Here is a 57671-nt window from a genome sequence, read left to right on the forward strand (position 1 = left end):
GCGATGCAATTAATATTGATATGATAGCAGATCCGCAATTGAATGCGTTTAATCGAGTACCCAATAGTTGTACGGTACTGATTATTCAAGCCGAAAGGCGTGACCAGTTAGAAGGTTTATTAAATAATCCTTCGTTGTTACGCAATCTTTTTGCTCGCGCCGGCGGTAGTGAAAATATTCTTAAATTGGATAGCTATGTCATGATGCCGGGACAACGCGTGACATTACATCTTGATCGCGTAGAGCAAGCGCGTTATGTGGCATTGATAGCGGGTTATTATCCGCTGCCGAATGAGAGGCATGCGCGGATTTTTTCTATTCCTGTCGAATTAAGCTCACAGGGTTGGTGGAATAAGCGTTGGCAAGCCCATTTTATTCCCATCAATATTGAAATTACGCTAGGTGAGGCGACTATTGTTCGCAGTAATAAATCGATTAGACGACCGAGTGACGATGTCGTTTTTCCCTCCAAATCGGCAACGGGAAAAGCGAGTAAATCTATCATAAGATAACTAGTTAAAATTGCGCAACATAGCGTGCAGCGATGAGATATCCAGCGGTTGTCAGCGATATTTTAGGGAAAAATTATGCTTGATTATAAACCCATATATTGGTTTAGCGGATTGTATTTACAACCGCAGCATTTACAAACACAGCAACTACATGATGAATATTGGCGTGCTCGCTATCAATTATTGACCCAACCTTGGGCCTGGGGGGTAATAAATATCAGTTTTCATCAAGCTGCATTACATGATGAAGAATTACGTATTTATGAAGGGCAATTTATCTTGCCAAATGGTGTTTATGCTGATTGTAATGTCAATGCCATCGTTGCTCCTCGTTCATTACGAGATTGCTGGCAAGTAAGAGAAAAATCAGTACTGGTTTATATTGGCTTAAGACAGATTAGTCATAATCAAAATAATGTTACTTGTGTGGCAAAAGCCAGTGAGATCACTGAACAGACAACGCGCTGGGTCAGTTGGCCGACGGAGCAGCCCATCAGAGATCTGTATGGTAATGGTACTGAAGTTCAGCTACAGCAGATGTCATATAACTTACGCTTTTTTCTACACGACGAAATAGCGCAATTAACCGGTTATACGCTATTGCCGATAGGTCGATTACGTCAGGGATCTAAGGGTATTGAATGGGATAGTGATTACTTCCCGCCAAGCATGACGTTGAAAGCGGTGCCCTGGTTATGGCAGCGAATTGATAATTTATGTTTAGAACTAACTGGACGTCTTCATCAATTTGAAGAATTTAAACGACCACCGATGGTGGAGAGCGGTGAATTAAACCAGCGAAAAGATATTTTACTATTAGCAATGCGTACCTTGTCGCGTTATGTCATTCGATTGCAGCATTATAAGGAAGCGCAAGATATTCATCCATGGAAAATAGTCGGCCTATTAAAAGAGTTGATAGCTGAACTCACTTGTTTTACTGATCTTTGCTCATTTAACGGCGTATGCCAATGGGATAACACCGTTGCGCCTAGTTATGATCATCATGATATTGCGGCAAGCCTGAAGTTATGTGAACGTAAGATTATGAGATTACTAGATAATTTGATGATCAAGCAGGATAGCGTTATTTCATTCGCTAAACAGAGTGAAGGTTATTTTTCTGCCAATTGGCGATTGGCGCCGCAAGAAAACTATGTTGCTATTTATTTAGTCATGCGTTCAGAACAATTTGTTCAGCAGGAATATGAAGTGCCTGACGATAGGTTGATAAAAATGGCAGCCAAAAGTCAGATCGACACCATCATTACTCGCTCTTTAGCTGGGGTACGGCTTCATTATCAAATTATCCCACCGCAAGGGTTACCCCAAAAATTGAATAGCCGTTATTTCAAGGTAGAAGAGCATAGTCCTGCCTGGGAAGAAATTAAAAACAGCGGCAATATCATACTGCATTGGCCAGAAGCACCGGAAGATTTACAGATAGATTTGATATTGGCCAGGAGTTACTAGATGTACTTAGTCGATTTTTATAGGCCAGTTTTTCACCGAGTACTGTTGATTGTGCAACAAACTGAACAATATAGCGATACATTACGAGAAACGGTAAAAACGATGTTAGTTAAGGCACAGGAAAATGCACTGATGCAGGGTTATGACAAACAAGATATCGATGATGCACATTTTGCCGTGTTGGTTTGGGTTGATGAGATGATATTAAATGCTGGCGCTCAATGGCTCGAACAATGGCGCCTTTCATCGCTGCAACAGCTAAGTTATGACTCTACCTTGGGCGGATTAACCTTTTTTGAGCGATTAAAGTCGATGTCAATCGATCGTTTCCAAGCTAGGTTGGTTTATCTTTGTTGTTTGCTGTGTGGTTTTCGCGGCCGTTATGCTACCGATGGCGAAATAGCGTTACATCATCTTATTGATCAGGAGATTGATAATTTACCCAATCATCTTCGCCAGTTTATGACCAATAAAGATTTGAGTTTGATGCCAATATTATTTAATTATTCAGACAATCATGCTCAACCTATTATGAGCAAAGGATGGGAACGGTGTCTTGCTATCAGCATAATATTAGCCTTGTATTTGCTCGCTTCGGTCTGCCTTTTTAATCTTGCTACTTAAAAAATAAGAGAGTAGGAATGAAAAAGTTTTTTTGCATCGTCGGTATATTATTGCTGATGATAAGTCTCTTATGTTTGTGTTTTGCGATGGTTGCCTGGTGGTCATGGCCAACACTAATGGCACTATGGTTATTTTTAGGCTGTTTATGTGGTCTGCTAATAATATATGTCGGTGTATTAGTTATTCCTAAAATACAAAGATGGCTAAAACAGCAACTGGTAAAAAAACGCTATGGCAGTAACCGGCTGGAACGCCAGTTATGGCACCACTGGAAGCGTGGTGCAAGTATACAAAAACGCTGGTGGTTAACATGGCGAGAATATGCTCCACCATGGTATGTGGTATTAGGTATGCAAGGGGCTGGCCAACAAGGGTTATTAGCTGATAGCCAAATTCCTTCACTCGTGAGCTTGCAAAATCATTCGATAAATGAACGGCAATTTAGTTGTCGCTGGTGGTTTTTTCGGCGTGCTATGTATCTGGTTATGTCCAGTTATTTTTTAACGGATAGACCATTGTATCGCCAGGCTTGGCAACGCTTAATCTATTGGTTTTCCAAGGTTCGACCGCCTACCGGTATCGTCCTTTGTCTACCCATGGATTTATTGTTGCATGCTAATAATAAAATGCGTTTTCAGGCGGCGCGTTTGATGCGTGAACAATTAGCACTTTTACAGCAACGCTTGGGTTATCGTTTATCGATATGGGTGGTAGTTACTCATAGTGAGTGCTTACCTGGATTCCATCTATGGAGTCGTCAATTATCTGAGCAGCAGCGGCAGCAGGTGCTAGGTGGCATGATTGACCAAGGGTTAGATAGTAATTTTATTGGTGCGTTAGATAGCACGTTAGATTCAGTTGTTCAGGCGTTAAAGATCACCTGTTTGCGCCAATTGAATGATAATCGTATTACACCACCCGCTGAGTTACTGATATTGCCTGAACAGATTAGGCAGCTGCAGCCGGCGTTGGAAGAGTATTTTCAGGCCCTGTTTGCTCCTGATCATTACCAGCAACATAGTTTATTATGTGGTTTATTTTTTAGCGCAATAGAAAATAACGATAATGAGCCTGGAACGAAAAGTTTATTTAGTCAGCAATTACTAGAAAAAATATTGCCTGACCAAAAAAGCAAAAAACAGCTCCTGCTTAACGCTCGTTTTTGGCGGCGTCGCGCGTTGTATAGTTTATTAATTTTTAGCTTACTGTTTGGCGTGGCGCGATCATCATGGATCGCTTATGAAGATATGCTTAAGTTAGCTTGCGATCCTTTAAAGAGTGCCTTGGCATGTCGTTATGATCGTTATCAGCAAGCTGAGGCATGGCAGGAGCGTGGGATAGATCTATTTTCACCGCTGCGTTATCTGTTGCGTCAATATCTTGCGCAACAATATTTATATCTGCTAACAGATAAAAATTATCATCCTAACCAAGTTATTAATAATCTAGCTTCCCGTTTTGCTAACAGTAATCATCAACAAAAGCGTCATCTTATTCTAAATTTGGTCCGTTTTATTAATAGTGAGCAGGCAATGAGTCAAGGTGCCAGCTTAGTGCAATTGAGGCAGCTTCCTGCCTGGTCGGCAACTCAACTTCTGGGAGTGACGGCCGCTGTATCGCAAGATCAGTATATTGCCATACGTTTAGCGCAGTATCGTACCGGTCAAGCGCAGCAAGCAATATCTCAATGGCAGTCAGTGTTACAGCAACTATTAGAAAAAGATAACCATTGGTCATGGTTGTTGGATGATAATATTGTTGATAATGGTGACAAAGTTACCCTGGCAGATTTTTGGCCGCTAGATCGGAATAATGAACAAAAATTGTCAGCCGAGGTTAAGGCGATTTATAGCCAAAACGGAGAAAAAGCAATACAGCTATTATTGGATGAAATAGCCTTAGCCGTTAATGATACCGCCCTCTTTTCCCAGCGGCGAAGTCAGTTTATCAGCAACTATCATCAACAATATCAATCCGCTTGGTTAACCTTGGCACAGGCGATGCCACAAGCAGAAAGTTACATCCGCGGTAAAAGTAATTGGCAACAATTAATGTTTGATACGGCGCAAAATGCCAGTCCTTATTTGCGCTTTTTTAATCGCCTGGCAATAGAAAGTGCCTCTATTCCACAATCAGAGCAACAATCTTGGCTAAGGGATCAATTGTCTTTGTGGCAATTACATAACTACTTGCCAAAAGGCAATTTTTTGCAGCAGTTGTCAATGCAAGAAAGTGTTTGGCGTCGATTTATCCAAACTAAGTTTGGGCGTTTACCACCAATTTCTATTCGTGTTGATCAACACGCGCTATTTCGTTATCAAACCTGGCGTCAAATGCTGCAAAAAACCGTTCAATATGCCTTATTGGGGGATAATGAAGCAGAACAGCTAGTGAAAATTTCTCTTGGCGAAGAGCATGATCAGCAAAACGGCAATTTACGCCTACTCGCTAATCAATTTGATTTATGGTGGCAGCCACTGCAGGTTAAAAACATGGCGCAGCGTGAACCACTATTACGGCATTTATGGCAGGGTGATAAGCGTTTGTTAGTAAGATTTGCGTTTTTTAGTGCGGCTGAGAAATTACAACAGCAGTGGGATAGCCAGGTTATTTGGCCAATGAATAATGCCAATGATGATCAGCTATTAACGACAACAGAACAGATGGTGCGCTTGTCTGATTATAGTAAGCGTTTTATCAAAGAACATGCTAATTATGCATTGAATATCAATGGCCAAGGGATCTCACGCCGTTCTCTAGCCGGGATCAATTTTCCGGTTAATGAGGCATTTTTGCATTTTATTCGTCAGGTTGTGCGACCTAATGATTTAGCGCCAGCCAGTGCGGATATTCGTAGACGGTTACAGGAGCAACGTGAGTTATTGCAAACTCGGCAGAGTGGGGAAAGAGATGCTGAGCAGAGTCAATGGGCAATGTTAACCTTCACGAGTCAGCCGGCAAGTGCTAATCGGCAAGCACAAGTTTTACCCATCGGTAGTCGCATTAGCTTAGATTGTCAGCAACAAATTCAGCAAATTAATAGTATCAATTTTAATGATAGCGCAACCATGCGCTGGCATCCGCAATGGTGCCAACGCATAAAAATTGATATTGATTTTCCTGGCTTTCAGCTAACGCAAATTTATAGTGGGCCAGAGAATATGGTTCGATTTATTCGAGCACTATCTCAAGGAGAATTGATCTTTAATGCGAAAGATTTTACCCAACAATATACCGCATTAACATCATTAGGCATTAAGCGTATCACGGTACGTTATCTGTTAGATGGTGCGCCAGAGGCGCTGTCACTATACCAACACTGGTCACAGCAGCTAAAACAACAAAGGGATAAGCAACAACAACTGCAACAATTAGATCAACAATTGCTAAATTTAAATGCGCCAGCGGTACCCGTAAAGGGTTCGTTGTCATCGTTACCATTAGAAATTACTACTTTGTGGTATGAAATAAGGAATAATTCGTGAGCAGTAATTTAAAACAGATTATTAATAATCTTTCGCTGCCGGCACGTGAGTGTCTGGATAGTGCGGCCAGTTTAGCGGTTAGTCACACTCACCATGAGATAGAGAGTGAGCATTTACTACTAATTTTATTAGAAAAACAGACCCAATTAGTGGAACAGCTCTGTTATCACGCTAATGGGGATGCATTGAAGTTATTAGAAGCTTGTCAATCTTCTTTAGCTCAATTGCGTAGCGGATGTCATCGAGCGCCAGTATTTTCTATTATGCTGACGGATTGGTTAGAGAGTGCCTGGATGTATGCCACTATCCGCTGGCAGATGGATAAACTATCACCCTTATTATTATTGGCTACTTTGCTGGCAGAACGTAAATTGCATCAGGGATTACCACTATATCTACAACAAGCACTGCAAATTAATGGTGAGCTATTGGACAAAGCCGTTGAAATGATGATGCAGCAACCTATTACTCCCTCTGATGCTAAAGATCAAGCATCGGCCTTAATGAAATATGCTCACCATTTAACTCAGGCAGCGCGTGACAATAAATTGGATCCGGTACTCGGACGAGAAAAAGAGATCCGTCAACTGATTGATATCTTGTTGCGTCGTCGGCAAAACAATCCATTACTCACGGGAGAAGCAGGGGTTGGTAAAACTGCATTAGTTGAGGGATTGGCGCAACGTATTGTGGCCGGGAATATTCCGGCCGCGCTAGCGAATGTAGAACTATTTACGCTAGATTTTGGTTTATTACAGGCTGGTGCCAGTATCAAAGGCGAATTTGAAAATCGTTTGCAACAATTATTAGATGAAGTAAAAAATTATCCGTTACCAATTATTTTATTCATTGATGAAGCGCACACCTTAATTGGCGCAGGTGGCCAAGCAGGACAAAATGATGCGGCAAATTTATTAAAGCCGGCGTTAGCCAGAGGGGAACTGCGTACTATCGCCGCGACGACGCAAGCGGAATACAAAAAATATTTTGAAAAAGATGCGGCACTGGCGCGTCGTTTCCAACTGATCAAAGTGGATGAGCCTACACAGGAAGTTGCCATCGCCATGCTGCGTGCTATGGTGCCGATGATGGAACAACATCATGGTGTAAGAATTTTAGAGAGCGCAGTTACGGAAGCGGTCCAATTAGCAGCTCGTTATATTACTGGTCGCCAATTACCAGATAAGTCAGTTACCTTGCTGGATAGTGCTTGCGCAAGGGTCGCTATTTCTCAATGTGGTGAGCCCGGACCTATAGAAGATCTGCGGGCAATGTTGGCGCAGCGAAATGTTGAACGTCAATCACTTCTGCGCGAAGGTTCCCCTGAGCATGAAAATATCAGCCGTCATATCCAGCAGTTACAAACTTCGCTAAATGCGCTATTACCCGAATATTACCAGCAACAACGTCTGGTGCAGGCAATCAAAGCAGCGGGTGAAAATGAGATAGAAATTGCCCCATTACGGCGTGAATTACATGCAAGGCATCAACAACATGCCTATGTATTTGATTGTGTCGATGCAGCTTGTGTGGCGGACATTGTTTCTGGCTGGACAGGCATTCCATTGGGCCGAATGGTGGAAAATGAACGTGATGTACTCATTAATCTTGAGCAACGCTTAGCTAGCCGAATTATGGGGCAAGATCATGCTTTAGCGCAGATTGCCCGTCAAATACGCATTGCTAAAGCACAACTGGCAGATCCCCAGAAACCTTGCGGTGTTTTTATGTTAGTCGGCCCGTCAGGTGTCGGAAAGACAGAAACAGCAATCGCATTAGCCCATGAGATGTATGGTGGTGAGCGAAGTATGATCACCGTTAATATGTCAGAATATCAAGAAGCGCATTCGGTTGCTGGTTTAAAAGGGGCACCACCAGGTTATGTCGGCTATGGGCAGGGTGGAGTATTTACTGAATCTGTGCGAAGACGCCCTTATAGTGTGATTTTATTAGATGAAGTTGAGAAAGCGCACCCAGATGTGCTGGAGTTATTTTTTCAAGTTTTTGATAAAGGTATAATGGAGGATGCAGAAGGGCAACGTATCGATTTTCGCAATAGCTTGATTATTTTAACTTCAAATGTAGGTTCTGAATTAATCATGCGGGCGATGCGGCAAGGAGTGAAAGAAGGGGATACGGTTCGATCAGCAGAACTGGATGATATTCAGCAATTTTTACACCCTGAGTTGAAACGTTTTTTCCCTGCCGCGTTCCTAGGACGTTTACAAGTAATCCCTTACTTACCGGTAGAAGGTGAAGTTTTACAAAAAATTATCCGGCATAAATTGGCCAAAATTGTTGTAAGATTTGAGAAGGCAACTCAGTTGCTACTGAGTTACTCTGATAGCTTGGTAGAATATCTGGCAGGTCATTGCTTAATAGCAGAAAGTGGTGCTCGAGAAATTGATAATTTATTATTGCAGCAGGTATTGCCCTTATTATCAGATAGTCTTTTGTCTGGGGATATGGTCAATAGATCCCATATTTATCTGGATGTGCAAGATAATAGGGTATGCTTCAACGCTATATCGTCAGATAAATAAGCAGTAATAAATATAAATAACCAAAGATAAATAATTTATTGGTATTTTTTGTTGATTGGTATAATTTCTATCAAAATAATAGGCAATATAATTAGAATAATATAATGAAGACGTTGGAAATATCACTGTATTGGTTAATTTTTATTTTTGTTGAACTGGGATTAGCCTTATTAAGTCTGGAAACGCATAATATTGGCAGTCTTTATCCATTAATTTGGTTTCCTGCGGGTATTTTAGTCGGCGTTTTATGTATCTCGCCGCCTCGTTATTGGCTCTTATGGTTGGTAACAGAATTTCTGGTAGACCTTTGTGCTAGTCAATTATCAGGTCGGTCGGTAACGATTTCTTTAATATTTGCCACGACCGATAGCTTTTATTTGGCAGCAGCAGCATTTATTTGGCAGTATTTCTATGGTGTTGCTTATATGCCCCGTAATGCCTGGCAAATACTTAATTTTACTCTGATAAATGTTGTTGTTGGCGGCATAGGATGTTTTATTACCAACTTAATATTTTATTTATCTGATCTGTCCTTTGATTTATATGATCCTTTGGAAAGAATAGTCGTCTATATATTGAATTATTTACCGTTAAGTTTTCTGGTTATTTATAGTTTTTGTCGTACTCCTCAATTACCTTGTCGGACAACACATTGGCTAATAATATTACTTTGGATGGCCATAATAACCAGTTTGATATTTTATCCGGTACTTTCTATTATATCTCCACCCTATATTGCCTGGTTGTTGTTAGCCAGTGTCAGTATTACTATTCTGCTTTCGCTGAGTTGTAATTTATTGCTACTTAGTGCTTTTTTATCACTGTGTGCAGTCGGTTTTGTCTTATTACCGTTACTTAATATGCCAAGTTTTAATGAAGGCGATGAAATAAGACGTCAATCGATAATAGATTTAATGCAGTGGTGTAGCGTACTGTTAGCCTTTCCTGCCCTATTTTTAGCAGGTTTTTTGCGCAGTTTATATCATGTGTTATTTCGTTATAAAGCCCGATTCCTATTAGCTTATAGCATCTTAGAACTTGATGTAATGCATCGATTTTTATTAAGCCGAGAAGATGAGCATATTACCTGGTATAACCTCAAAACATGGCGTAAATATTATCCTATGCCAGTCTCATGGGCGTTATTCGTTGCCTGGATCCATTTGGATGACAGAAAAGCCGTTGAACAGCTTAAGTTGTCAGCGTGTAGCAAACCTAAAGTGTTAAAAATTCGGTTGTCGGATGGTAAAGGTGGATTTAATGAAGCCCACCTTGCTTTGATTTTGCGTCAAGGAGATAGAGGCAAAGAAATGGAAGGTTTGTTATATGAAATTTCACCTTAAAAATGATCTGAGGGACCTATGAGTAAAAAAGTTATTATTGCTGATGATCACCCGGTATTTTTACTAGGATTACGTATGATCCTTGCAAGTATGCCAGAAAATTATCAGATCGTTGGTGAGGCACATCATGTCAGTGGGTTGCTATCTTTGCTGCAAACTAAACCGGTAGATATGTTGATAACGGATTTTATTATGCCGGGTGACAAGAATATGGATGGTCTACGTATGATAAGTCATATTCGCCAAAATTGGCCAACTTTACCTATCGTGGTGATCACGATGGTTAATGAGCCAAATATTATCAGTATGCTTTCGCGTTATCATGTCAAAGCGATCCTGAATAAAAGCAGTTTAGCGAGTGAACTTGAGAAAGGACTTTATAATACAGCAGGTCAGGAACAGCCTTATATTAGTTCTGACTTTCTGAGCTCCCCTATTGATCAACTTGCTCGGATATTAACGCCTAAAGAGTTAGAAGTGATACGTTTATTGGCAAAAGGATTAACCGTTAATGATATTGCGACCAAAGTTTTTCGCACTAAGCAAACTATTAGTTCGCAAAAACAGAGTGTAATGAAGAAACTTAATATTCCAAACGATGCCGCATTATATAATTATTTGCAACAGGTGGGGCTCAGTGGGTGAGCAGAAGAAAAAAGATAGCCCTTTTATTTGGGGGATGGTATTGGTTTTTTGCTTTACCGGTATTTGGTCATTCACTGAGTAATGATTCATTTGGCGAGACAATTCCCGCTGAGGGTAAAGAGGTTGGTTTTTATTCTAACATAGCGCAACGATTATTTTTGCCTAAAGTTACTTTTGTCGATAATTTTAAGGATAAACCAGCCGCGCTTATTGTGGGTTTTGTCCGTTCTACTAGTGAACCTTTAGTCATTTATCGTTGGGATGGTAGAATCGAGGGCGTTTATGCAGATTATCTTAGCGTATTATCAAGATTATTAAAAATACCGATTCAACTTCGGGTCTTTGACAATTACCAGCAGGCAAAAAAAGCATTAGATGAAGGATATATTCAGTTATTAGCTCAAACCTCGGCTTCATTATCAGCAACAGTCCGTAAAGGAAATGAAAGTAAACCAATATTAATCCAACCACTGGTGATGCTGATAAAAAAAGAAAAAATCTATTATAAAGCGGATGAATTACGTGTATTGGTTGCCCATGAAGAACCGCGGGAAGTATTGGATAAAATTCGCCAATCCTATCGTGAAGTTACAATTGTCAAATCAACCCAAGAAGCATTACAGGAAATATTGGCTGATAAGGCAGATGCTTTGATTAGTGGACAAGCACAAATGGCTTATCAGTTTACCTTTCGTTCACTGCCTTCCTCTCTAGTTTGGCATCATGTCGATTATGCCAGTACATTGGAAAACAATTTTATTGTCCGTGCAAATGATCCATGGATGGAGGATGTTAATCGAGCATTAAACGAACTATCTAGAACCATTAAAAATGTTGTTTATGAACGCTGGATTGCTGGCATTGTTCCAGTATTAAATAGTGAAAATATTAATTTTTCACGCGAGGAAAAGAACTGGTTGTTACGCCATCCTGTTATTAATGTGGTGGTAAAACACAATTCACCGCCCTATTCCTATAAGAATGCCAATGGTCAAATTATCGGCATGAGTATCGATATTTTACGTCTGGTCGGTGAAAAAACCGGTGTACATTTTAATTTAATCACTGTCGATAACTCAGCCGACATTGTCGATAATCTACAGCAGGGTAATGCGGAGATGGCGCTGTCATTAGTGAGCAATGAACAACGCAAAAAGTGGTTACTATTTTCTCATCCCTATAGTTCTTTTGAATGGGTGATGATCACACGCAATTACCGCAATGCACCTAAAAGCCTGCAACAATTACGTCATCGAAAAATTGTAGTGGTACGTGGTCACATATTATTGACAGAATTTGACCACGAGCCTGATATTGAGTTGATTGAAGTTGAAAATATGGATAAGGCCATTGAAATGGTTTTGGCGGGCGCGGCTGATGCGGCGTTAGATAATTTTGTTAGTGCAAACTATCTTCAATCGAGTCGTTATGGTGATTCTATATTAATCAACTCCCTCAATAGAGACTTATTACATGCCAGGTATGCAGTGGTTGCTGATTATGCACCCTTAGTTAATATTTTGAATAAAGCGATTGATGCATTATCGCCAAAAGATCTGCGTTATTTACATCAGAAATGGTTATCTCCGGTCACTTTTTTCACTTCTTATAGCGTATTACGTCTCTCCTCTTGGATAATTCTTTGGGGTAGTTTATTATCCATGATCTCAATTACTTCAATATTTTGGGGTAGTTGGTTAACACGTCAGATCAGAAGGCGTAAAGCGGCAAAAACCGCGTTACAGAACTCATTAGCTTATTGGGAAACGTTGTTCAATACGATCCCTGCTCCGATGTTTGTCTGTGATCCTATCATGAATATTACGGCTGCCAATCCATGGTTTTTACATGAAATGGGGGATTTGCCACGTGAGAGGATCATTGGTCATTCGCTATTTTCACAAGGTTTTTTTCGACCCGATGACGAAGTAGAAATATTCACTCAATTTCTTAGTTGCTTATCCGGTGCACCCGCCTATTTTTCTGATTGTTCGATTTCTATTCAAGGTCAAACGCGAGAAGTCTATTTATGGTTAGAGCATTACCGTGATGCAGAAGGAATTGTGCAGGGTATAATTGGTGGCTGGTTTGATATTACCGAGCGAAAATTATTGGCGCGAGAATTACGCACAGAACGTGATAAGGCGAAACGAGCAAGTAATGAAAAATCGGCTTTTTTAGCGCATATTAGCCATGAGATCCGCACGGCATTATATATCATTATTGGTATATTGGAATTAGAAGTCAGACAATTACCGGAAAATGTGCCTTTGCATACCGCCAGTCGGGCTGCTAACTCTTTACTGGGTGTGATCGGTGATGTTTTGGATTTCACCCGTATTGAATCTGGCACCGTGACATTGAATTTACAGCCGGTTGCTTTGTATGCCTTGTTGGAACAGTGTGCAGAACCTTTTTGTGCCATTGCACAGGATAAAGGATTAGGTTTTACGCTTGAATTAACTATCCCCAAGCAAAATTATTATCTACTTGATGCGACCCGGATTACTCAAGTGATCAATAATTTGCTCAGTAATGCAGTTAAATTCACTGATGAAGGTTTTATCACGTTAAGGGCATGGATACAACGCACAACGGATAGTGCAACGGAAATGCTCTCCTTATATGTGCAAGATACCGGTTGTGGTATTCCAGAACATATGTATAGTGAAATTTTACAGCCTTATGTCCAAGTGGAAGCGGATTCAAGGGGGACAGGGTTAGGATTACCAATATCAATCCAATTAATGGCGCTAATGGATGGCACGCTCACGTTAGAAGCGGCTCCGGGTGGTGGCACATTGGCACATATGAATTTACCGTTAAAACAGAGTGAGCTGCAAGAAGAGGAAGCTTCTCCTACCAGTATTATCCAGCAGGAATCACTCAATATCTTATTAGTGGATGATCTACCAGCCAATCTGCAAGTGCTATCTCTACAATTGGCTTCTTCCCAACATCGGGTAACCCTTGCTGAAGGTGCTGAGCAAGCATTAACGCTGGTGGAAGAAAATTATTTTGATATGGTATTAACGGATTGTCAGATGCCAGTGATGAATGGTTATGAATTAACCAAAGTATTAAGAGCATCATCAGCGCAACGTAACTTGCCGGCCCAAGTTATTTTGGGGTGTACTGCAAATGCATTTAGTTCAGAGCTATCACTGTGCCTGGCTGCGGGTATGGATGGTGTACTGGTTAAACCTTTAACACAAGATCATTTATTATCGGAAATTGCTCGATATTATCAGCGAGTTAATTTACAAAATGAACTCAGTTTTGATGGTATCAGTGCCTTGGCTAGCGGTGATAAACAGAAAGAATATCAATTACTCCAAGCAATTTTGGAAGGAATAGAACAAGATCTGGCCACACTACATAATTTAAGATCAACGACGATTGATGAGGAAGCGCTGTCACTACATGTGCATCGGATGAAAGGGGTATTCGCTTTATTATGCTATCAGCCGGCTTTACGCGTTTGTTGGCGGATTGAAAAGGGAGGATTTTGTGGTGATAGCCAAACCTTAGAAACACTATTTTACTATACAGACACTTTTCGGGCGGCGGTTAATGGGCGTTTAAATGAGCATAATGATCTAGCCAAAACGAATACAACAGCGTTATCTGATAATAGTATGATATAGCGGAATAATAGCAGTAATTTGTTGATCACAGAGATAGTATTAATCTATTTCATAATATTATAGTGTCTGTAACTATTAAATTGATAAGAAAGGGGGGGGAATATTAAATTTCCCCCTGGTTATTATGTTCGTTAATCTCGATTAATTCGCATTTTTGTGTAGGCTGCAGCAGAGAGATTGGCGAGTAATCTAATCTGCTACAGGGTTTTATTTGCATGGCTTATTATTTTCGACGCGATATTTCATCTAGCATCGAGTTGGGATATCAGCCAATTTTAAAAATCGCCAATAAGTTTTTGAATTAACCTGCCAGGTTTATATCCTTACTTATTTAAACGTTCACTAGCAATAGCAAAAATTAAGAGATAATTCCCCATATTTTCAATTTTTGGCACCATAATCGATGTTCAGGTGAAAGCAATTTTAAAGGATCAAATGGATAAGGCTTTGGTGTTGCTTGCAGAAATAGTTGACGCACCATTACGTGTAACCAAGCGGCTGCGGCAACATCTTCGAAGCCTTTTATTTTTTGCAAACGTAAAACTAAATTATGTAATTTCCCAAGTTTTACTTCATAGCTCAATATCTCTTTTTGCTGCTGCTCATACCACTTGGGAAAAATGAATTTAGTTAATCGAGTAAATATATTTTTAGGTGGGCGGCTTGCTTCTATAATAGCATCTTTAATAATAGCAGTTGCATTTTTATTAGTTAATAATGGTAATGTTCTCTCTAATGGTGTCGGTAATAGTTCCAGATTATGAATAATTATTCCTTGTAATTTTCTATTATAGCTATGTAATTTTTTTAAATAGCTTTTTAGTTCATTAATATTTTGCTTTTCTATTATCGCTTCTAATTTAATGTCTTCTACTTTTTTTATCTCTATTACCTTTTGTAAATGTATCTGATGATAAATATTAGCCAGCTCTTCTGATAATGCAGCTAAGTTGGTCAAGCGTTGAAAATTAGCATACTGAAGCGTGATTTCAGCTTCCAGTTTTGCAGTTTCTTCGACTGGGTTATTATTTGAAACGTTTATTTGATTAGTTAGTGTGTCATTGATAATAAATGTTTCAGTTTGTTCAGATAATTTTAATTTATTTTTCTTAAAAACAGATTGTTCTAATTTTGAAAATCCCTTAAATGCATTATTTGTATCAATCGTGATTACGTTAATGTTATTAGTATATTTATTGCATTTTTTATAAACATTAATTTTCCCTTTGTATTTTAATGACTTTTCTTTAGTTGCTTTAACTGCATTAAGTCTGGAGTCATTGATTGCTAAGGGATTATTTGGTGTTGAAAGAATAAATGACATTATAATTTCCCTAGGTATAATTTATTATTTCTTAATAAACAACTTTGCTCCATGATATAGCAAAGTGAAGTTAGCAGCTGAATTTATACAGTTATATCCAGTAAACTACTGAGATTTTATAAAATTTTATTATCAAAGATAAAAACAGAGAAAAATTTTGCCGAAATGGATTCATTAAATGTTTGCATCAAATATTGTTATTCTTTACTTCATTTTTATAATTATGAAGCCGTTTTTAGGAAAATAACTCTATTGTTATATAACCAATCTACATTATAGAATAGCGTTCTAATCAAGCAAATTAAAAGCTTGTGTTTAAATAATACCGGAGCAATAAAAATTGACTACAAGCTCATAAGAAAATTATTTTAAAATAAATTGCCAATTTTTTTATAGGAAATTAATTTTATATTTATGTTAAAAATATATTTAAAATATGTTTTTTTATTATTTAATAAAATATATTTGGACTTTGTTGGTCATAACCAGTATGTTGTTTAACAAGTTAATGAAAAATATATATCATTTTAAATAAATTATAGTAAATAATTATCATTTATTGAGACAAATAGTTTTCAAAATTTTTATAAAACAGTTATTTTTTCTTTAACTGTTCTCAGGTATTTACCGGATATTTTCGCTTCATCGTACCATGGATACTCTATTTCTATAGAGTGAGTGGAGGTATTATGTCGTTATTTAATAATCCGATGCAATTAATTGTAGTGCTTTTTTGTTTATCCATAATGCCTTTGTTTGCAGTAATGGGAACTTCGTTTTTAAAAATTTCGATTGTTTTATCAATGTTACGCAATGCTTTAGGCATACAGCAAATTCCGCCTAATATGGCTATTTATGGTTTGGCATTAATATTAACTTTATTTACTATGGCACCTGTTGGTTTTGCAATTCGTGATAATATTAAAGCCCAGCCGATTGATTGGAATTCGGTTAATTCAATGGAACAAATAGATTCCTCAGTTATTACGCCATATAGAGATTTTTTGAAAAAAAATACCAGCGAAGAACAAATTAAATTTTTTACCCAAATAGGCTATAAAATTTGGCCTAAACAATATCAAACTTCATTATCTCCTAACTCCTTATTAGTCATGGTTCCTGCATTTACCATGAGTCAACTTATTGCAGCATTTAAAATTGGTTTTTTAATTTATCTCCCGTTTGTTGCGATCGATCTTATCGTTTCTAATGTTTTATTAGCAATGGGGATGATGATGGTCTCCCCAATGACAATCGCGCTTCCCTTTAAATTATTAATTTTTATTTTGATGGGTGGCTGGGACAAACTTATCGGTCAATTGATGGTGTCTTTTTCATGAATGAGTCCACCATAATTCATTTTACTTCGGAGTTGTTATGGATTGTGCTGCTGCTTTCATTACCAATTGTGATAGTGGCATCCATTACTGGGTTATTGGTGAGTATATTGCAAGCCCTCACACAAATCCAAGACCAGACATTGCAATTTCTAATTAAATTAGTCGCTGTATGTATTACCTTGGCGGTAAGTTATCACTGGATGGGAAGTGCACTACTTAACTACGCTATTTTATCTTTTGATCAAATAGGTAAATAAGAGGATTAGATGAATAGCCTAATGCAAATGGTGCCTTGGTTGGCATTGAGCATGATGCGGCCCCTTGGAATGTTACTATTATTGCCGCTGTTTAAAGGGGGAGCAATGGGAAGTAGTTTGATTCGTAACAGCTTAGTATTAGTGTTTGCTCTGCCCATTGCTCCGATAATTAAGACCATGCCAATCGATTTCACTCATCAAACTGTAACAGAGTTAGTATTTCTATACAGTGAAGAGTTAATTATTGGATTAGTGCTTGGTTTTTGCGCAGCCATTCCCTTTTGGGCTATTGATATGGCAGGATTTATTATCGATACATTGCGCGGCGCCTCTATGTCGACCATCTTAAATCCTTTAATGGGATTACAATCTTCAATTTTTGGCATGTTATTTACCCAAATATTGAGTGTCCTATTTTTAGTTTCTGGTGGTTTCAATGCGTTACTTACTGCGCTTTATCATTCCTACAATGTGTTACCGCCAAATGCACCGTTATCCTTTAATGCTTCAATGTTGTTATTCATACAGCAACAGTGGCATATGATGTTAGAACTCTGTATGAGTTTTGCTATGCCTGCCATGGTGGTGATGATTTTAGTTGATGTTGCATTAGGATTGATTAATCGTTCGGTAGAGCAGCTTAATGTGTTTTTCCTCTCTATGCCAATTAAAAGCGTATTAGTTGTGTTTCTTCTTCTGGTTAGTATGTATTTTGCATTTAATCACTATTTTATGAAGATCCAACTATTTGAAAAACACGTTTCAACTTTATTCCAACTTTGGCGGGGATGATATTAATGGCTGAAAAAACGGAAAAGCCTACACAAAAGCGGATAAATGAGGCACGTAAAAAAGGACAAGTCATTAAAAGTAATGAAATAGTGACAGTATTAAAAATGGCAGTCATTCTCGGTTATTTAATTGTTGAAGGGCATGCTTTATTTAATGCGATAGGCGAATTGATTATTTTAACTGTACGCTCACTCTCTTTACCGATCGATGTCGCGGCTAAAACAATTATTGGTTCCTTTATAATGTTGTTGTTACGTTTTATGGTTGGCTTAGTGGTGGTATTAATTGTAACAATTTGTTTAAGTTGTATTGTTCAAACTGGGCCAATTTGGGCGCATAAAAGTTTGGCATTTAGTTTTAATAAAATGAATATTATCAAAAATGCTAAACAAATTTTTTCAATGAAAAATCTATTTGAGTTTGGAAAGAATATTTTAAAGGTTATTGTACTCACTTTGGTTTTTTATTATTTATTAGATTATTATGTTAACCTATTTCAATATTTGCCAACTTGTGGTATTGACTGTGGTGTAATGGTAACTTTTACACTAATTCAATGGTTATGGGGAGGATTCTTAGTTTGTTATATCGTGTTTGCCATAGCAGATTACGGATTTCAATATTATCATGTAATGAAAGAGTTAAAAATGTCGAAGGAGGATACAAAACGAGAGTTTAAAGATACAGAAGGTAATCCTCAAATTAAGCAAAAGCGTCGTGAAATACAACGAGAAATAACGAGTAATTCAGTGGTTGCGAATGTAAGAAAATCAACAGTGATTGTTCGTAATCCAACCCATATTGTCGTTTGTCTTTATTACCAACCAGGCATTACTCCATTACCTCAAGTTGTTGAAAAATTTCAAGACAATATGGCTTTGCATATTGTGAAACTTGCTGAAAAAGCAGGTATCCCAATGGTTGAGAATATCCTATTAGCACGTGCGCTGTTTCAACAAGTAGAGACGGGGCAAATGATCCCAGAGAGCTTGTTCGAACCGGTTGCTGAGTTATTGCGCTTAGTAATGGATCTTCGTTACGATAGTGATGATTGATTAATTGTTTATAAAAATTTGAAACTTATCACTCTTTTAGTTGTAGGAATGATAAGCATTATAATGAATAATAAGTTGCATTGTTTTTACTTATTAAAGTAGTTTCCTCCATCGCTTGAGGTTATGAATTTAGAGTATCAAGTGTGACAGAAACCAAGATGGGGAAGTTAAATGATTACTGGGGATTTGAAACGAATCAAGATCGTTGTGGTGGATGATCATGACTTGATCTTTGATGGCTTAAAAAGCTGTCTTGCCCCCTACTCCGATCTGGAATTAGTTGGATTTGTTACTGATGGTCTTGGTGTGTATGATGCATGTCTAAAATTACAGCCAGACTTAGTGATAATGGATCTTAGCTTACCTGGCATGAGTGGTGTTGAAGCTATTCGTCAATTAAGAAAACGTTGGCCAAAATTAATGGTAATTGTATTGACTGCTTCAGAAGAAGAACGAAAAGCTCGCGATGCCCTTGATGCAGGCGCTAATGGTTATGTATTAAAACATGGCTCTAAAAGTACACTGATAGCGGCAATTAAAAGTGTCGGTAGAGGTAAGTTTTTCATCGATCCTAATTTGGATGCAGCAAAAATTGTTGCGTTAAAAGGGGTTGAAAATGGGGATATTCCGGTATTAACCCATCGAGAAAAACAGGTACTTAAACTTATTTTCGAGGGCAAGCGTAATCGTGATATTGCTGAAGCATTAGTGATCGGCTTGAAAACAGTCGAAACTCATCGAATGAATATTATGAGGAAACTCGATGCGCATAATGTAGCAGATTTGATGAAATGGGCGCACAGAATGGGATTCTAACAGCTTGGCCCTGTTACGGGCCATGATGAATTAGAGATTGATTATATTCTAGTGCGATTAATAACACCTCAAGTTCATCGCTAGAAAACTGGCCTTGTGATTCGAGACGTTTTTCTAATTCTGCTGCGGTTTTTGCTATGTTCTCAAAACCAGTAAGGGCTGCGCTCCCTTTTATGTTATGTAAAATATTTCGTAGATCTTCCCAATTACGGGTTTGTAAGCAATCTTGAGTACGTTTAATCATATCAGAAAAGTGCTGAGCTAACCGATGGTTAAACTCGTCTTCAGAAAATTTCATAATAGGTTCTGCATTATCGCAGTTAACCTCAGGTTGCATATCGCGATCGATCTGAATTTCGGCTGCCATCTCAATGCATTGGGCTAATTGCTCGAGTGACACGGGTTTAGTCAAATAGCCGTTCATTAATGATATTGTTTTTTCATGTTCACTTGGATTAGCATTTGCGGTCAGTGCCACGATTGGGCATTCAGGATCCAGAATGACATTACTTTTACGCCATAATCGAGTTGTTTGATAACCATCAATGTCAGGTATCCGTATATCCATTAATACCAAATCGAAAATATGTTTTTTACCCAGTTTGAGTGCCGCTCTACCGCTGTCGGCAGTATAAACCATTTGACCAAGTTCAATTAGCATTTGGCTAATAATGTCGCGATTAGTAGCAACATCATCGACTAATAGTATTTTCAGTTTCCAAGGTATAATCGTTTTGAATAACATTGATGAAGAGGGCAATGAAATACCGTGTTGGATCTCATACAACTGCTTCCATAATCGCCATGGCAAGTAGGTTAGCTCTTCATTTTCCAGTAATGGATTTTTTCCTTCCTTAGCTTGGCCTCCCCACAAAGCAATTTGTGCATGTAGTTTATGCGGCGCAACGATAGGTTCTGGCTGTAAACTCATCGGTGAACTTGGTTCCAGTAAGGGCATACGAAATATGAATGTACAACCATAACCATAATCACTTTTTAGGGTAATATTTCCACCCATTATAACGGCAATTTTCTCAGAAATAGAAAGACCTAGCCCCGTTCCCACTTTATAGTGTGATGACTGGACAAAAGGTTGGAATATACATACCTGATCCTCTTCTTTTATTCCCGGACCAGTATCTTTTATATAAAAACAGAGTTGATTTTTTTCTACTTTAATCGTGAGTATGATATGCCCTTGTTCAGTAAATTTTGCTGCATTACCCAAAAGATTGACTAAAATCTGCTGCACTCTTAATGAATCTAAATTTGAAGATTCTGGCACGTCATTATTGACTATGCAGTGTAATTTAACCGGTTTATCTATTAAATGGGGCTGAATAGTCACCATCGCATCATCGACGATTTTTAGGATCGGATAACGACGAAGGTTTAATTCAACTTGATCGGCTTCAATACGAGAAAAATCTAAGATATTGTTAATAATACTGAGCAACGATTTAGCACAGGTATAGGCGGTATTACGTAAATTAGCTTGTTTTTCGGAAAGCGGCGTAGTTTGCAATAATTCTAACGATCCGGTGATGCCGTTAAGTGGCGTACGTAATTCATGGCTGATAGTGGTAAGATGTTCACTTTTACGTGCTGTAGCCCGCTCGGCCAATTGTTTGGCCTCAGTCAGTTCGATGGTACGTATTGCAACTTTGTTTTCTAGTTCATCATAACTATGTTTGATCGTATCAAGTAACGTGTTATAAGCGCGCGCAATATCGCCAAGTTCATCTTTACGTGATTCAGGTAAACGGCGACTAAAGGTCGGTTGCACATCTTGTTTAATAATATTAACAAAGTGACGAATCGGCTTTGCTAGGTATTGCCATAAAATCCACAACATCACAATGGTCATAATAGCAAATGACAATAATGACCATTTCAATTCATGGACAAAAGGGGTATAGGCAATTTGCTTAATACGCGCCTTAGGGATTAATGTAATTTGCTGCCAATTTGGGCCATCGATTTGTTCTGATATAGCATAATAATGGCCAATATCAATGCCATACAGCGATCCTAACAGATGAGTATAAGTTGGCATTAGCATTTTGATATCGGCCATCTCATTTTGAGAGATATTTAACTCGTTGTTAAAGGATAGAACGCCTTTGGGTGTAAGGAAAAAGTTGATATCACTGGCATGATAAATATTAGAGACATCTAACATATCATTGATATCAATAACGAAACCGACTTGTTGATGATTAGATTTTTGTGATGGCGGCGTATAACTCATCAGTACATAACTACGTTTGCTAACGGCGTCGTAAAATGGCTCACTCCAACGAAAACCATCGGTTGTTGGTTGCTTTGCTAATGCTGTAATTTCAGTTATTCGTTTGGTTAAATTATTTCGTTCAATCGTGGATAGTGCATAAATAGCGATACTCTTACCAGGTTCAATAATAAATGTATCAATATATCTTTGTTGACCTGAGGTGCCAAAAGTTTGTAGCGCCCATAGATTAGTCATATTTGTTACCATGGGATGATGGCCAATATTAATTTGGCGGGCAACCAATTCATGTTCATCTGGAAAATGTAGGCATTCAAACTGGGATTCACTGATACGATGTTCTAATTGTTGAATGTCAGTAATTGCCTGTTTAAATAGATTGCGATTCAAATGAGCCCGTATTTCACTTGTTTGGTGATAGGTCATAAGAATATGTTGTATGGCACCACTATAGATATTGTTATAAGAATTTACTTCGATAAGTATCCATAAACTAATTAGTACCGAAATAAAGGCAAAGGTGAGTTTAGTCACTAAGGACGAACACCAATGTGTATTCATAATTACTCTCTTATCCTAAAACGTATGCACAAAGACATACATACAATTTATTAACAATAACGCAAATTGCGGTTAAGAATCTACTCAAATTTCTCTATTTATTTTTAATCTGTTTAGGTAACGATGAGATTAAGGTATTTACCTGATACGACAAAGATATTGTATTACTCATACTTGTTAACAGATAAAAAAGGTGACAAGACGATGATAGAGAGATTTACCGCAACTGGATTGTTTGAAGTTGTTGAAAAAACAGAAAGCAATTGGAACGCAATTTGTGCGGGCAGAAATGCACATTGGTTATCATCTTCTTTTGGTGCCACTGTTGGCGTTCAGATAATGCCACCCAATAGTAAAATATGGTATCAACAAGCAAGCTTAGTGCTTGTTAGCTGTCCAGAAGGACGGAATATGGGACTAAATTATCGTGGTTCTTATTGGGTGCTCTGGCAAGCCTATGGTAAAGATATTGATGATAACCTACTTATTCAATCTATTTGTACTCACCTGGCATTGGCTAAATTTTTGGAAGAAGGTTTGTATCAACCTGTGACATCACCATCCTTGCGCTATCGGAGTATAAAAAGATGAAAAAGAAACTCTGTTGCTTATTTTTATTAACCACCACGGTTGCGCAGGCGGCATCAATTTCTTCCATACACTGGCAGGACAGTGACCCCTTTGTTTATGTCAGCCGTGGGACACCACTTGCATCGGTAATAAGAGATATTGGTAATTCCTATGGTATTCCTATGGCTATTAGTCCACAGATACAGGATACCTTCAGTGGCCGAATTGAGAACAAAACACCGAAAGAAATCCTGGCATTTTTAGCGCAACAGTATGGCTTAGTTTGGTATTACGATGGTGATGTATTGCATGCTTATAAAGCACAGGAAATGAACAACCAAGTGGTTTCTCTTAGTGCTTTATCAAATGAACGTGCGTTGAACTATATGGGAAGAGCCGGTTTTTTAGATAAAAATAGTTGTGAAGTTAAAGCGATTAATGGATTGAATGCGCTACAAGTTTATGGCGTCCCAGACTGTATCAATAAAGTTACTCGATTTATTAATCAGATTGATCAAGAAGCGAAACAAAATATTCAGACACAGCGTTTAATACGCATTTTCCCGCTTAAATATGCTTCAGCGACGGACACTGTTTATCAATATCGTAAACAAAATGTAAACGTGCCAGGTATTGTCAGTGTCCTAAAACAGATGAATCAAACTAATGCCAATGGCGTAAATGCACAACAAGATACAACGTCATTTGCCGCCGATCCAAGGCAGAATGCGGTGGTAGTTAGCAGTAATAAGCACGATATGGGGCTATATAGCACGTTGATTAAACAGCTTGATATCGCACCAACCATGATTGAAGTATCTGTATCGATTATTGATGTCGATGCGTCAGATTTTAATCAGTTAGGTATTGACTGGTCGGCCAGTGCCAAAATTGGAGGCGGAACGATCGCTTTTAACCAAGGTACATCAGGCAGTGATAATTTTTCAACAGTGATTGGCAACACCGGCAATTTTATGGTGCGTTTGAATGCATTAGAGAAAGTCTCTAAGGCGAAAATACTTTCTCGTCCATCGGTGGTAACACTGAATAATGTACAAGCCGTGTTGGATAAAAATATCACTTTTTATACTAAATTACAGGGCGATAAGGTAGCAAAACTAGAATCGGTAACCGCCGGCTCATTACTTCGTGTAACCCCCAGACTGATTGATAGCAATGGTCGCAAAAAAGTGATGTTATCACTTAATATCGAAGATGGTCAGCAAACGAAGGCGATTAATGATAGTGAGCCATTACCACAAGTCCAAAATTCAGAGATAGCAACACAAGCAACCCTGAATACGGGTGAAAGTTTATTACTCGGTGGGTTTGTACAAGATAAAGACCAAACGGTGCAAAATAAAATTCCATTATTAGGGGATTTGCCACTGATTGGCGGTTTGTTCCGTAGTGAAGATCGTAGTAAGCAGAGTGTGATACGTCTGTTTTTAATTAAAGCAGAGCCTATCAATCAAGGAGGCTAATCATGGCAAGCGATTATAAATTGCTATGGTTAAATGGTCCGATGCAAGGGCGAGAATTGTTTTTGCCTGAAGGTGATCTGACCATGGGTATCGAGGGTGACATTATTGCACCATTAACTGGGCATTCCTCTTTATCACTGACGGTACAGCCACAAGGTATTACGCTTAATCAGCCCATGACAGTATTAGTTGAAGGAGGGGAGCAGATTGGCCCCATGACATTTCCACTAAATCAAGTCATTGTGCTAGCCGGTATCGGTTTTATGGTTGGGCGAGCTGATGAATCATTACAATGGCGCCCATTACCTGAAGCTAAACTTGCCGGCAAAAGCAAATGGAGTTTATTACTGTGGAGCGGATTTTCACTCTTTATCTTGCTAGCAAGTTTATTTGTACTGTTATTACCCCCATCAACATCTACCCTGTTTGATCCGCATATTTGGTTAAAACAGCAGTTGTTGGCACCTGAATTAGGACAGATTCAATCACAATGGGATAGTAATGGTGGATTAACGTTGAGTGGTTATTGTAAAAATTTTATTGCTTTAACACGACTAGAAAGTGAATTGAAATTACGTGGTATTCGTTTTCGTGACAAAACCGTCTGTATTGATCAGCTGGTAGCAAGTGTGCAGTCAATTCTGGTCGCTAATGGTTATTTGCAAGCGAAAGTAACAACCGGTAAAGAAGCAGGCGATATTCTTATTTCAGGTGCGATCCAGTCGGGTAAGCAATGGGATAATGTTACCCAACAACTTGGACAATTAAATGGCTTACGTCATTGGCAGGTAATCAATGCAATTGGTGGTTTTAGTCAGCAATTAATCGATACATTACGCAGTAAAGGGTTATTAAGTGGGTTGATGGTTGAATCTCGCCAAGACAGCATCATCATCACCGGCTTGAGCGACCAGAATAAAGAACAGAAAATACAACAGCTAGTTGATTCACTTGCCGCTTCAACTGGGCAGCATAGGGATGTAAGAATTGAAAATATTCCTGTGCGCGAAAATTTAAGTGATTATCTTCCTGCCCAGGTTGTCAGTTATGGTGGTAATAGCAAAGCACCGTTTGTTGAGTTAAGTAATGGTATACGACTTAAATATAATAGCCAGTTGGACAATGGTTATGTTGTAAGTTACATCGATTTTACTGGATTAGATTTAAATCGAGATGGTAATTCTGTTCATATTCCATTTTCTTTTTAGGAGGTCATATGACATGTATCACAAAATTGGAAGAGAATTTAAAGCAACAACCAGAATATCAGGCAATTTATTTACAGCAATTAAATAACTGCCAAAAAAGCCTAGTACAAAATGATGCGAAATCTGCGATGGTATTATTGGAGGCTGTAGAAGCAGCAAAACAGGTTATTAATATTTTAGCGCAACGATATAAAAAGCAAAATTAAATAAATATATATTTATTACGTTTTTAAATTTTATTTTTACTTTTCTATTTTTTATAAATTTATTTTTATTATTAAATTTTTTTAACCAGAGGAAATAATTATGTTTAATGATATTCAAGCATTAATATCGGATTTAGATTCTCGTCGTTCATTATTATTCGAGCAAATGAAAGAGTTTGAATCTTTGCAACATGAAATAAAGCAATTGACAGAAGAATCTAGCCATAGTGCAACCGCACAAAATAAGTTAAAGAAATTAGAACAAGCATTTCCTGAAGGTATTGATAAATGCCAAAAGGATATTCTTGCTAAGATTAATTCCCTTGAAGAAAATTTTAAAGTTATAGAGAAAACATTTAAATCAATTAATCATGAACCTGATGATGGCAATAGTTCATTGTTAGGATCAGATACTGCAGTAAATACAAAAAAGAAAACTTTTAAATCTTATATTTAGTTATGAGGGCTAAATTATGACTACTCCAATCTTAAACGCACCAGGTAATTATTCTGTCAATGCTGGATCTGTTAATGGGGTTAAAGATACCTCTGCAATATATGGTGATTCAGTTTTATCCGGCGGTATTGCGGTACTCTATATATTTATGAGTTTGTTATCTGATGTTGCCAATCAAAAATATGCTCAAATGCAGCAAAAAGCGGATATATCACGTAGTGCCCAGGATATGGCTAATCGGGTTGATGAAATCATCGCTGAGGTCTCTAAAAAAGGTGACAAAGCGACCGGCGAACTACCTGATGATGTTGTCAACTATATGCGTGATAATGGTATTACCGTTGATGGCATGACAATCGATCAGTATTTGGCAAAAAACGGCAAAGATCTTGATCAAGGGAAATTGCAAGCGGTTAAAGCAGCGCTGGAAACAGTATCAAACCGCGCTTCCGATTTTGTTTCTCAATCTCAACTGCAATTGCAAAAAGTGATGCAAAGCTACAATGTGACGGTTAGTTTAATTAATAGTATGCAAACGATGTTGGCGGAAATGAATAAATCGATTGCACAAAATATCCGTTAATAGACAGATCTAACCGTTAATAAATAACGTTAAACAAATTAAATAGTTGGAGGTCGCTATGATCCATTTAACCAGCGGCATTAAAACGGCTTTGTCTCTTAATAAAGGGCAAGTGAATAACAATAATCCCAATAATGGCGATTATGTTATATCCGGCGGAATCGCAGTTCTCTATTTATTTATGAATTTACTTTCTGACATGGCGCAATTGAAATATAACCAGATGCAAATCAAGTCAGAAATGGCGCGTGATGCGCAAGATATGGCTAATCGGGTAGATGAAATCATCGCCAAAATTGCTAAAGAGGGCGATAAAGCGCTGGAAAAATTGCCGCCTGATGTTATCGACTATATGAGAAATCATGGTGTTACCGTTGATGGCATGACGATTGATGATTTCCTGCAACAAAATGATCCTACTGCGGCTTTATTAGCCAAATTACGTGAAAAAATCGCTGAATCAGGTGCCGATGGGATGCAATCAGCCAGTTGGCAAGATGTAGTTCGTTATATGGATGAACATGGTATTAAGGTTGATGGACAACGTTGTAGTGATTATATATGGGGATTACCGGAAGTGGGCTCTCGTTCCTATCAAAAGATCAGCCGGGAACACATGCAACATATTGCTGATGTATTGGCGGCGGCCGGTGGTTTAGATCAAGGGAAGCTAGGAGCGGTTAAAGCGGCGCTGGAAACAGTATCAAACCGCGCTTCCGATTTTGTTTCTCAATCTCAACTGCAATTGCAAAAAGTGATGCAAGGCTACAACGTGACAGTCAGTTTAATCAATAGTATGCAAACCATGTTAGCAGAAATGAATAAATCGATTGCCCAAAACATCCGCTAGGGAGGAAGCAATGGATAATAAAGATTTTGCCACTTTACTTGACTTTGTACAGCAAGGTGGGGCGGTGAGTGGTTTGGCAAATGTTGATCAAAAGGATCTTGATTTACTTTACCGCTACGCAATGCAACTGATGACTTATGGCGACTATCTGGGTGCCAAGCGAATTTTTTTCTTACTCATGCGACTCAATCAAGGCAATTTTGAATATGTTTATGCTTTGGCAACTTGCTGCCAACAACTGAATGAACATGAAGAGGCTATTTTTTGTTTTGGACGTGCGGGCATGAATCGTTTGCAAGATCCACGTAGTCCTTACTTTGCGGGTATTAGTTATCAGGCGCTTGGCAATCGGCAATATGCAGAAAAGTCTTTTCGTGCTGCGCTAAGGATATGCCGTTGCTTACCGGCTGAGCAATGGTCAGAAGTCCGAGAAAATGCCCAGCAAAAGTTAGCTTATTTAATGGGAGAAATGTGCCATGAATAATATCAGTATTACTTCACCCATGAATAGAGCGGATATACAAAATCCTAATGTTTATGATAGCAATCCGGTTGAAAAAGCCAGTCTACCAGAGTGGTCTATGCCAACCTATGTTTCGTTGAATGTGGATCGTGATGAAAAAAATGGCGTGGTTAGCCAGCAACAAGCACAACAGGCTTTTGCTCGCATATTGAGTGCCTTTCAAGCTGATGACGGTACTACCTTAAATCAACTAGAAAAGGCATCCATAAACGATATGATTTTACTGGCTGCCAACCTGAGTTTGAAGACATTTGGTGATACGGCCAATGCGGCAGCCAAAGCGAGCCAATTGATGACGGATACCCAAGCATTTTTACGTGATCAACGGGTAAAAGAGTTTCAAGAACAGCTGGCCAAACAAATTGAGCAATCGGAAAAAGCGCAAAGAGGCGGTATTTTTGCTGCTATTTTTGATTGGATTGTTGGCGCAGTAGAGGCTGTTTATGGTGCCCTCAAGCTGATTGAAGGGGCAGCTCGAATCGCAGTTGGTGATGTGGTTGGTGGTTCATTAGAAATTGCCAGTGGTGCCTCTTATTTGACTGCTGGCATTGCAGGAATGGTCAAAGCCGCAGCTGAAACGGCGATATTGTTAGGTGCCGATAAGGACAAATGCCAGGAAGTAGCGGATATTGCCGGTAAAGTTCAATTGGGTGCAGAAGTTGTCGCTATGGCGTTAGATATTTTCCAGGCCGGACGTGCGATATCGGCCACCAGAGCAATCGCCAAAACAGCGGGTGAAACCATGAAAGAAGCGGCGCCGAAATTAGCTGAAGCCGTAGTTAAAAATTCATCACAAGAAATATCCACTATTGCCGAGCAAGTGGGTAAGCAAGTCTCTGAACAGATCGCTGAACAAATTGGTAAACAATTAGTTAGTGGCGTAGAGAAAGGCTTAGAAAAAGTGGCTGAACGCGGCGGACAGATTGCCAAATCATTAAGTAAGGCTTTCAGTCAAGAAGCAATCCAAGCTCTGGTAACCCAATCTGTTGAGAAGATAGCTACCCAGGCAGTAGAAAAAGGGGTGCAAATCACAGCAGAAGAGCTCACTAAGCAAGTTACTAAGTTAATCCGTAATGAAGTGATCAAACAAGCTATCAAAGCCTGTACGTTTGTTTCTCTCGATTTGGTCTATATGGCGGCTAATACCGGTAAAACGGTGACTAGCGGTATTATTGGCCTAGAAAAAGCTAAGTTACAAAAACAGATTGAAGAATTAATCCTGCAACAAAATTTTATGGAATTCTGTTTTGATTGGTACGACAAAGCGAAAGAACAGCAAGGTAAAACGATTAAAGATCTATTAGATAAACAGAGTGATACCTTAGCGGGTGTAAGTAAGACGATTAGTGAAACGGGTATGCTGCAAGCGCGCATTGCTAGTGCAACAGTTTAGTGCTGGCAAACTTTTATGCTGTGGTTATTTCAATTAGCGATTACTAACGATAAGTTAGTAATTAAACAGCTGGATTTTGATAATTGGCATGACTTGAAAATGCTATTCTAATTCAGATTTAGCCATTATTAGCTTGAAATTGATGATGAAAAGACAAAATCCAGCGGCTAATTGAAGTTGATCATAAATTGATAATTGCAGATAGCGAAATTTAATGATCGATAAAACAACAACATAAAAGCATCCTAGTAAGCAGCGTGAGTAAGCACAATAGTGTAAAACGCGTGAAGAAATGGGTAATTACCCATTATGCAGATAATTTTAGTAGGAGGCAGTTATGAGTGATATTCAATTAATGTCCGCTAATTCAGCTTCAGTCAATAAGTATGATGATTTGGGCAATAGTGGGCTTTATGACGTTAGTAATATGGATGCTATTGCTCAGATCAATGAATTGATTATTAAGTTAGCTGAAGTATTAAAGAAACTGCGCAATATTTTGCAGGAGTTTAACCAAAAGCAACAAGAATTAGGTTGGAATATACAAACTGCTTCACTCGATAAAAAACGCCAAGGGATCGAAGATGCTTGTAGTGCGGCAATATCAACCGGTGCATTTCAAATTGCATCTGGTATGGTTGGCTTACTAAGTGCTCCTTTAGCTAAACAATTTGGTGAAATAGCCACTCATTTGGGGCAAGCTGCCGGTAAAAGTTTTGAAGGGATTGGCCAATTGAGCGCTGCTGAAAAGACAAAAAAAGCAGAATTGGAAAAAGTAGAAGGTGATTTCCAAGCGACGAATGCGCAGAGCTACGCAAAAAACATTAAAGACTCATGGGATAAGGCTTGTCAACTATCCGAACAAATGCGTTCCATCGTCAAAGATTTAGTTGACTTATACACGCGTATTAGCTCAGCAGTAGTAAATAAGTAAATTTTAACTAATAAATAGCATAGTTAATCGGTTAAGCAAAAACCACCGCTCAAAATAGGCTATTGAGCGGTTTTAATTAAGTGAGGCTTTGGCCCAAAATGATTATGACAAATATCAAGCAGGAGGTTTCGCTAGCGCAATTAATCGCCATTATTGAACAGGCATTGGCACAACCGCAAACAGAACAACAAACACAAACAAACATCTCAAACGAGATATTAAATGCGACTTATCAACAAGCGGTAGATGCCTATCAGCAACTGCAATTGTCGCCGGCATTAACTGCTTTTACTTATTTGGTAATGTATCAGCCTTGTGAACGAAAATATCTTATCGGATTGGCTTCTACATTACACGCACTAGAACAATATCGGTATGCATTAGTGTTTTATGGCTATGCCAGTTTACTGGATGCGAGAGATGCGGGAGTGACTTTTCGTATCGCTCAATGCTATTTGGCACTCGATCAAACTAGAGAGGCTATTGATGCATTACAGACATCAATAGAGCAGAGTTTTATTGCACCAATACAACCTGATATACGTAGACTTGCACAGACATTATTAGATGAAGTTCTATAGAAACTTTCATGAGGAATAGGAGGTATTTTATGCCATATGATAATACTATTGATGCTAGCGGAGCAGCATCAGCTTACCTAGATCTTGCTCAGTCGCCAAGCAAATCATCGGCTACCGCACGGCAGTTCAATATTAACCAGGTACCACTTGCAAATAATGTGACTGAGTGGTTAGATCTGGCGGTAAAAAAAGGAGAGGCTGAGGCAAGTAAACCACTGGATCTAACACCAGTCATTGAACAGCAAATTAACCAGTCTAAACAATACTATGATGAAGCTAAGCAGCAAGGTGTTGAAATCGCTAAGCGTTCATTTTTTAAAGAACTATTGAATGTGGGGATCGCAGGCGTTGGTTTAGGGCTTTCGATTGCAGCTACCCTATTTACTGCCGGAGCAACAATGCCATTACTGGTTGGTTCAAGTATTACATTTGGTTTGGCGGTCGCTGATGCTGGATGTGCTTATGCTAATTGGCATAGTGAAGCGAAGGGCGGTGAAGGATTGAAGTTAGGATCTGATGCCATAGCTAATGGTGTCTATCGGCTGCTTAATAGGGCAGGTATAACGAATGACAGAGCTGAAGACTGGGCTAAATATACCTCTGCTTTTTTACGCGCAGGCTTAGTTGTCGGCACCCTATATTCGGGCGGTGCGGTCACAACAGCAACCTTGGGTGCGTTGAGTAGTACTTTCTCAGCCACTAAATTGGTGAGTAACAGTGTCGATGCATTTACTTCAAGGACGGCGTCTGTGGCTCTGGGGAATGCGGTTGAGAAAAAAAATCTGCTACAGGAACAGTATGCGCATCAGCAGCAAAAGATAAGCAAATTGAAAGGCATGCACGATGGGCTTGAGTTGCAATACAGAGAACGCATAGAGCAACAAACTCAATCACTTTTGGCCCAAGAAAAGCAAAAAACGCGTCAATTGGAGTGTGAAGTTGAGTGGCTAAGGACAAAGTTTTTTCTCCAAAAAAAAGCGGATAAATGTTAGTTATCATTGTTTAGAGAATAAATAATCAAGAATCACGCTATTATTTTGTAATATTTAGATTACATATTGCTCATTAAACAGATAATCTATTAATCATAAAAATTAACCGGTTCCGTTGCAACCCGTTAATTTTTTCAAAAAATATCCTTGTTTTTTTAGTTTAATAAATATATTAATCTTTGTTGTCTATATTTAAATATCAATTTATTTTTTATTATCTAATGTTCAATCTAATTCGTTAGATCTAATTTAGCTATTATATTCAGTTTTGTTATATCTATTTATTAATATCCCCTCTATAGAATTTAATTCTAAATGATAATGCGTTTATTTTTTATTATTTCAGGTGAATACCGGATATAAAAAATGAATATTAACCACCAAACTATGTTATAGGAAAGAAAGCAATAATACAGAAATAAATCATTAAATAACAATAACACACTCGAAATATTAATCAGGGATAGGGATGTATAGGTCTTTTGGTTTTAACAAAAGTTTAAGTACTGATATATCGTTAAGTGTTTTGATCAAGTGAAATAGCATTGTTTATATCGTTGGTTAATAAGTATCTACTGCCATTTTATTGATATTTCAAAAATGAAATGGCTAAAGTCTGGCAAACAATGCTTAATTTGACGTTAGGGTAAAATTATGGATTTCAATGCTATCATCAACCAATTATCGCAATTATCTGCTAATGCTGCTGGTGATATTAAAAGTAAAATTGCCAACGCTGATCCGAGTAATCCTGATCAGATGCTACAGATGCAGTTTGCGGTACAGCAATATTCCAATTTTATCGGTTACGAAAGCGCTTTGATCAAAGTGGTTAAAGACATGATACAAGGGATTATTGCCAAAATATGAAAAAAGAAGATAAACAATTATTGGTAGAGATTGCGCTTGCTGCTGCCAACCATGGATTAATAAAACAGGCTTATGCTATGTTAGCCGCGTTTCCTGAATTGATTGCCGACGAAGATGCGCGTGCGCTATGTAGCAGTTTAGTCTACTTTGCTTTAGGTGAAAATAGTGCCGCGCTACGTTCATTAACAGGCATGAAAAGTAATCAAGCTGAAGGATTGCGTTGTTTATTTTCCTCGCCTGCCGAGATGGTCAATCAATCGCAAATTTTTACTTTATTAGCGGGAGATGAAAATGGACATTAAAGCAGTAGCCCCCATCAATTTGCTGAAGAGCCAGACGACAGAAGCGGTTAATCCGGATACCCAGTTAGTTGAAAAATTCAATCAATTAATGCAACACGGTCAAGGACAAACGGCGGCGTTAGGGACAGTTCTTCCATCAACTGTCGAGCCGACGGCGCAGGCGCTGTCACCTACCCAAGCCGTTCAAGGACAAGCAATGATAGTGAAAGCCGTTCTTGAAGTGGACATGGCAGCTAAAACGGCAGGAAGTCTTGCTCAATCAATCAATAAATTAGTGACAATGCAATGAAATACTTAAAGTATTTATGTTTAATATTGGTGTTGTTCCTGACCGGCTGTAAGGTCGAATTATACCGCAATTTGCCCCAAGATGAAGCTAATCAAATGGTTGCATTATTGATGTTAAATCACATTGATGTTAATTCTGAAATTGATAGCAAAACCGGCAAAGTGACATTGCAAATCGAAAAAGATAAGTTCATCGATGCGGTGGAAATACTTAGGCAAAATGGTTATCCAAAAACGCAATATGTCGGTATTGAGGATCTTTTTCCAGCAGGTCAATTAGTATCTTCCCCTGCTCAGGAAGAAGCAAAAATGCGTTATCTTAAAGAACAACAGCTAGAGCGTACGCTATCAAGTATGGATGGTGTCATTAGTGCACGAGTCTCAATTGCTCAGGCGGACAATAGTGAGAGTAATATTGATAATACTACGGCCGAAAAGTCGGTTGCGGTTTACATTAAATATTCACCAGAAGTCAATATGAATGGGGTTGAAGCACAAATTCGCAATTTAATTAAGAATGCGATATCTGGTTTGCAATCCGATAAAATTAGTTTGTTTTTGCAACCTGCTGAATTCCGTTATCAACCACAAAAAATTCAAACTAATCAGCAATGGCAATATCTACAAAATTACATTGTAGCCAATAAAACGTTAATCTTATTAACTTTTACCGGGATATTTATTGTCGTGTTTGCAGCAGTAATCTTTGGAAGACGTAAGGATAAATCTTAATGACTGAATTGGCAGTGAGATTTAATTATTTATTATCCCATCCAGGCGAGATCATGCATGCTAAATGGTGGCAATCGCTTGGACTTAATGAATGGCAGTCTCGCTACCCAATTAGTAATGAATTAAAACGACGCGTAGATAAGTTGATACTTAATCGATTAGGATTTCAGCCCACTTTATACCGTCAAATACCGGAAAATATGCAGACCTGGTTGTTGTTATTAACCAAAAAGCCATATTTATTCACCGTTGTTGGATTAATTTGTAATCCCTCTCCTGACTATTTGTGGGATAGTGCTTATAGGTCACGTTTAGCGACCTTATTAAGTCAGGAACAGATAAAGCAATTAATCGCTTTATGGCCAACAGAGAGCCACACGGTTGCAGTACCCTGGTTAGTTGATGAGTTCCTTGAGCAGGCGCACCTTTATGCCTTAAATGTCTTCTCTCATTATTGGCAAGGACATGATTTTGCGCTGCTTTTAGCCTGGTATTTTGCTCCATTAGAGGAGCAAATGTCCTGTTCGCAACAACAGATTGAACAGGCTGTTCGCTGGTTATTTCGTTTGGAGCGTTTCTTATGAATGGATTTTTAGTGTCAGTTAAAGAGTGTGAGCTCTTAAAGCAAACATTGGAAATCACGCCTGATGAAATTCAGCAAGGTTTAGCTGAGTGTAGACGGGAGCAGAAAGCCAAACAACGTATTAAGCAATATGCAGATAAAGTGCGGCAAGAGTGTGATGCACTTCGGCGGGAAGCACAACAGATTGTTGCTAAAGCAGAAATAACCGTTAAGGAGCAAGAAAAAGCCTGGCGAACACAATTACGGCAAGAAGTAGTGGCAGAAAGTATCAATTGGCTGGTTGAACAGGCAGAGTTAGAAAAACACTTAGTTATCGTCTTGCAGGAACGGATCTGTCAACAAGTAAAATCAGTTCTTAAAGCCTGGAGCCAAAAACAAAATATTAGTGAAAATCTTATTAACCAGCTTACTGAGCAGATAGGTGAAGCAACCAATAAACAAAGTTTGGTATTGAGTGTTTCATCGGAACAGGCTGATGCGTTGCGTAAAATATTTGCTGAGCAAATGCAAATTAGGATCCGTCCTGATTTTGCACCTTGGCAAGCAGAACTAAGTTCAAGTTGTATGACATTACGTTTTGATTTATATGAACACCTTGAAAGGTTGTTAGAAACCTGCGTTCCTACAATGAAAAAAACGCACTTGAGAGGAACTTGTGATGCGAATTGATCAAGCTGATTATCTCGATTTTCAATCTCTACAAGATAGCAAGCAGACAGCAAGTTTTATACCTGCGGAGAGTACGGCAACGCAAGCCAGTATTGCATTAGCGGAAGTCCGTGCTGAAGCGCTGGAAGAAACGTTAGAAGGTTTAAGCTTAGGGCTAAGCCAAGTAATGAAAAAAATAGCTGATGCCAATAAAAAGCAAAGTGCATTATTTAATGGCGTAGAAAAACTGTTACAGCAATTAGACGAAAAGCAACGAGGGGCTATAGAGCAGATTGCTAAACAACTTCTCTCCTTTAAAGATGGCGATAAAATTTTACAGCAAATTCCTCAGTTTGCCCTAGATAAAGGACAGCTTATTTTTTTGTTAGCAATATTACAGGGTATGACAAGTTTAGCCTTATCTGAACGTTCAAAAATCAAACAGTTTTTAATGTCATTGTTAGCGGAAGAAGATATTGAGCTAGCGTTAATTGCCGCTAGTCAAGGTATGACGATAGATACTTCACGGTTGCAAGCTTACCGTCAACTCTATCAGCATGCTGCCCGTGGAGAAAAAGGGTTAAGTCATTGGTTTAAATTATTACAAGAACATAAAGATCGACGACGGACTATTCAATTATTAATCCGTGCAATATCAGAGCCGCTAGTGAGTCATGAACAGTTAGATATGACTAAATTAGTAACTACGATTGACGATTTACGTCGCTTATGGCTGTTTTTAGCTTTTACTGAGCACTGTGCTTCCTTGTCGCGCACACTAAATTTAGCGAATGATACTGTTGCAGAAATTAGTATTGAATTATTAGAGCAAAGTTGGATTTATCCTGAGGCATTAGCACAATTGGTAATAAAACTGCCATTAACAACCTTGCAGCGTTTAATTTTTCTACGTAAATGGCGCGAAATTATGATGGTCATGAGTGAAGCTTGTTATCGCGATCCGGAACAAAAAGAGCATATTCTAGAAGTCATGTTACAACTGCTTGAACAGTGGAATGATAAGTATGCTGTTTAAAGGAGGGGAGAAATGCGTAAAGAAGATAGTGTACTTGCTCGTTTTGGTCAATTATTAGGCCTACCTTTGGTATGGGATGAGAGTGATCAGTGCACTTTATTACTTGATAATCAATTGATGATGTCAATCCATGCTAAAGGAACTTATTGGCAATTGTATGGTTTTTTGGGACAGATTGATGCACAAAAAGCACATTTACTATTCATTAATTGCATGCACCACAATATGCAACTGGTTGAAAATAATGATGGTGCGGTGGGTTATGATTCAGTGCAACAAACCTTATTATATGCGGTGAATTGGCCGGCTCCCGCCAGTGGTGAAGAACTATTAGTCTGGTTTGAACGTGCGACAATTTGCTATGAAGCGCTTTACCGTGAGTTTAGTCAGTGCCCGGAGCTAACAATATAGGTTGTTATATGACGATTGAATTGGATAGATTTTCAAAAAATTTGTGGACTAATCCTTGTTTGATATCGGGTCAACAGGATCAAGGTAGTTCAAGTTTGGTTCATGCTCAAATGAGTTTTAATGACCATGTGTTAAGTACATTAGCTAAACTACCTTTTCTGAAAAATGAAAATGCGATTCGGACCTATGTTGCCCGCCTTAATATAACAGTTCAACAGAAATTAACCGTGTTTTTACGCTCATTAGCGGAAAGATATGGTTTGGCTACCACTGAACAAACACTACCTAGACTAGATTTATCCCCCAAAACACCACTGGCTGCCCATAAAATAGAATTTATTCCACAATCTATGTTGTTAGCAATGAGTCAAGCGCATTCAATTTCTAGTCATCAAGCTGAAAATGTTAATAATAAAATTTTTTCCTTGATTCAGTTTAGTAATGCGATAAAAGAACTCGTCAATCAAGGTGGACCAGCTCAGTTACCTATTCCGACTAGCATACCTAGATTTGGTAATTGGTTTTATTGGGAAGATAAAAATATTCAAAAAGTGCAACAAGCTATTGCTGACTATCATAAACTAGTTGAAAAAAATGAATATCAAAGTGCCTCTGCACGTTTGTTGGCTTTAACTGATTTACGTCATCAGGGTGATGAATTTTCCGATCTTTATAGCAAATTAAAAAGATATCTTGATTTTTATCAGCAAGCACTGGATGACATTGAACAATGTTGTCTTACCGTTCCCTCCTCTCAACAAGTTCATCTGACTTCATTGTTGGAGCAAGTTTTAGTACAGAAAGAGCACATTGCGGCAGTGGCTGAACAGTTGGTAATGTTACCTGAATTTTGGCAGCAGACGGTTATAGAGCGACAGATCATTAATGCCCGTTTTGCTAGTTTGCCTGAAGAACTTAAAAATTTAGCCTCAGAATCGGTCTTATTACTCAGCCATCAGCTGATTGAAATGTTTGATAAGGTATCCTCAGTAAATGACTGGCAAGTACAATTAACTGAATTTTGGGCGAACGCTGAATTACCATTACCTTCACCATCTGAACTGACCACTTTAGTGGCTATTTTAGCTAGCGAACGGCCTGCATTAGCTGGCCAGGTTGCGATTCCTTTTAAAGAAGAAAAAGATAAAATTCAGTCTGGTATTTATCAACAATTAATTCAGGTACTAACAAGAAGTTTAACCCAGGTAAAAGAAAATAAATCGGTTCTTAAACAACGGTTGGGATTTGAGGACAAACAGAGTAAGGTTCGTAGCCAAGCCGCGCTTTTGAGCAGTTGGTTAAATAGAGCCGGAGAAGAGAGCTACTTACATGAACAGTATGTAGCAGCAATGCTAATTGCTATTAGTGGTGAGCGTTGTAGCATGCTAGATAGAACCGTCATTGCGGATGGAGCGGTCAATATCGATAATTTAGAGATAGAGCCGGGATGTGAAGCGGATATTCAGCAATTAGCAACCGAAGAAAAATGGGTTGTTTTGGCGAGAAAAGTACTCACTGCACAAGATAAGGTCTATCGCTTTGAAGAGTTGTATGATAGGCAAAGTGGCCATTCAGCCATCAATTTCCATTATGATGTGGAACAACGTGTGCTGACATCTCGGTTAATGGCATCGCCTGAGCGATATTTGCCTTTTTTAACTAAAAAGATCTCGGCACTAACAGCTTATCATAACGAATTACAATCTCTGACTGATAGCTTAAATATAGGCAAAGTACGCAGCCGTTTTGTAGAAGAGCTGAAACAAATTAGCGAGCAGAAGCAGCATTTAAGTTTATTGCAGGATGCGGTAAGGTTTTGGCAAAGTGTAAAACAGCAATATGAGCAACATGACCAATATGTTGATCAATTGCAAAAATTGCAAGATATTACTCTGCAGCAAGTAAGGGAGCTCAATAAACACGGTTATTTGGCTTTTTTACCTCAGTTACAGCAACTTGATTTAGCTATGTATGATCTTAGTAAGAAAAAAGAACGTCGAACTGAAGAACTATCAGAACAGGGATCCTCCTTAGATGACAGTCAATTACAAAAAATTGAACACGAGATGGTCAAGCTAGATGATGAGTATCAAGCTGCTTTGCTGTTACTAGTTCGTTTTGATCGACAGGCAAATAAAATGGAGGGCTATCCAGAGCAGGGCGATTACTACAATATCCAGGCATGGCAACATTGGGTGGTGCAAAATATTACTGGTGAATGGGGAGGATGGTTAGGTGAATTTAGACCGGATTTGAAAACCTTAATTTTACAGCACCAACTAGCTAAAAATGGCATGCAAACTTTAAGGGAAGCTTATCAAGCGCTATATCAAATAATCAGCCCATCCCTATTAATCAAATCGCTGGATACTGAGAAGAAACAGGAGATTTTGACGGCTTTTAGGGATTTGCATCATTGGGTAATGGCACATCCGATGGAGTCACAAGCGCTAGCCAAGAATATTACCCATGCATATCAAATTATTACTGGAAATAGTGGTTGGTTTGGTGCTGAACTTGCTACTGCGGTTAGTTCGATTTGGCAAACTGCGACAGTAGAAAATCAAGTTAAAGATATTTTGCTGGGTACCAGAGAGCTACTTCCCTTACAGCCATCATACTCAATGACACCGGAAATGATCGCACTATTGCATTTTACCCATTTACTACCTTATCTTGCCGCCGGTATAAAAGGCGGCGTTCATAGTGGTTTAATAAGCTCAGTGGCAGCACTTTTAGGTGCTGGTTGGTCAACCGGCATGATATGTGGTTTTGTCCAAACTTGGCTGGAACAGAAAATAGCCTCAACTGTATCCGACCATCGTAATACCGAAGTGATGGTTAACGCCCTGATGCTCGGTATTCGTGAACAGGGTAGTTTTCAGCAACGGGCGGCTTCGGTAGTAGGTTATGTGATGAAACGCCAGTTACTGCAAGATATTGGTACCTTAGGTCGCGATTGTTTTGAAACCAATAAAGTCGGAACTCTGCGCCGTTGGTGGCAAGATACCACTAATGTTTGGCAGAAAATGGATGTTAAAGCAAAATTATTTAGTGTCGCGGCAATTGCGGGTACAGCAGCTATTTCAGCCACCGTGGTGGCGGCTGCATTGATATTCACTGTAGGAACAGGTGGAGTAGGGTTAGCCGTATTAGGCATCGGTGCATTGTTAGCCGCGACTGTAGGTGGTTACTTTGGCTATAGTGGATTAAGTTTACTAAAAAATAGCGATTTCCTTGGTTTTCGTCAGGCATCTGAATATGCGCAAGATAAAATGACCGAACAGCGTATCCAAGACGCGTTACAGCAATTTATTAACAAACAATATCAGGGGAAAACCGTTGCTGAACATTTAGATATTCAGGTAGCCGATATTAAAAAACATATTTCCCTTAAGCAGGTGGCAAAGCAGGATCAGACACAATCTTTTATGCGACAACTAGAAGATTGGGGACGTATAGAACAGCAGAAAATAGACATCAAACAGCAAAAAGAGCGCGCTGAATTAGTGGATAAGGTGGCACAACAATTAAACGATTGGCAAGAGAACGATGGTCAGGAGTTAACAGAGTGTTTAGGTGATATTGATAAGGTACTTGTCCAAACTGAACATGCTGTCGCCTGATTTTGTCAACGCTATCTAAAAATGATCTCGCAGCCTGAAATCGTTATAGATTAGCATAATTTATTGATTTAATTAAACTAGTTTTGGCGGATTAATCGTTGTTTTGCGCCTAGAAATATTTTTCGCTAATTTTTAACCTGGTTGGCGCAAAATTCATTTTGCCTGCCATGAGGTCATTTCAGGTATTTACCGGATACGAAGCCAGAGCTTCCTCTAGCATGCTTAATAAATAGTAAAGAGGGAAGATGATGAAATTGCAACTGGCTCGTAATCTTGAACATTTTTTTTCTTTGTTCAATCACAGGATAGTCGAAATTTCAACGGCAATTGAGTGCCACTGGCCGCCTTTTGGTCTGCGTATTGAAATTATTGAAGAGCGTATTCTTATGACCAGCTGGTTGTTAAAAGAGGGGGATTTTGATCTCCTACAAGCATTAAAAATTAATCAACCAGAGGGGTTTTGGGGGATCCCGCAGCGAGTATTTATTATTCGCCATCGAGCTTATGTTAGTGCATGGTGCCCAAAAGAGAGTGATGGTCTTTTTTTATTTCGCTTGTGTCAAAGACAGCGTCAATTTCTTTCTCAGTTACCTAAAGGAGCTGCCTGATAATGTCAATAACTCGTTGGTTATCTCAAATTGCAGGACGTCAAGATATTATCCTTAGCGCCATGTTAATGTTGTCAGTATTCATGATGATTTTACCGCTGCCAACGACTTTAATTGATGTATTAATCGCGATCAACTTAGGTTTATCGATCATTTTATTTATGATGGCTATCTATATACGTGATCCGCTTGACTTCTCTGCCTTTCCGTCCATGTTGTTGATTACCACACTGTATCGTTTAGCATTAACTATCAGTACTAGCCGCCTAATCTTATTACAACATGATGCCGGTGAGATCGTGTACACCTTTGGTAATTTTGTCGTTGGCGGTAATCTTGGCGTTGGCATCATTATTTTTGCCATTATCACTATTGTACAGTTCATTGTTATTACTAAAGGCTCTGAACGCGTAGCCGAAGTGAGTGCCCGATTTTCTCTCGATGGCATGCCTGGTAGACAGATGAGTATTGATGGTGATATGCGGGCAGGTATTATTGATGCAACTGAAGCCAAACGACAAAGAGCATTGGTACAAAAGGAAAGCCAACTTTATGGTGCCATGGATGGTGCGATGAAATTTGTCAAAGGCGATGCCATTGCTAGCGTAATTGTTATTTTAGCCAATATTTGTGGTGGGATTGCCATTGGGGTGATCCAACATAATATGTCGGCGACAGAAGCACTGAATACTTATGCCATTTTGTCGGTCGGTGATGGTTTAATTGCGCAGATCCCGTCATTACTTATTTCAATAACCGCAGGATTAATTGTTACTCGGGTGCCCGGCGAGAAAAAAAATAATCTGGCTGGTGATTTAGTACAACAGATACTTAGTCAACCTATGTCATTGCAATTGACCGCTAGTATTTTGTTGGTTTTCGCTATCATTCCTGGTTTTCCTTGGTTTGTATTCGGTTCATTAGCTTTGATGCTATTTGGTTGTTCTTATTGGATGAAACGTAATGCAAAAGTGAAAAAAGGCACAGGTCAGATTTATCCCTCTGTAGAGAATGGAACAGAGCAGGCAACGCGAGAGATGACGCCAGGCACAATACCGCTGTTAGTTATTGTTGGCCAACAAATAATGACTGAGACGATAGCTGACAAATTGCAAAATTTACGTTGGCAATTATTTGAAAAATTAGGCTTGCCTTTACCTGAAATACAGTTACAGGTCGATACAAAAGGGACAAACACATTACAAATACTGTTATATCAAGAACCTGTCTTTGAGACAGAGATAGAGCCAGCGGCAATTTTATTAACCCAACCAATAGATTTACCTCAAGTACGTCAAGAGCAGTTGATTTTTAATCATCAACCCATTTATTGGTTGGTAGGCGATCATCCCTCATTGTCACCAACCACCGGTTATAAGGGGGAAGAGATTGTTACCTATTTGGTGGAAAAGGTAATTTATCACTTTGGTAAAGAGTTTTTAGGCGTACAGGAAACGCGTTATCTCATGGATGCGATGGAGATGCGTTATGCCGAATTAGTGAAAGAATTACAGCGCTTACTGCCAATTAGTAAAGTGACTGATATTTTGCAACGTTTAGTTGAAGAACAAATTTCTATTCGTGATTTAAGAACCATTTTTGAAACGCTGGTTGAATGGGGTTCAAAAGAAAAAGATACGGTAATGTTGACCGAGTATGTTCGCGTTTCACTTCGCCGTCATATTCGCCGGCGCTTTACTAGCGAAGAGGGCTGGATCCCCATGTTGTTAGTGGGTGATGGGATTGAAAATAGTATTCGCGAATCTATCCGTCAATCAGCGATAGGATCTTATTGTGCCCTTGAACCGGCCCAAGAGCAGCAGATTATTGCGGCCATAAAACAAAAATTACCCACTCAGGTCGCTTGTGTGGTACTAACTTCATTGGATGTACGTCGTTATCTACGCAAAATTATCGAGCCTGCATTGGCAACAACCGCCGTACTTTCATTCCAAGAAATTGGTGAAGATGCCAATATTAAAGTCTTGGCTCAAGTTGATATTATGGGGGAAAAACTGGATGCGCTCACTGGATAAAGCAAAAATCATTCAAGCGATGACTACTCCTCTATTTCAGCCGTTGACGGATATTCTTCCTTATCGATGTCTTGGTAAAGTACAGGAAGTATCCACTAATTTGGTTAAAGTGACACTGCCAGGCGCAAAACAAGGTGAATTATGCCTAATTGATAATCGGTTAGCAGCCGAGGTTGTTACCATCAAAGCACAAGAGGCTTGGTTGTCACCGTTTGACTCTACCATTGGATTAGTGTCTGGCGCATGTGTAGAACGTTTGGGTCATGGTCATCGAGTGCGGGTAGGCGAGCATTTATTAGGTGGTATTGTAGATGGTTTAGGACGACCGTTAGAAAAAATGCCGATCGCAGGTGAATGGCGTAGTAATCATAACGCGGCGCCAGACCCATTAACACGTCAGTTAATTAGCGAAGTTTTACCAACGGGTATCAAAGCGATAGATGGTATTTTGACGCTGGGTATTGGTCAAAGGATCGGTATTTTTGCCGCGGCTGGTGGTGGGAAAAGTACGCTACTTGGTATGTTAGCTCGGGGCTGTGAAGCCGATGTGGTAATATTGGCTTTGGTTGGCGAGCGTGGACGTGAAGTACGTGAATTTCTCGATAATCATTTACCTGCTGCCGCGCGAAAAAAAACCATATTAGTTGTCGCCACCTCCGATCGTCCGCCGTTAGAGCGAATGAAAGCTTCTTTGACAGCAACCACCATTGCTGAATATTTTCGTGATCAAGGTAAACGGGTATTGTTGCTGGTGGATTCATTGACCCGTTTTGCGCGTGCGGCACGGGAAATTGGTTTAGCCGCAGGGGAACCGCCGGTTGCCAATGGCTTTCCACCTAGTGTGTTTGTTCATATGGCCGCTTTATTAGAGCGAGCAGGCCCAGCTAAGGTAGGTAGTATTAGTGCTATTTATACCGTGTTAGTAGAAGGTGATAATATGAATGAACCTGTCGCTGATGAGGTTCGTTCTATTTTAGATGGGCACATTGTTTTATCTCGTCAATTAGCTGCCGCAGGACATTTTCCCGCCATTGATGTGAACGCCAGTGTGAGCCGAGTTATGGATAATATTGTGAGTAAAACCCATAGCTTACATGCACGTCGCTTACGTCAATTGCGAGCACTTTTTCAAGATGTTCAGCTATTAATTCGTGTTGGTGAATATCAATCAGGGCAAGATAAAGATACTGATGAAGCAATTGAAAAGAATCAACTAATTAATCAATTTCTTCGTCAGGATAGCGATGAATGGGTTTCATTTTGCCAGACGATAGAAAATCTTAACCAATTGGTTTAGGGTCTATGAAAGATCAATTCTCTGACATTGAGCGCGTTGTTATTAAAAGATTGTTGCGAATACGACAACAGCGAGAACTAAGCTTGCAATCTCAATGGCAACAAATTGAGCGTGAGCAGCAAGCGCTACAATCAACCCTTGCCGAGTTGGAACGGCAACGAATGAAACTTTGGCACGATTTAGCGACGCCTTCATTGCCAAATGAGACCATTTCCCGTGACCAACTGGCATTATTTAAGCAATCTATGCGGGAAGTGTATCTGGCCGAGCGAGCCCTAAAAGAGCGTATTGCCCAACTAAGTGAGACCATCATTGAACTAGAGTGCCAAAAGGAGCAACTGGCTAAACAACGTCTGCTAATGATTAAAAACCAAGAAAAACTGAAAGAGGTGATGAATGACTAATATGATCGAGCGTAATGTTGTCACCGCGAGTAGGGTGCCTAATATTCAACGCCGCCAGGAGGCTGATCCCGAACTAAAACGACGTTTTGAACGTTTTTTGTTGGCGCAACAGCCTGATAACGCCACATCAGTGTCGGATTGGTCTTCGGTCTCAGAGACACTGGCTTATCGTAATAGCTCAGCAACATTAAATAATGTATATCTGTTACGTGATGGTAATAGTTTAACTTATCGATTACTGAATGGACCGATGATGGGCATGGTGATCATTGCGCGCTGGCAAAAACAGGGGGCGGTACATTTACAGTTGAAACCGGCTAATTCTGTTCAATATCGCGTATTAGCTCGGGTAAAGCAAAAATTAACAGCAACATTAGCACAACGGGGTTTTTTACTCTCTTTGGAGATAGAAGATGGCGCATAATGAACGGCGAATGCTTTACCAGTGGTTAAGCACCGGTTTAGCAAAAGATAATTGTCGCATTCAGCTTGCTTATGTTGAAGGGGATGGCCAGTGGTGGTCGTGGCTGTCCGAAGATTCGGTCGGTATTTGGTGTGATAATCCTAATTGGCAGCAGGCGCTGCAAACCTACAGTGGTAGCGCTGATCCAACCCTTGTTACTGAAGATTTGTTTCCTTGTATTAGCGCCGCTTGGTTTGCATTACTTGGTGAAACAGTTAATGCAAGATTGAGCCAACAGCCGATTGATTACCGGTTGCCTAAGGGCATTTATCCCGTGGTTACAGTAGATGAATGTCAATTTGTTGTGGTCAATATTGGATTGGAAAAATGGCAGGCTGCTTTCGCCAATTGGACACCATTTGACGCTCCGTCTGTGCAAGTGACGGTTAAATTGTTAGCCGGCTTTATTGCTGATTGCGAAAATATTCGTCACAACTATGGTTATTGGTTAACGGGGGATGTGGATATTGAGCAAGACGAAGCATTGTTATGGTGGCATGAACCATTAGCTCTCGTTACATTAACCGATGTTAATCAACTATGGATAAAAGAGATTCGACCGGCGGTGACGTTTAACCAAATACCCTATTTAGCTCAGGTAGCCACCATTGATTTGCCACTAGCGCAACTTTATACCCTGATCGCCGCTGAAAATTTGACAGGTAAGGTGACATTAGAAACACGGGTTCGATTATTGCATGATGAACAACCCGTGGCTTGGGGAGAACTATTAACCGCTCGAACTGGGACGGCATTTCACTGCCTGGAACTTGAAAAATAGTTTTGCTGTTTTTTCTTGCCTCTTTTTCTAATGCAATAATATTGAAAATATTTAGCCTAGACAAAAGAGGTAGAAAAAACAGAGAGTCTCGACAAGCTATATATGCTCATGCTTATGATGACATGCAAGGGCAATGCATTTGATTTTATCAGACAAATACAGCAGGATTAATGATACGACTACCGCGCCAATAAGGTATAAATAACCAGTGGCTTTATCATGCCAGTCGAATAAAAACATGCAGTAGAATGAAATTGATGATATTAACAGGAAAGCGATTATCATCAATAAGTATGACACAATCAGCGATAGGCATTTTTTCATATAACCTCCTATTAGATTAGATGACAATATTATTTACATCTATCTTTCATTGATATGATCCTAACTATAGATGATTATTAACGGATCGTATAAAAAATTTAAATTTTTCATAATATTTAATCTTTTTTGTTACCGTTAGCAATGCTCTTTTTAGGCTATTATTATAGTTTTTTGTGATTTAGCGCCAAGCGGATGGTTGAATTTTTTTTAAAACATCATGGCAATGTTCCGCCGCATAATCAATCATCTGGTTATATAAGAGCGCGGTACAAGTAAAGGTATTTGTGCAGCCAAGTAATCGATCTTTCCAATCATTAAAGGTATTTTCTGTAATCAGCGTGGGATCAAGTTTGTGGGCTTTTTCCATTAAGGCGTAAGCATAATATCTGAGCATGAGGGGCGAATCCAATTCGGTACCAAAAACAGCACTAGATGAATAGCGGGTAAAAACGGCGGATAAAGAAAGTAGGTGTTCTGCTTTATTGCGCTCGCTACTGGCTGTCAAATCATATAGTTTTAGGATCTGGTTATAATTTTCATTTTTTAAGCTATAGCCGTGTTCAAGATCAAGCACATGAGCAAAAATCTCCTTTAATGTCTGTTGTGAAGTCTCATCAATTAATTTAGTGGCCAAAGTATAGGATTTTTGTGCCTGAACAAATAGTGCATTAAGTTGTTGGTCTAAATTTAATGTCTCAAGCAGCTTATTGAAGGTTGCTTGGTGTTGACTATAAGTAAAATGACTAGAAAACAGTGGGAAATCTTGGTTAAAACATTCATCAAGAGTGAATTGCTGAGAACTTAAATTTTCGCCATGCTGAAAAACAAAAATGTTATTCCACTTGGTTTCCAGATCAGGATCTAGCATTTTTGTCAGATTATTTTCAGCAACCACTAACGTTCTGCCCGCTTTGGTCGGAGAAAGTAACAGATAGTTTTGTGCGTTACTATCTGACCAATCTACCTTACCGGCAAAATCACCAAATATTCCCTCAATTTGTTCATATTCTAGCTGTTGCTTTATTTCTGGTAGTTGTAAATATTTTTCATAGAGCTTGTTAGCCATGGTGGTAGTGAGGCTATCAATACCGGTTTGAGTTCTGGCGGCCAAGATCGTTTGAATAAAACTACTATTAAATTTCGCTGATACCATTAAGTTCGGTTGATGGTTAAAATAATTGAGAAAAATATTGATGTTAGCAGGGCGTTTTTTCAGCGTATTAATTAATTGGGTTGAGGAGTTTGCCAGCAAGTTATCCATCAGTTTATTGACAAAAATACTAATTTCTTTATTAGACATAAAAGCAGGTTTTGCCAGAAAATCCAATAGCGGTAAAGTAACATGCTTAAGATTAATGTTAGGCTGGTCAAGAGAATGAATTAGCTGTAGAGCCAACTTATTTTTTAATTCTTGATATCTATCATCAATGCTATTAAGACTGGTTAGTAGACTGCTTCGGTTATTGAAATGATTAAGTACCACATCTAGCACATCCTCATCCCATTCATCAGGAAGGCGAAGAGTGAAACTATCATTTAAAGAAGCACCCGCAAAATTAGTGTTCATAATGCTTAACTCTTTCAGGATAGTGTTACTCAGATCGGCATTGCTAACATCAGTTTTAGCTAGGTTAGCCCCGGTTAGATCGGCTTGATCAAAAATAGCCTCATGCAGGGTAAGATCATTCAAATAGGCTTGTGTTAACTTGGCGTTAGTGAAATTTGCACCTTGCAGCTTAGTATGCGCTAAGGTTGCACCACTTAAGTTAACCATACTCAGATTGGTGTTAGTCAAGTCTGCACCTGATATCGTTGCTTTCGCTAAATTAGCACCCGCCAAATTACTATTAGTCAAATTACTATTATTTAAGTAAGCGTCTTCCAATATAGCGTCATTCATGGCAGAGTCGACTAAATTAGTGTAACATAAATCAGCCTTAGCTAAGTTAGCCCCGGTTAATTGCGCTTCATTTAAGTTAGCCGCGCGTAGATTAGCATTCACCAATTGAGTCTGGTTCATGATTGCTTTTGCTAGATTCGCCTCCACCATGGTGATACCTGTCAGGTTAGCTCTACTTAAATTGGTTCCTTGTAAATTAGCCTGAGCAAGGTTATGGTAGCCACCAAAAACTTGAGTAAGATTGAGGTAACGGAAGTCTTCACCTGATAAATTAAGGTTGACGTCAGGCCGCCGTTTGGCCAGTTGTCTGCTTAATGCTTGCAGCTTTTGTTGTTGTGATTGGTAGAAACTAGAAGCATTAGGTTCAGATAACCAGTTTTTAGCGGCTTCATTAGCCCTTTTACCACCCAGGCCTTGGGTTTTTAATTGATAAAGCCGCTCACGTATTGACACTGGTGCTAATTCCAGCTCACCCGCAGCATTGCGCAGATATTTGCGGCCATAAAGGGTATTTGTTTGCAGATTGATTTGCACCCAAATGTCTTTACCTCGTTGTTTACCAATATTTACTACCTGAACCTCTTTTCTCAAATCCAGACGATAAGCTGTCTCCACTTTGTACGGGCATGACAACTCAACCGGTAAGTCTTGTGCTTTTTTTTTCAGTGCATTGATTAATGGGGTTAATCCGTGAACTTTCTGTTGGAGCTGCTGTGCGGCATTTTTTAACGCATTAATACCTTTTATTCCCCCTGATGTTAATAATTCAAAACCGGGATCCGCACCACGTAAAAAAGATACGCCTAAGTCCCTATAAGTTTTAGCTGGTATGCGATTTGTGATCTGTGGAATACCAAATTTGACAAACTGTTTACTGCTTTCACGTAATGCTTGCTGAAAAGTCGCCTGTTTTAGTCCGGTTCTTACCCCATTAATGACAGCATCTCCCAGTGCGGTACTAAACCGACTACTTACTTGCACACCTTTGCCAAAAAACGGAAAAAAACTAAGTAGATCAAATGCACCCGCTTGCAGCGCCTTCTCTTTATTACCCTTTTGCGCTTCTGTGATCATGGAATAAAACGGAATAAGGCTTAAGAAAAAAGCGTCCACTTTTTGCCGGGTAGTTTCTTGATAACCTTCTTGTTGCAGTTTTTCGCATAGTTTTTCCGCACGTCGCTTAACAAGCTTGTCGATCAGCATGTCCGATTTATCAGTGGCGGTTTTTAAAGTCAAAATAGGAGAGGTTTTTAATTTATAGTCATCATCATAGCGAACGTGATTATCATGATAAAACAGATCAAGAATGGCATCTTTATTGTCGTCAACCCGATGTAATTTATAACTACCGATGCCATGGTCTGTAGTTAAGGCATACATTCGTTGTTTGCCGTTAAAGGTACACTTCAGCATGTCAATCGATTCCGGTACACGGGTCACTAAGCCATCTGAATCCCTTATTCCTAGCCTTGTGGCTGGCGATAGTGGGATACCTTGCAAACTAGCTATGGCATTAAATTCAACCTTCATCAATTGAATGTCAGCCTGTTGAATAAAAATTTGTTCTTCTTCGCTGAGTGAGTTAAAGGTCTGAGGTAGCAGGATCTTTTCTATCTGTTTGGTAAGCTCTGCAAATTGTTGATTTTGATATTTAAACACATTGTCAATATTGGGTAATAGTGGCGTATCACCGCGCCGATTGGGATATTTAACCTCTCGATTTTTATACAAATAGTCATTTAACCAACCTTCATCAATATCATGCTCTTTTAATTGTTGGCGGGCAAGATCTGGCCGTGATTGCCAACTTTCTCGCAGAGCAATCAATTTGATAAAAGGGTTATTTTGGCCAGATTGCTTTAAATAATCAAAATAACTGTCATAAATGGATGCCTTGGCTAATGGTGTTGCTAGCGCGCTATTTTCGCTGTTTAACTGGTCATGGAGTAGGGCTGGTAATTTGAAGTATCGATTATACTCAGCTGGGAGAAGTTGTTGCTGTAAAAGTGCGGCCACCAACATACCGTTATTGCTAATGTCTTCCAGACTCATGTTGTTAATATCAGCACCGATTTCATTGAGTATTGTTAGTCCAGCATGTAGATAGCCCCACTCTGATTGATTGATCATCATGTTAGACAAAGTTTTTTGTTGCTGCTCGTCGTCAGTTTGCAGCATAAAGGTTGGCATAATGCGATTGATAATCTGTTGTTGATAGTAAATACGGGCTTTCGGTGACAATTTGTTAGGCGTGTGATGATCATTCAGTTGCTTGAATAAACGACGTTGCAGATTAGCATGATGGAAGAGGGAATGTTCCCGTGATTGGATATCACTGACCTGTTTTAACACCCATGCTTCCGTGGACATACCGAATATGGCGTATTGTAACCAATTGGCAATGACGATTCGCTGCCGAGCAGAAGAGATTTTTTCTCCTTGATTAGCACCATATTCTCCTAATGGCTGTAATAGTAACCTGGCAAGGGCGGTTATCTTCTCTTTATTATCTTTATAGCGGGTCAGATAATCAATAACAGGGTTTACTAGTGAAAGGGTTTGTGTTGCGTTATTATGTTGGTCGAGTGGGTAGCCGTCTTCAATTAATAATGAACGTAAGCGTTGATTCTGTTCATTATAGACAAGTTTATTAAAATCATTAGCGTTGAGCGATAAAATAGGTTTAGGCTGATAAAGCGATTGATTCATAACTGCAACAATACCATTGTTATCTCTGGTGGCGTTATTTGACAATGGAGTTTGCGCTATTTCTTGGTTTTGTTGTATCAGATTTGTTAGCGTTTTTTCGCTGCTCGTCGCATGCTTTTCACTTGATCTATTTTCGTTCTCTATTATTTGGTGCCGAGTAGGATCGAATATAGACAAAAGCCCGTGAGATAGTGAAGGCGTTGAATCGATAGGCGGCATTTAACGATCCCTTATGTAATTAAAATGTAAAAATATAGTAAGTGACGATTAAATACTTTCATAAAAAAACTTTTGCTATTTATTTACAGGATCTAATAAATAACAGACGAAGTGATGAAGAGAGCAAGGTGAATGTTTGCTAAGGATGGTTATTGCTTTTATGTTGTCTTTTTTAGATGAGTTAATCGGCCCAGCTAGTGTAAGTGTGTTATTGGTAAAATATGATCCAGTTATTTTTTATATTGTCATTGATTGTTTTAATGCAGAATTGATCAGTTGAGTTTATCCCAACTGATCAACAAATTTATAATTTTTGATATTTAGTTAGCATTAATGCCATGCTAGTAACTAAAATTAAAATATAAACCATCCATAGATATAAATTCATTTCAATAAAGAAACTACCTATCCCTCCGATGATAGAGGGAATAACTAAGGAAGCTGAACCCATTAACGCTGATGTTGCTCCCAGGCTATTTTTTTGGCTACTCATTGTTAGATAGGTATATAGAGATTCGAATAACCCACCAGTAAACATAATGATGGCAAAGAATGCAAAGAAAGTGATGGTATTATTTTGGTAGATAAATATAGGAATAAATAAAATTATTAATATTTGCAGCGATCTTAGCCAAATAGATAAAATTTTTGTGGCACTAAATTTCCGTAGCAATTTGCTGGATAAAAATGCGCCTGCCAGTAAAAAAAGCCCGATAATAGCCGAGTAGATACCGAATATTGAGGCGCTAGCACCAAATTTGATCATAAAAATAAATGGCGCCGCGGTTACATAACAATAAATTAATGAAAAAGATAAACCGAGCGATAAACAAGGTAAATAGAATTTGGGTTGGCAGGCAATATATTGATATATATTACTGGTTTTGCGCCAAGAAAAAATTGTCCGTTTTTTTACTGTTAACGTTTCTGGAAAAGCAAAAAAGACATAGACAATGGTAATTAAGGCGTAGATAAAAATTAAGCCGAATATACTGCGCCATCCCCATAAATCATTGATAAAACCGCCAATTAATGGTGAAGCAATCGGGACAAAGCCTTCAATCGTAATGATGATGCTATATAGTAGAGCGGCAACAGTTCCTCGCGAAACATCACGTACTGCGCTGACGGAGGTGACTAAGGTGATTGAGATACTCAATCCTTGGATAACACGAATAACAAGAAAAGCAGGTAGACTTTCTGTCTGTGTTAACATGAATGTTGTTGCTGCATAGATAGTCGCACCGGTTAACATAATTCTGCGGCGACCAATGGCATCGGAAAGTGGACCAAAGATTAATTGTCCTAAGCCAATTGCCAAGGTATAGACCATGATTGAAAGCTGGGTTGATGAGAGACTTTTATTAAATTCTTTTGCGATATCAGGAATAGAGGGCAAATAAGTATCAACCCCTAAAATACCCATCATAGTGAGCAATGCTAAGCCAAAAGTAAAGAAAGCCAAATTTTGTCTGTTAATTTTTTTCATAAATATTTCCCTTAATAGAAAATTTTATTTCAAGCATGCAGGAAAATTTCAGGATCGATATTCAAACGGAGTTGCTGCTAACTAGCAAACTTTTCTATTTTTTGTTGAGCTTTAATTTAGTTTTATCCGATTTGCGCTGTTTTTTAATCCTATTTAATTAAAATCATACAAATTGAGTAAATTAAAATGCAAATTCGTTACAGTAGGCGAGTTGTTTATTAATAGAATATTGATGAAAAAATAGATGGCAATTTACCTTGATATAATTAAATGATCATACGGCAGTGATATCTTAGAAAACTATTACAATTTAGAATAAGTTAGGGGTTAACTGGATGTTATTGTTACGCTAATTTTAATCAGTAAATATTTAGATTTTAATGATAAAGGCTCGGTAACTGACCGAGCCTGTTGTTTATTATATATTGAGGATAACTTTGGCAATTTCGAAATAAATAATCAGGCCAGTACCATCAACCAGTGTGGTGATAAATGGTGCTGAAACTACCGCCGGATCAATACCACATCTTTTAAGTAGTAGAGGAATGACCGAAGAGACAATGGCTGACCATAGAGTAATACAGATCAGTGACAGACTGACAACGATACAAATATCCCAACCAATATTCATAAAGCTGGCACGCAGGATCCCTGCTGCTCCTAAAGTGATGGCGATTAATACCGCAGTCGACATTTCTTTACGTAAGATCTGCCATAAATGGTTGATGGAAAGCTCTCCGATCGCCATTGAACGCACAATCGTTGACGTAATCTGAGTACCACTGTTACCGCCTGTTCCCACTAACAGTGGAATAAAGAAGGCTAAAGCAATTACTGCCTCTAACTGCTCTTCAAATGATTTGATGACCGTGCTGGTATATGCTTCTGCAATAAATAGTAAAAGTAACCATACACTACGTTTTTTCCACAGGGCAAAAGGACTCGTTTGAAGATAAGGTTTATCTAACGGTAAACTACCACCTTGTAGTTGAGCATCTTCGGTTGCATCATCTTCCAATATGCGATCAATTTCTCGTTCGCTAAGGGCGCCAACTAATACGCCTTTATCTAATACTGGCACCAGATCGAAACCACAGTCATGCAATGATTTTGCTAATTCAGTGCGTTTAGCATCCGGGGCAACAAAGAAAAAGTTGGGTTTCATCAGTTGGTTGATGCTATCACTATCAGTAGGATGCTTTAATAGCGATTTCACTGATAAAATACCGATTAATATTTCATTAGTCGTAATGAAAATTTGATTGGTGATACTATTTTCTTCAAGTTTTTCCAGAAAAACTTTTTTTGCTTCAGCAACAGAAATATGTTCTGGTAAAGTCATATAATTCTGTGTCATATATGAAGCGGCAGTTGGGTTTGCCTGGTCAACATGATAGCGAGGTTTAAATGTATTTTGTTGGATAGGTAAAGCCATATAAAAGTCCCCTATAGGTGTTAAAATCTCTCACCGGGGCGAACTAACGTGGGAAATAGATCCCAACGTTTAGGTTTTAGCTTCTAACAACGTATTCCAAGCGGAAAGTTACTTTTGTAAGACCTTGATTCGATCATACCTGTTTTACCAATACAAGCCTGTCTCCATGCAAGTACGGCAGTAACTTTTGTTTGTTAGGTAGCCTCGCCATAACGAGATCGTTTATTGTATTTCACGTCAACAGTGTTGAACGCCTGCGATTATAAATTTACTTATCTTGATTACAATTCTTTCTTTAAGTTGTTTAGTTAAGATTTAAGAAAGTCAAATTTTAACAGTCAAAAATAAGAAAATGTTGTCTTTATTTTATTATAAAGTAAAAGAGATGCTTGTTTGAAATATGAATGGATAAAAATTAGATGGTTTTAATCGAAATATTATAAAGGTTTTTAACTTTTTGTTTTTACTATCTTAAATAACGCCATTTATATTACATAAATGTTTCTGGTGCGATAATTGTAAATGCGCCTTTAACAATTAAAATAAATACGGCTGCCCAAATAGCTGCTGATAATAAGCAGACACTATATACCTTAGTTCGATTCATTAATAACATGCCGGCTACTAATGGAATCATGTATCTTAATACCGCAATAAAACGAGATGTAAATAACACGGTTATCCCTTGGTTTTGTAATTTGTTATGGGCATTATCAATAGTTGATTGATAACGACTAAAAAAACGGCTAAATAATTTTCTGCGGGTTATTTGATTACCCAAATAGTAGGAAATTATTGAACCAATGGTTGCACCTAAAGTAATAGCCAACCAAACTAAACTAATATTTAGTTTTGGCAGACTAGCAGTAATACCGGTTAATAACATAACGGATGCAGGTGGTAGAAAAGAAGATAAAACAATCGTAGATTTGCTCATTGCAATGCTAAATAATATGGTAAATAACCATATTGGATGTAAATTAATCTCTGACCAAAATGCATTTAGATATGTCATAAATTCTTCTGTTTTCATTGTGTTATTTTCTCTTTAGTGAGTTATTTCTGACAAAATAAAAAATATTATAATAATATAATCTATCTATATTAGCGTAAATTAAAGTTATTTAATTGTTGGTATAATAGGATTAACTTTGCTAAGTTTAAATTCAGTGATTTATGAGTAAATAAAATTTTTGCTCAAGATATGCATATGTTAGTCAATGGTTGGCTAAATGGTCAATCGCTTTAGTTAACAATATATATTAAATAAATAATATCTTTATTTAGCTAGCAAACAGAACGGTTATTTTAAGCTAGTTTGAATTTTAATTAGCATTGAATCTTAGTGCATCAGATCGATTTTGCCATACCCGCTGTTTAGACTTGTAAATCTATTAATGATTATTTTTGTCATTAACAACACATTTTTTGTTAATGACAAAATAATTAGTTAAGTATTTTTTTATTTAATGGAGTTTCTACTTCGGATCTTTTTAAATAGGCATATAATATTGCACTAATTAAAGTCCCACACATAATCGCTAATAGATAAGCAATAATTGGTTGTACCGCCCCAGGGATCAACATAACAAATAGCCCACCATGAGGTGCCATTAGTGTGACATGAAAATACATTGATAATGCGCCGGTAATTGCTCCGCCAAGCATACAGATGGGTAATACCCGCATTGGGTCACGGGCGGCAAAGGGAATGGCGCCTTCAGAAATAAAACATAGACCTAATATGAACGCTGCTTTGCCGCCTTCACGTTCATTAGTTGAAAACTTGTGACGAGCAAACAATGTCGCAAGTCCCATGGCTAAAGGGGGTACCATGCCCGCTGCCATAATGGCTGCCATAGGTCCATAAGTTTGGGCGCTTAATAAAGCGACACCAAATGCATAAGAGGCTTTATTAACCGGCCCTCCCATATCTGTACACATCATTGCACCTAAAATAATACCTAATATGACGGCATTGGTTGTGCCTATGTTGGTTAGCCATTCTGTAAGGGCGCTCATTATCCAGGAGACGGGATTACCGATAATATAGATCATAATTAAGCCAGTAATTAACGTGGCGAATAATGGCACGATTAAGATGGGTTTTAGGGACGCCATACTTTTTGGTAAAGGAAAGTGTTGATTGAGCAATTTGGCGACATAGCCAGCCATAAAACCAGCAATTATACCACCAAGAAAACCGGCATTGGTGCTAACTGCTAGCATGCCACCAACTAATCCAGGTGTTAAACCCGTTCTGTCAGCAATTGAGTAAGCTATATAACCAGATAAAATGGGTACCATAAGCGCCAAAGCAGAGTGTTTACCAATTTGCATTAATGCCGCAGCTAATGTACCTGGTTGCTCGGCTGCATCTAAACCAAACATAAAAGAGAGGGCGATACAAAGGCCGCCGGCTACTACCATCGGTAACATGTAAGAAACACCAGTAAGTAGATGACGATAGAGGTTTTGTGTTGTTGTTTTCTCGGTTAAGTTGTCTGAGCTATTTTTTATTTTGTTAGGTTGATAATATTCAGCTTTAGCTAATGCATTATCCATTTCTTGCGCGGTTCTTTTTAAGGCGGCACTTGTTGAGGTGTGATAAATACGTTTACCAGCAAATTTCGCTAAATCAACTTCAATATCAGTGGCAGCAATAATAAAATCGGCGTCATTAATCTCTTCTAAGGTAATTTCATTGCCTGTTCCAACCGAACCACGCGTTTCTACCTTAATTTGCCAGCCTCGCTTTTTAGCTTCAATTTCTAATGCTTCTGCTGCCATAAAAGTATGTGCCACACCCGTAGGACAAGCGGTCACGGCTAAAACACGCTGATTTTTTGCGGTTGCTGATTTAATAAGATTTGCTTTGTCCGCAATGATCGCTTTATTTTCGGCCATAGAGAGAGTCTTTTCTGGCGCAAGTATTATCTGTGTTTCGTTGGTAAAGAAAACTTTTTTACCGATTAATTGTTGTTCATCAGCTATATTTTCACCAATAGCAATAATCAATTCAGCATCCGCAGTATTACCCGTTAATTTTAAAGATTGTTGT

At 38.7% G+C, this 57671-nt stretch carries 47 protein-coding genes and 1 riboswitch (2 of these 48 only partly in view); of the genes, 40 read left to right on the forward strand and 7 right to left on the reverse strand.

The annotated features are described in order from the left end of the window. The 8 genes from QE177_RS02000 to QE177_RS02035 form a co-directional block, all read left to right on the forward strand. Positions 1-512 carry the 3' portion of a type VI secretion lipoprotein TssJ gene (locus QE177_RS02000; RefSeq protein WP_280551097.1) on the forward strand. 136 nt of this gene lie to the left of the window's left edge, so 512 of the gene's 648 nt are visible here — the last part of the coding sequence; its start codon lies beyond the left edge, outside the window; it ends in the stop codon at positions 510-512. Positions 513-587: 75 nt separating this feature from the next. Beyond that, positions 588-1985 (forward strand): type VI secretion system baseplate subunit TssK, encoded by a 1398-nt coding sequence (gene tssK / locus QE177_RS02005; RefSeq protein ID WP_280551098.1) that lies wholly within the window; start codon positions 588-590, stop codon positions 1983-1985. After that, on the forward strand, positions 1986-2609 hold the full coding sequence (locus QE177_RS02010; RefSeq protein ID WP_280551099.1) for a DotU family type IV/VI secretion system protein: 624 nt from the start codon (positions 1986-1988) through the stop codon (positions 2607-2609). It abuts the gene before it with no gap. Positions 2610-2626: 17 nt separating this feature from the next. Next, entirely contained in the window at positions 2627-6094 is a 3468-nt protein-coding gene (locus QE177_RS02015; protein WP_280551100.1) for a type VI secretion protein IcmF/TssM N-terminal domain-containing protein, read from the forward strand. Continuing rightward, positions 6091-8637 (forward strand): type VI secretion system ATPase TssH, encoded by a 2547-nt coding sequence (gene tssH, locus QE177_RS02020; protein ID WP_280551101.1) that lies wholly within the window; start codon positions 6091-6093, stop codon positions 8635-8637. The genes QE177_RS02015 and tssH overlap by 4 nt, the downstream gene beginning before the upstream one ends. Positions 8638-8741: 104 nt before the next feature. Beyond that, positions 8742-9980, forward strand: a complete 1239-nt coding sequence (locus tag QE177_RS02025) for a hypothetical protein (protein ID WP_280551102.1) — start codon at positions 8742-8744, stop codon at positions 9978-9980. Between the two features lie 18 nt (positions 9981-9998). Beyond that, positions 9999-10625, forward strand: a complete 627-nt coding sequence (locus QE177_RS02030) for a response regulator transcription factor (protein ID WP_280551103.1) — start codon at positions 9999-10001, stop codon at positions 10623-10625. Next, positions 10622-14272 carry a transporter substrate-binding domain-containing protein gene (locus QE177_RS02035; RefSeq protein WP_280551104.1) on the forward strand — a complete coding sequence of 1217 codons (3651 nt, stop codon included), beginning with the start codon at positions 10622-10624 and terminating at the stop codon, positions 14270-14272. Before QE177_RS02030 ends, QE177_RS02035 begins: the two co-directional genes overlap by 4 nt. 358 nt (positions 14273-14630) lie before the next feature. On the opposite strand, the gene QE177_RS02040 is transcribed toward QE177_RS02035, so the two are convergent. Continuing rightward, complete coding sequence (locus QE177_RS02040; protein WP_280551105.1) at positions 14631-15596, reverse strand: hypothetical protein; 966 nt, start codon at positions 15594-15596, stop codon at positions 14631-14633. Positions 15597-16285: 689 nt separating this feature from the next. Here QE177_RS02040 and sctR point away from each other — a divergent pair. The 5 genes from sctR to QE177_RS02065 all read left to right on the forward strand — a co-directional run bounded on the left by sctR (position 16286) and on the right by QE177_RS02065 (position 19856). Continuing rightward, positions 16286-16936, forward strand: a complete 651-nt coding sequence (gene sctR, locus QE177_RS02045) for a type III secretion system export apparatus subunit SctR (protein WP_026823354.1) — start codon at positions 16286-16288, stop codon at positions 16934-16936. After that, entirely contained in the window at positions 16933-17193 is a 261-nt protein-coding gene (locus QE177_RS02050; RefSeq protein ID WP_026823355.1) for an EscS/YscS/HrcS family type III secretion system export apparatus protein, read from the forward strand. The genes sctR and QE177_RS02050 overlap by 4 nt, the downstream gene beginning before the upstream one ends. A 9-nt stretch (positions 17194-17202) precedes the next feature. Then, positions 17203-17985, forward strand: coding sequence for a type III secretion system export apparatus subunit SctT (gene sctT, locus QE177_RS02055; protein ID WP_280551106.1), 783 nt, complete (start codon positions 17203-17205; stop codon positions 17983-17985). Positions 17986-17990: 5 nt separating this feature from the next. Next, on the forward strand, positions 17991-19040 hold the full coding sequence (locus QE177_RS02060; RefSeq protein ID WP_280551107.1) for an EscU/YscU/HrcU family type III secretion system export apparatus switch protein: 1050 nt from the start codon (positions 17991-17993) through the stop codon (positions 19038-19040). Positions 19041-19211: 171 nt separating this feature from the next. Beyond that, entirely contained in the window at positions 19212-19856 is a 645-nt protein-coding gene (locus QE177_RS02065; RefSeq protein WP_026823358.1) for a two component system response regulator, read from the forward strand. A gap of 13 nt (positions 19857-19869) precedes the next feature. On the opposite strand, the gene QE177_RS02070 is transcribed toward QE177_RS02065, so the two are convergent. Then, positions 19870-22668: a two component system sensor kinase gene (locus QE177_RS02070; protein WP_280551108.1), complete on the reverse strand. Its 2799-nt coding sequence runs from the start codon at positions 22666-22668 to the stop codon at positions 19870-19872. Positions 22669-22872: 204 nt separating this feature from the next. Between QE177_RS02070 and QE177_RS02075 the strand changes: the two genes are divergently transcribed. The 27 genes from QE177_RS02075 to QE177_RS02205 all read left to right on the forward strand — a co-directional run bounded on the left by QE177_RS02075 (position 22873) and on the right by QE177_RS02205 (position 46534). After that, complete coding sequence (locus tag QE177_RS02075) at positions 22873-23259, forward strand: hypothetical protein (RefSeq protein ID WP_280551109.1); 387 nt, start codon at positions 22873-22875, stop codon at positions 23257-23259. Next, positions 23256-24722 (forward strand): EscC/YscC/HrcC family type III secretion system outer membrane ring protein, encoded by a 1467-nt coding sequence (locus QE177_RS02080; protein ID WP_280551110.1) that lies wholly within the window; start codon positions 23256-23258, stop codon positions 24720-24722. The genes QE177_RS02075 and QE177_RS02080 overlap by 4 nt, the downstream gene beginning before the upstream one ends. A gap of 2 nt (positions 24723-24724) precedes the next feature. Next, entirely contained in the window at positions 24725-25930 is a 1206-nt protein-coding gene (gene sctD / locus QE177_RS02085) for a type III secretion system inner membrane ring subunit SctD (RefSeq protein WP_280551111.1), read from the forward strand. Between the two features lie 8 nt (positions 25931-25938). Beyond that, positions 25939-26136, forward strand: a complete 198-nt coding sequence (locus QE177_RS02090) for an EscE/YscE/SsaE family type III secretion system needle protein co-chaperone (RefSeq protein ID WP_280551112.1) — start codon at positions 25939-25941, stop codon at positions 26134-26136. A 100-nt stretch (positions 26137-26236) separates the two neighbouring features. After that, a complete protein-coding gene (locus QE177_RS02095) occupies positions 26237-26593 on the forward strand; it encodes a hypothetical protein (protein ID WP_280551113.1) in 357 nt (118 codons plus the stop codon). 16 nt (positions 26594-26609) lie between these two features. Further along, entirely contained in the window at positions 26610-27176 is a 567-nt protein-coding gene (locus QE177_RS02100) for a secretion protein EspA (RefSeq protein WP_280551114.1), read from the forward strand. 58 nt (positions 27177-27234) lie between these two features. Beyond that, positions 27235-28026, forward strand: coding sequence for a secretion protein EspA (locus QE177_RS02105; RefSeq protein WP_026823364.1), 792 nt, complete (start codon positions 27235-27237; stop codon positions 28024-28026). Between the two features lie 10 nt (positions 28027-28036). Next, on the forward strand, positions 28037-28510 hold the full coding sequence (locus tag QE177_RS02110; protein WP_280551115.1) for a SycD/LcrH family type III secretion system chaperone: 474 nt from the start codon (positions 28037-28039) through the stop codon (positions 28508-28510). Next, entirely contained in the window at positions 28503-29942 is a 1440-nt protein-coding gene (gene sctE, locus QE177_RS02115) for a type III secretion system translocon subunit SctE (RefSeq protein WP_280551116.1), read from the forward strand. The genes QE177_RS02110 and sctE overlap by 8 nt, the downstream gene beginning before the upstream one ends. A gap of 337 nt (positions 29943-30279) precedes the next feature. Beyond that, the gene (locus QE177_RS02120; RefSeq protein ID WP_280551117.1) at positions 30280-30876 is read left to right on the forward strand and encodes a hypothetical protein; all 597 of its coding nucleotides are present in this window, start codon (positions 30280-30282) and stop codon (positions 30874-30876) included. 98 nt (positions 30877-30974) lie between these two features. After that, complete coding sequence (locus QE177_RS02125) at positions 30975-31457, forward strand: hypothetical protein (protein WP_280551118.1); 483 nt, start codon at positions 30975-30977, stop codon at positions 31455-31457. A gap of 29 nt (positions 31458-31486) precedes the next feature. After that, a complete protein-coding gene (locus tag QE177_RS02130; protein WP_280551119.1) occupies positions 31487-32449 on the forward strand; it encodes a hypothetical protein in 963 nt (320 codons plus the stop codon). A gap of 654 nt (positions 32450-33103) precedes the next feature. Next, positions 33104-33319, forward strand: coding sequence for a type III secretion system needle filament subunit SctF (gene sctF / locus QE177_RS02135; protein ID WP_032114489.1), 216 nt, complete (start codon positions 33104-33106; stop codon positions 33317-33319). Further along, positions 33316-33621, forward strand: a complete 306-nt coding sequence (locus QE177_RS02140; protein ID WP_280551120.1) for an EscG/YscG/SsaH family type III secretion system needle protein co-chaperone — start codon at positions 33316-33318, stop codon at positions 33619-33621. Before sctF ends, QE177_RS02140 begins: the two co-directional genes overlap by 4 nt. Further along, positions 33611-33910, forward strand: coding sequence for a type III secretion system inner rod subunit SctI (gene sctI / locus QE177_RS02145; protein ID WP_280551121.1), 300 nt, complete (start codon positions 33611-33613; stop codon positions 33908-33910). Before QE177_RS02140 ends, sctI begins: the two co-directional genes overlap by 11 nt. Then, complete coding sequence (sctJ, locus tag QE177_RS02150; RefSeq protein WP_280551122.1) at positions 33907-34641, forward strand: type III secretion inner membrane ring lipoprotein SctJ; 735 nt, start codon at positions 33907-33909, stop codon at positions 34639-34641. Before sctI ends, sctJ begins: the two co-directional genes overlap by 4 nt. After that, on the forward strand, positions 34641-35225 hold the full coding sequence (locus QE177_RS02155) for a type III secretion system domain-containing protein (RefSeq protein ID WP_280551123.1): 585 nt from the start codon (positions 34641-34643) through the stop codon (positions 35223-35225). Before sctJ ends, QE177_RS02155 begins: the two co-directional genes overlap by 1 nt. Next, positions 35222-35893, forward strand: coding sequence for a hypothetical protein (locus tag QE177_RS02160; RefSeq protein ID WP_280551124.1), 672 nt, complete (start codon positions 35222-35224; stop codon positions 35891-35893). The genes QE177_RS02155 and QE177_RS02160 overlap by 4 nt, the downstream gene beginning before the upstream one ends. Continuing rightward, positions 35883-36908 (forward strand): HrpJ domain-containing protein, encoded by a 1026-nt coding sequence (locus tag QE177_RS02165; protein WP_280551125.1) that lies wholly within the window; start codon positions 35883-35885, stop codon positions 36906-36908. The genes QE177_RS02160 and QE177_RS02165 overlap by 11 nt, the downstream gene beginning before the upstream one ends. A 12-nt stretch (positions 36909-36920) precedes the next feature. Beyond that, positions 36921-37319, forward strand: coding sequence for a CesT family type III secretion system chaperone (locus QE177_RS02170; RefSeq protein WP_280551126.1), 399 nt, complete (start codon positions 36921-36923; stop codon positions 37317-37319). A gap of 8 nt (positions 37320-37327) precedes the next feature. Beyond that, on the forward strand, positions 37328-40945 hold the full coding sequence (locus QE177_RS02175) for a type III secretion system effector BopA family protein (protein WP_280551127.1): 3618 nt from the start codon (positions 37328-37330) through the stop codon (positions 40943-40945). A gap of 245 nt (positions 40946-41190) precedes the next feature. Next, entirely contained in the window at positions 41191-41553 is a 363-nt protein-coding gene (locus QE177_RS02180) for a hypothetical protein (RefSeq protein WP_211229668.1), read from the forward strand. A 2-nt stretch (positions 41554-41555) separates the two neighbouring features. Then, positions 41556-43589 (forward strand): EscV/YscV/HrcV family type III secretion system export apparatus protein, encoded by a 2034-nt coding sequence (locus tag QE177_RS02185; protein ID WP_280551128.1) that lies wholly within the window; start codon positions 41556-41558, stop codon positions 43587-43589. Then, positions 43573-44886, forward strand: a complete 1314-nt coding sequence (locus tag QE177_RS02190) for a FliI/YscN family ATPase (protein ID WP_280551129.1) — start codon at positions 43573-43575, stop codon at positions 44884-44886. Before QE177_RS02185 ends, QE177_RS02190 begins: the two co-directional genes overlap by 17 nt. Before the next feature lie 5 nt (positions 44887-44891). After that, the gene (locus QE177_RS02195; RefSeq protein ID WP_280551130.1) at positions 44892-45290 is read left to right on the forward strand and encodes a hypothetical protein; all 399 of its coding nucleotides are present in this window, start codon (positions 44892-44894) and stop codon (positions 45288-45290) included. Continuing rightward, positions 45283-45714: a hypothetical protein gene (locus QE177_RS02200; RefSeq protein ID WP_280551131.1), complete on the forward strand. Its 432-nt coding sequence runs from the start codon at positions 45283-45285 to the stop codon at positions 45712-45714. Before QE177_RS02195 ends, QE177_RS02200 begins: the two co-directional genes overlap by 8 nt. Then, positions 45704-46534, forward strand: a complete 831-nt coding sequence (locus QE177_RS02205) for a hypothetical protein (protein ID WP_280551132.1) — start codon at positions 45704-45706, stop codon at positions 46532-46534. The genes QE177_RS02200 and QE177_RS02205 overlap by 11 nt, the downstream gene beginning before the upstream one ends. Positions 46535-47036: 502 nt before the next feature. On the opposite strand, the gene QE177_RS02210 is transcribed toward QE177_RS02205, so the two are convergent. The 5 genes from QE177_RS02210 to fruA form a co-directional block, all read right to left on the reverse strand. After that, positions 47037-51686: a pentapeptide repeat-containing protein gene (locus QE177_RS02210; RefSeq protein ID WP_280551133.1), complete on the reverse strand. Its 4650-nt coding sequence runs from the start codon at positions 51684-51686 to the stop codon at positions 47037-47039. Positions 51687-51990: 304 nt separating this feature from the next. Continuing rightward, complete coding sequence (locus QE177_RS02215) at positions 51991-53175, reverse strand: MFS transporter (protein WP_280551134.1); 1185 nt, start codon at positions 53173-53175, stop codon at positions 51991-51993. 418 nt (positions 53176-53593) lie between these two features. Further along, a complete protein-coding gene (locus tag QE177_RS02220; RefSeq protein ID WP_348519923.1) occupies positions 53594-54532 on the reverse strand; it encodes a magnesium transporter in 939 nt (312 codons plus the stop codon). A 132-nt stretch (positions 54533-54664) separates the two neighbouring features. Next, positions 54665-54834: riboswitch (M-box (ykoK) riboswitch) on the reverse strand. 266 nt (positions 54835-55100) lie between these two features. Further along, on the reverse strand, positions 55101-55643 hold the full coding sequence (locus QE177_RS02225; RefSeq protein ID WP_280551135.1) for a DedA family protein: 543 nt from the start codon (positions 55641-55643) through the stop codon (positions 55101-55103). A gap of 413 nt (positions 55644-56056) precedes the next feature. Further along, positions 56057-57671, reverse strand: partial view of a PTS fructose transporter subunit IIBC gene (fruA, locus tag QE177_RS02230; RefSeq protein ID WP_280551136.1) — the 3' portion only. The gene runs 83 nt beyond the window's last position; only the last 1615 of its 1698 coding nucleotides appear in the window; the start codon falls outside the window, past its right edge; the stop codon is at positions 56057-56059.

The sequence above is a fragment of the Arsenophonus sp. aPb genome, from assembly GCF_029873475.1.
Lineage (GTDB): Bacteria > Pseudomonadota > Gammaproteobacteria > Enterobacterales > Enterobacteriaceae > Arsenophonus.

Excerpts from the sequence above, each read along its gene's own strand:
- tssK (WP_280551098.1), top strand. The coding sequence starts at position 588 with ATGCTTGATTATAAACCCATATATTGGTTTAGCGGATTGTATTTACAA.
- QE177_RS02010 (WP_280551099.1), top strand. The coding sequence starts at position 1,986 with ATGTACTTAGTCGATTTTTATAGGCCAGTTTTTCACCGAGTACTGTTG.
- QE177_RS02015 (WP_280551100.1), top strand. The coding sequence starts at position 2,627 with ATGAAAAAGTTTTTTTGCATCGTCGGTATATTATTGCTGATGATAAGT.
- QE177_RS02025 (WP_280551102.1), top strand. The coding sequence starts at position 8,742 with ATGAAGACGTTGGAAATATCACTGTATTGGTTAATTTTTATTTTTGTT.
- QE177_RS02030 (WP_280551103.1), top strand. The coding sequence starts at position 9,999 with ATGAGTAAAAAAGTTATTATTGCTGATGATCACCCGGTATTTTTACTA.
- QE177_RS02040 (WP_280551105.1), bottom strand. The coding sequence starts at position 15,596 with ATGTCATTTATTCTTTCAACACCAAATAATCCCTTAGCAATCAATGAC.
- sctR (WP_026823354.1), top strand. The coding sequence starts at position 16,286 with ATGTCGTTATTTAATAATCCGATGCAATTAATTGTAGTGCTTTTTTGT.
- QE177_RS02050 (WP_026823355.1), top strand. The coding sequence starts at position 16,933 with ATGAATGAGTCCACCATAATTCATTTTACTTCGGAGTTGTTATGGATT.
- sctT (WP_280551106.1), top strand. The coding sequence starts at position 17,203 with ATGAATAGCCTAATGCAAATGGTGCCTTGGTTGGCATTGAGCATGATG.
- QE177_RS02060 (WP_280551107.1), top strand. The coding sequence starts at position 17,991 with ATGGCTGAAAAAACGGAAAAGCCTACACAAAAGCGGATAAATGAGGCA.
- QE177_RS02065 (WP_026823358.1), top strand. The coding sequence starts at position 19,212 with ATGATTACTGGGGATTTGAAACGAATCAAGATCGTTGTGGTGGATGAT.
- QE177_RS02070 (WP_280551108.1), bottom strand. The coding sequence starts at position 22,668 with ATGAATACACATTGGTGTTCGTCCTTAGTGACTAAACTCACCTTTGCC.
- QE177_RS02075 (WP_280551109.1), top strand. The coding sequence starts at position 22,873 with ATGATAGAGAGATTTACCGCAACTGGATTGTTTGAAGTTGTTGAAAAA.
- QE177_RS02080 (WP_280551110.1), top strand. The coding sequence starts at position 23,256 with ATGAAAAAGAAACTCTGTTGCTTATTTTTATTAACCACCACGGTTGCG.
- sctD (WP_280551111.1), top strand. The coding sequence starts at position 24,725 with ATGGCAAGCGATTATAAATTGCTATGGTTAAATGGTCCGATGCAAGGG.
- QE177_RS02090 (WP_280551112.1), top strand. The coding sequence starts at position 25,939 with ATGACATGTATCACAAAATTGGAAGAGAATTTAAAGCAACAACCAGAA.
- QE177_RS02095 (WP_280551113.1), top strand. The coding sequence starts at position 26,237 with ATGTTTAATGATATTCAAGCATTAATATCGGATTTAGATTCTCGTCGT.
- QE177_RS02100 (WP_280551114.1), top strand. The coding sequence starts at position 26,610 with ATGACTACTCCAATCTTAAACGCACCAGGTAATTATTCTGTCAATGCT.
- QE177_RS02105 (WP_026823364.1), top strand. The coding sequence starts at position 27,235 with ATGATCCATTTAACCAGCGGCATTAAAACGGCTTTGTCTCTTAATAAA.
- QE177_RS02110 (WP_280551115.1), top strand. The coding sequence starts at position 28,037 with ATGGATAATAAAGATTTTGCCACTTTACTTGACTTTGTACAGCAAGGT.
- sctE (WP_280551116.1), top strand. The coding sequence starts at position 28,503 with ATGAATAATATCAGTATTACTTCACCCATGAATAGAGCGGATATACAA.
- QE177_RS02120 (WP_280551117.1), top strand. The coding sequence starts at position 30,280 with ATGAGTGATATTCAATTAATGTCCGCTAATTCAGCTTCAGTCAATAAG.
- QE177_RS02125 (WP_280551118.1), top strand. The coding sequence starts at position 30,975 with ATGATTATGACAAATATCAAGCAGGAGGTTTCGCTAGCGCAATTAATC.
- QE177_RS02130 (WP_280551119.1), top strand. The coding sequence starts at position 31,487 with ATGCCATATGATAATACTATTGATGCTAGCGGAGCAGCATCAGCTTAC.
- sctF (WP_032114489.1), top strand. The coding sequence starts at position 33,104 with ATGGATTTCAATGCTATCATCAACCAATTATCGCAATTATCTGCTAAT.
- QE177_RS02140 (WP_280551120.1), top strand. The coding sequence starts at position 33,316 with ATGAAAAAAGAAGATAAACAATTATTGGTAGAGATTGCGCTTGCTGCT.
- sctI (WP_280551121.1), top strand. The coding sequence starts at position 33,611 with ATGGACATTAAAGCAGTAGCCCCCATCAATTTGCTGAAGAGCCAGACG.
- sctJ (WP_280551122.1), top strand. The coding sequence starts at position 33,907 with ATGAAATACTTAAAGTATTTATGTTTAATATTGGTGTTGTTCCTGACC.
- QE177_RS02155 (WP_280551123.1), top strand. The coding sequence starts at position 34,641 with ATGACTGAATTGGCAGTGAGATTTAATTATTTATTATCCCATCCAGGC.
- QE177_RS02160 (WP_280551124.1), top strand. The coding sequence starts at position 35,222 with ATGAATGGATTTTTAGTGTCAGTTAAAGAGTGTGAGCTCTTAAAGCAA.
- QE177_RS02165 (WP_280551125.1), top strand. The coding sequence starts at position 35,883 with ATGCGAATTGATCAAGCTGATTATCTCGATTTTCAATCTCTACAAGAT.
- QE177_RS02170 (WP_280551126.1), top strand. The coding sequence starts at position 36,921 with ATGCGTAAAGAAGATAGTGTACTTGCTCGTTTTGGTCAATTATTAGGC.
- QE177_RS02175 (WP_280551127.1), top strand. The coding sequence starts at position 37,328 with ATGACGATTGAATTGGATAGATTTTCAAAAAATTTGTGGACTAATCCT.
- QE177_RS02180 (WP_211229668.1), top strand. The coding sequence starts at position 41,191 with ATGATGAAATTGCAACTGGCTCGTAATCTTGAACATTTTTTTTCTTTG.
- QE177_RS02185 (WP_280551128.1), top strand. The coding sequence starts at position 41,556 with ATGTCAATAACTCGTTGGTTATCTCAAATTGCAGGACGTCAAGATATT.
- QE177_RS02190 (WP_280551129.1), top strand. The coding sequence starts at position 43,573 with ATGCGCTCACTGGATAAAGCAAAAATCATTCAAGCGATGACTACTCCT.
- QE177_RS02195 (WP_280551130.1), top strand. The coding sequence starts at position 44,892 with ATGAAAGATCAATTCTCTGACATTGAGCGCGTTGTTATTAAAAGATTG.
- QE177_RS02200 (WP_280551131.1), top strand. The coding sequence starts at position 45,283 with ATGACTAATATGATCGAGCGTAATGTTGTCACCGCGAGTAGGGTGCCT.
- QE177_RS02205 (WP_280551132.1), top strand. The coding sequence starts at position 45,704 with ATGGCGCATAATGAACGGCGAATGCTTTACCAGTGGTTAAGCACCGGT.
- QE177_RS02210 (WP_280551133.1), bottom strand. The coding sequence starts at position 51,686 with ATGCCGCCTATCGATTCAACGCCTTCACTATCTCACGGGCTTTTGTCT.
- QE177_RS02215 (WP_280551134.1), bottom strand. The coding sequence starts at position 53,175 with ATGAAAAAAATTAACAGACAAAATTTGGCTTTCTTTACTTTTGGCTTA.
- QE177_RS02220 (WP_348519923.1), bottom strand. The coding sequence starts at position 54,532 with ATGACACAGAATTATATGACTTTACCAGAACATATTTCTGTTGCTGAA.
- QE177_RS02225 (WP_280551135.1), bottom strand. The coding sequence starts at position 55,643 with ATGAAAACAGAAGAATTTATGACATATCTAAATGCATTTTGGTCAGAG.